At 67.8% G+C, this 55317-nt stretch carries 57 protein-coding genes (1 of these 57 only partly in view); 37 read left to right on the forward strand and 20 right to left on the reverse strand.

Going from position 1 to position 55317, the window contains the following annotated elements; genetic code table 11:
* Positions 1-938 precede the first annotated feature (938 nt).
* The 4 genes from ACIBK2_RS28625 to ACIBK2_RS28640 form a co-directional block, all read right to left on the reverse strand.
* Positions 939-1571 (reverse strand): class I SAM-dependent methyltransferase, encoded by a 633-nt coding sequence (locus ACIBK2_RS28625; protein ID WP_396971528.1) that lies wholly within the window; start codon positions 1569-1571, stop codon positions 939-941.
* 74 nt (positions 1572-1645) lie between these two features.
* Positions 1646-2896, reverse strand: coding sequence for a saccharopine dehydrogenase family protein (locus ACIBK2_RS28630; RefSeq protein WP_396971530.1), 1251 nt, complete (start codon positions 2894-2896; stop codon positions 1646-1648).
* An 18-nt stretch (positions 2897-2914) separates the two neighbouring features.
* Entirely contained in the window at positions 2915-4351 is a 1437-nt protein-coding gene (locus ACIBK2_RS28635) for an ABC1 kinase family protein (protein WP_396971532.1), read from the reverse strand.
* Positions 4352-4505: 154 nt separating this feature from the next.
* Positions 4506-5189, reverse strand: coding sequence for a TetR/AcrR family transcriptional regulator (locus ACIBK2_RS28640; RefSeq protein WP_396971534.1), 684 nt, complete (start codon positions 5187-5189; stop codon positions 4506-4508).
* Positions 5190-5425: 236 nt separating this feature from the next.
* Between ACIBK2_RS28640 and ACIBK2_RS28645 the strand changes: the two genes are divergently transcribed.
* From ACIBK2_RS28645 to ACIBK2_RS28665, 5 genes are all read left to right on the forward strand, one after another.
* A complete protein-coding gene (locus ACIBK2_RS28645; RefSeq protein ID WP_357385364.1) occupies positions 5426-6763 on the forward strand; it encodes a DUF445 family protein in 1338 nt (445 codons plus the stop codon).
* Positions 6764-6867: 104 nt separating this feature from the next.
* Positions 6868-7371 (forward strand): helix-turn-helix transcriptional regulator, encoded by a 504-nt coding sequence (locus tag ACIBK2_RS28650; RefSeq protein WP_357385366.1) that lies wholly within the window; start codon positions 6868-6870, stop codon positions 7369-7371.
* Entirely contained in the window at positions 7368-8033 is a 666-nt protein-coding gene (locus ACIBK2_RS28655; protein WP_396971536.1) for a heparin-binding hemagglutinin, read from the forward strand. The genes ACIBK2_RS28650 and ACIBK2_RS28655 overlap by 4 nt, the downstream gene beginning before the upstream one ends.
* 129 nt (positions 8034-8162) lie before the next feature.
* Positions 8163-8453 (forward strand): DUF2516 family protein, encoded by a 291-nt coding sequence (locus ACIBK2_RS28660; RefSeq protein ID WP_396971970.1) that lies wholly within the window; start codon positions 8163-8165, stop codon positions 8451-8453.
* A 138-nt stretch (positions 8454-8591) separates the two neighbouring features.
* On the forward strand, positions 8592-9629 hold the full coding sequence (locus ACIBK2_RS28665; protein WP_396971537.1) for an alpha/beta fold hydrolase: 1038 nt from the start codon (positions 8592-8594) through the stop codon (positions 9627-9629).
* A 73-nt stretch (positions 9630-9702) separates the two neighbouring features.
* Here the strand turns inward: ACIBK2_RS28665 and purU are convergent, their stop codons facing one another.
* Positions 9703-10593 carry a formyltetrahydrofolate deformylase gene (purU, locus tag ACIBK2_RS28670; RefSeq protein WP_396971539.1) on the reverse strand — a complete coding sequence of 297 codons (891 nt, stop codon included), beginning with the start codon at positions 10591-10593 and terminating at the stop codon, positions 9703-9705.
* 418 nt (positions 10594-11011) lie between these two features.
* Positions 11012-11572 (reverse strand): GNAT family N-acetyltransferase, encoded by a 561-nt coding sequence (locus tag ACIBK2_RS28675; protein ID WP_396971541.1) that lies wholly within the window; start codon positions 11570-11572, stop codon positions 11012-11014.
* A gap of 158 nt (positions 11573-11730) precedes the next feature.
* Between ACIBK2_RS28675 and deoC the strand changes: the two genes are divergently transcribed.
* On the forward strand, positions 11731-12399 hold the full coding sequence (gene deoC / locus ACIBK2_RS28680) for a deoxyribose-phosphate aldolase (RefSeq protein WP_396971543.1): 669 nt from the start codon (positions 11731-11733) through the stop codon (positions 12397-12399).
* 80 nt (positions 12400-12479) lie between these two features.
* Here deoC and ACIBK2_RS28685 read toward each other — a convergent pair whose 3' ends face one another.
* On the reverse strand, positions 12480-13211 hold the full coding sequence (locus ACIBK2_RS28685; RefSeq protein WP_396971545.1) for a DUF2993 domain-containing protein: 732 nt from the start codon (positions 13209-13211) through the stop codon (positions 12480-12482).
* A 99-nt stretch (positions 13212-13310) separates the two neighbouring features.
* Between ACIBK2_RS28685 and ACIBK2_RS28690 the strand changes: the two genes are divergently transcribed.
* Positions 13311-13919, forward strand: a complete 609-nt coding sequence (locus ACIBK2_RS28690) for a hypothetical protein (RefSeq protein ID WP_396971546.1) — start codon at positions 13311-13313, stop codon at positions 13917-13919.
* Positions 13920-13980: 61 nt separating this feature from the next.
* Here ACIBK2_RS28690 and ACIBK2_RS28695 read toward each other — a convergent pair whose 3' ends face one another.
* The 3 genes from ACIBK2_RS28695 to ACIBK2_RS28705 form a co-directional block, all read right to left on the reverse strand.
* Complete coding sequence (locus tag ACIBK2_RS28695; RefSeq protein WP_396971548.1) at positions 13981-14781, reverse strand: class I SAM-dependent methyltransferase; 801 nt, start codon at positions 14779-14781, stop codon at positions 13981-13983.
* Positions 14751-15272: a DUF2505 domain-containing protein gene (locus tag ACIBK2_RS28700; RefSeq protein ID WP_396971550.1), complete on the reverse strand. Its 522-nt coding sequence runs from the start codon at positions 15270-15272 to the stop codon at positions 14751-14753. Before ACIBK2_RS28700 ends, ACIBK2_RS28695 begins: the two co-directional genes overlap by 31 nt.
* A gap of 219 nt (positions 15273-15491) precedes the next feature.
* Positions 15492-15977: a DUF2505 domain-containing protein gene (locus ACIBK2_RS28705; protein WP_396971552.1), complete on the reverse strand. Its 486-nt coding sequence runs from the start codon at positions 15975-15977 to the stop codon at positions 15492-15494.
* Positions 15978-16001: 24 nt separating this feature from the next.
* Here ACIBK2_RS28705 and ACIBK2_RS28710 point away from each other — a divergent pair, with 24 nt between their 5' ends.
* The 3 genes from ACIBK2_RS28710 to ACIBK2_RS28720 all read left to right on the forward strand — a co-directional run bounded on the left by ACIBK2_RS28710 (position 16002) and on the right by ACIBK2_RS28720 (position 19237).
* Positions 16002-17096 carry a UDP-N-acetylmuramate dehydrogenase gene (locus tag ACIBK2_RS28710; RefSeq protein ID WP_396971554.1) on the forward strand — a complete coding sequence of 365 codons (1095 nt, stop codon included), beginning with the start codon at positions 16002-16004 and terminating at the stop codon, positions 17094-17096.
* A 68-nt stretch (positions 17097-17164) separates the two neighbouring features.
* A complete protein-coding gene (locus ACIBK2_RS28715) occupies positions 17165-18397 on the forward strand; it encodes an Ig-like domain-containing protein (RefSeq protein WP_396971555.1) in 1233 nt (410 codons plus the stop codon).
* A 36-nt stretch (positions 18398-18433) separates the two neighbouring features.
* The gene (locus ACIBK2_RS28720) at positions 18434-19237 is read left to right on the forward strand and encodes a patatin-like phospholipase family protein (RefSeq protein ID WP_396971557.1); all 804 of its coding nucleotides are present in this window, start codon (positions 18434-18436) and stop codon (positions 19235-19237) included.
* On the opposite strand, the gene mscL is transcribed toward ACIBK2_RS28720, so the two are convergent.
* Both mscL and ACIBK2_RS28730 read right to left on the reverse strand, forming a co-directional pair.
* Positions 19238-19693 (reverse strand): large conductance mechanosensitive channel protein MscL, encoded by a 456-nt coding sequence (mscL, locus tag ACIBK2_RS28725; protein ID WP_396971559.1) that lies wholly within the window; start codon positions 19691-19693, stop codon positions 19238-19240.
* Between the two features lie 125 nt (positions 19694-19818).
* Complete coding sequence (locus ACIBK2_RS28730) at positions 19819-20553, reverse strand: SDR family NAD(P)-dependent oxidoreductase (RefSeq protein WP_396971561.1); 735 nt, start codon at positions 20551-20553, stop codon at positions 19819-19821.
* 74 nt (positions 20554-20627) lie between these two features.
* On the opposite strand from ACIBK2_RS28730, the gene ACIBK2_RS28735 reads away from it, so the two are divergent.
* The 7 genes from ACIBK2_RS28735 (at position 20628) to ACIBK2_RS28765 (ending at position 29910) form a co-directional block, all read left to right on the forward strand.
* The gene (locus ACIBK2_RS28735) at positions 20628-21449 is read left to right on the forward strand and encodes an alpha/beta fold hydrolase (RefSeq protein WP_396971563.1); all 822 of its coding nucleotides are present in this window, start codon (positions 20628-20630) and stop codon (positions 21447-21449) included.
* A gap of 126 nt (positions 21450-21575) precedes the next feature.
* Positions 21576-22997, forward strand: a complete 1422-nt coding sequence (gene mshA, locus ACIBK2_RS28740) for a D-inositol-3-phosphate glycosyltransferase (RefSeq protein WP_396971565.1) — start codon at positions 21576-21578, stop codon at positions 22995-22997.
* Positions 22998-23020: 23 nt separating this feature from the next.
* Positions 23021-23497 (forward strand): YbjN domain-containing protein, encoded by a 477-nt coding sequence (locus tag ACIBK2_RS28745; RefSeq protein ID WP_396971972.1) that lies wholly within the window; start codon positions 23021-23023, stop codon positions 23495-23497.
* 10 nt (positions 23498-23507) lie between these two features.
* Positions 23508-24413, forward strand: a complete 906-nt coding sequence (locus ACIBK2_RS28750; RefSeq protein ID WP_396971567.1) for an ROK family protein — start codon at positions 23508-23510, stop codon at positions 24411-24413.
* A gap of 60 nt (positions 24414-24473) precedes the next feature.
* Positions 24474-25211 carry a phosphoglyceromutase gene (locus ACIBK2_RS28755; RefSeq protein WP_396971569.1) on the forward strand — a complete coding sequence of 246 codons (738 nt, stop codon included), beginning with the start codon at positions 24474-24476 and terminating at the stop codon, positions 25209-25211.
* A gap of 406 nt (positions 25212-25617) precedes the next feature.
* Entirely contained in the window at positions 25618-27675 is a 2058-nt protein-coding gene (locus ACIBK2_RS28760) for a CocE/NonD family hydrolase (RefSeq protein ID WP_396971571.1), read from the forward strand.
* Between the two features lie 204 nt (positions 27676-27879).
* Positions 27880-29910 (forward strand): CocE/NonD family hydrolase, encoded by a 2031-nt coding sequence (locus ACIBK2_RS28765; RefSeq protein WP_396971573.1) that lies wholly within the window; start codon positions 27880-27882, stop codon positions 29908-29910.
* A gap of 94 nt (positions 29911-30004) precedes the next feature.
* Here ACIBK2_RS28765 and ACIBK2_RS28770 read toward each other — a convergent pair whose 3' ends face one another.
* The gene (locus tag ACIBK2_RS28770) at positions 30005-30664 is read right to left on the reverse strand and encodes an NADPH-dependent F420 reductase (protein ID WP_396971575.1); all 660 of its coding nucleotides are present in this window, start codon (positions 30662-30664) and stop codon (positions 30005-30007) included.
* 62 nt (positions 30665-30726) lie between these two features.
* On the opposite strand from ACIBK2_RS28770, the gene ACIBK2_RS28775 reads away from it, so the two are divergent.
* The 3 genes from ACIBK2_RS28775 to ACIBK2_RS28785 all read left to right on the forward strand — a co-directional run bounded on the left by ACIBK2_RS28775 (position 30727) and on the right by ACIBK2_RS28785 (position 33236).
* A complete protein-coding gene (locus ACIBK2_RS28775; RefSeq protein ID WP_396971576.1) occupies positions 30727-31200 on the forward strand; it encodes a winged helix-turn-helix transcriptional regulator in 474 nt (157 codons plus the stop codon).
* Positions 31201-31314: 114 nt separating this feature from the next.
* Positions 31315-32550 carry a cell wall metabolism sensor histidine kinase WalK gene (locus ACIBK2_RS28780; RefSeq protein ID WP_135233643.1) on the forward strand — a complete coding sequence of 412 codons (1236 nt, stop codon included), beginning with the start codon at positions 31315-31317 and terminating at the stop codon, positions 32548-32550.
* Entirely contained in the window at positions 32547-33236 is a 690-nt protein-coding gene (locus tag ACIBK2_RS28785) for a response regulator transcription factor (RefSeq protein ID WP_069160635.1), read from the forward strand. The genes ACIBK2_RS28780 and ACIBK2_RS28785 overlap by 4 nt, the downstream gene beginning before the upstream one ends.
* A gap of 139 nt (positions 33237-33375) precedes the next feature.
* On the opposite strand, the gene ACIBK2_RS28790 is transcribed toward ACIBK2_RS28785, so the two are convergent.
* The gene (locus tag ACIBK2_RS28790; RefSeq protein WP_396971579.1) at positions 33376-33708 is read right to left on the reverse strand and encodes a hypothetical protein; all 333 of its coding nucleotides are present in this window, start codon (positions 33706-33708) and stop codon (positions 33376-33378) included.
* A 79-nt stretch (positions 33709-33787) separates the two neighbouring features.
* Positions 33788-34585, reverse strand: a complete 798-nt coding sequence (locus ACIBK2_RS28795) for a hypothetical protein (protein ID WP_396971974.1) — start codon at positions 34583-34585, stop codon at positions 33788-33790.
* Between the two features lie 143 nt (positions 34586-34728).
* Here ACIBK2_RS28795 and ACIBK2_RS28800 point away from each other — a divergent pair, with 143 nt between their 5' ends.
* The 9 genes from ACIBK2_RS28800 to ACIBK2_RS28840 all read left to right on the forward strand — a co-directional run bounded on the left by ACIBK2_RS28800 (position 34729) and on the right by ACIBK2_RS28840 (position 43527).
* A complete protein-coding gene (locus ACIBK2_RS28800) occupies positions 34729-35763 on the forward strand; it encodes a hypothetical protein (RefSeq protein WP_396971580.1) in 1035 nt (344 codons plus the stop codon).
* A 64-nt stretch (positions 35764-35827) separates the two neighbouring features.
* A complete protein-coding gene (locus ACIBK2_RS28805) occupies positions 35828-37390 on the forward strand; it encodes a hypothetical protein (RefSeq protein WP_396971582.1) in 1563 nt (520 codons plus the stop codon).
* Between the two features lie 14 nt (positions 37391-37404).
* Complete coding sequence (locus ACIBK2_RS28810) at positions 37405-38292, forward strand: sugar phosphate isomerase/epimerase family protein (RefSeq protein WP_396971584.1); 888 nt, start codon at positions 37405-37407, stop codon at positions 38290-38292.
* Positions 38293-38573: 281 nt separating this feature from the next.
* Positions 38574-39455, forward strand: coding sequence for a thioesterase family protein (locus tag ACIBK2_RS28815; RefSeq protein WP_396971586.1), 882 nt, complete (start codon positions 38574-38576; stop codon positions 39453-39455).
* Between the two features lie 22 nt (positions 39456-39477).
* The gene (gene proC / locus ACIBK2_RS28820; protein WP_396971588.1) at positions 39478-40338 is read left to right on the forward strand and encodes a pyrroline-5-carboxylate reductase; all 861 of its coding nucleotides are present in this window, start codon (positions 39478-39480) and stop codon (positions 40336-40338) included.
* Positions 40339-40574: 236 nt separating this feature from the next.
* Positions 40575-40859, forward strand: coding sequence for a helix-turn-helix domain-containing protein (locus ACIBK2_RS28825; RefSeq protein WP_375911616.1), 285 nt, complete (start codon positions 40575-40577; stop codon positions 40857-40859).
* Between the two features lie 262 nt (positions 40860-41121).
* Complete coding sequence (locus tag ACIBK2_RS28830) at positions 41122-41223, forward strand: 30S ribosomal protein bS22 (protein WP_003402602.1); 102 nt, start codon at positions 41122-41124, stop codon at positions 41221-41223.
* A gap of 208 nt (positions 41224-41431) precedes the next feature.
* The gene (locus tag ACIBK2_RS28835; protein WP_396971976.1) at positions 41432-42505 is read left to right on the forward strand and encodes an NAD-dependent epimerase/dehydratase family protein; all 1074 of its coding nucleotides are present in this window, start codon (positions 41432-41434) and stop codon (positions 42503-42505) included.
* Positions 42502-43527 (forward strand): lysophospholipid acyltransferase family protein, encoded by a 1026-nt coding sequence (locus ACIBK2_RS28840; RefSeq protein ID WP_396971590.1) that lies wholly within the window; start codon positions 42502-42504, stop codon positions 43525-43527. The genes ACIBK2_RS28835 and ACIBK2_RS28840 overlap by 4 nt, the downstream gene beginning before the upstream one ends.
* A 153-nt stretch (positions 43528-43680) precedes the next feature.
* Here the strand turns inward: ACIBK2_RS28840 and ACIBK2_RS28845 are convergent, their stop codons facing one another.
* A complete protein-coding gene (locus ACIBK2_RS28845; protein ID WP_357385888.1) occupies positions 43681-44634 on the reverse strand; it encodes an HAD-IB family hydrolase in 954 nt (317 codons plus the stop codon).
* A 186-nt stretch (positions 44635-44820) separates the two neighbouring features.
* Here ACIBK2_RS28845 and ACIBK2_RS28850 point away from each other — a divergent pair, with 186 nt between their 5' ends.
* From ACIBK2_RS28850 to ACIBK2_RS28875, 6 genes are all read left to right on the forward strand, one after another.
* Complete coding sequence (locus tag ACIBK2_RS28850) at positions 44821-45081, forward strand: glutaredoxin family protein (protein WP_396971592.1); 261 nt, start codon at positions 44821-44823, stop codon at positions 45079-45081.
* A gap of 252 nt (positions 45082-45333) precedes the next feature.
* A complete protein-coding gene (locus tag ACIBK2_RS28855) occupies positions 45334-46197 on the forward strand; it encodes a redox-sensing transcriptional repressor Rex (protein WP_396971594.1) in 864 nt (287 codons plus the stop codon).
* 73 nt (positions 46198-46270) lie between these two features.
* Positions 46271-47710 carry a glutamyl-tRNA reductase gene (locus ACIBK2_RS28860; protein ID WP_396971596.1) on the forward strand — a complete coding sequence of 480 codons (1440 nt, stop codon included), beginning with the start codon at positions 46271-46273 and terminating at the stop codon, positions 47708-47710.
* A 49-nt stretch (positions 47711-47759) separates the two neighbouring features.
* Positions 47760-48839 carry a hydroxymethylbilane synthase gene (gene hemC, locus ACIBK2_RS28865; RefSeq protein ID WP_396971598.1) on the forward strand — a complete coding sequence of 360 codons (1080 nt, stop codon included), beginning with the start codon at positions 47760-47762 and terminating at the stop codon, positions 48837-48839.
* Between the two features lie 73 nt (positions 48840-48912).
* Entirely contained in the window at positions 48913-50478 is a 1566-nt protein-coding gene (locus ACIBK2_RS28870) for a uroporphyrinogen-III synthase (RefSeq protein WP_396971599.1), read from the forward strand.
* 209 nt (positions 50479-50687) lie between these two features.
* On the forward strand, positions 50688-50921 hold the full coding sequence (locus tag ACIBK2_RS28875; protein WP_396971601.1) for a hypothetical protein: 234 nt from the start codon (positions 50688-50690) through the stop codon (positions 50919-50921).
* Positions 50922-50989: 68 nt separating this feature from the next.
* On the opposite strand, the gene ACIBK2_RS28880 is transcribed toward ACIBK2_RS28875, so the two are convergent.
* The 4 genes from ACIBK2_RS28880 to ACIBK2_RS28895 all read right to left on the reverse strand — a co-directional run bounded on the left by ACIBK2_RS28880 (position 50990) and on the right by ACIBK2_RS28895 (position 53896).
* The gene (locus tag ACIBK2_RS28880; protein ID WP_357385444.1) at positions 50990-51262 is read right to left on the reverse strand and encodes a hypothetical protein; all 273 of its coding nucleotides are present in this window, start codon (positions 51260-51262) and stop codon (positions 50990-50992) included.
* Positions 51263-51378: 116 nt separating this feature from the next.
* Positions 51379-51912, reverse strand: coding sequence for a nuclear transport factor 2 family protein (locus ACIBK2_RS28885; RefSeq protein ID WP_396971603.1), 534 nt, complete (start codon positions 51910-51912; stop codon positions 51379-51381).
* A gap of 85 nt (positions 51913-51997) precedes the next feature.
* Positions 51998-53080, reverse strand: coding sequence for a tetratricopeptide repeat protein (locus tag ACIBK2_RS28890; protein ID WP_396971605.1), 1083 nt, complete (start codon positions 53078-53080; stop codon positions 51998-52000).
* 6 nt (positions 53081-53086) lie between these two features.
* Positions 53087-53896 (reverse strand): hypothetical protein, encoded by an 810-nt coding sequence (locus ACIBK2_RS28895; protein ID WP_396971607.1) that lies wholly within the window; start codon positions 53894-53896, stop codon positions 53087-53089.
* A 245-nt stretch (positions 53897-54141) separates the two neighbouring features.
* Between ACIBK2_RS28895 and hemB the strand changes: the two genes are divergently transcribed.
* Together hemB and ACIBK2_RS28905 are read left to right on the forward strand one after the other, a co-directional pair.
* Complete coding sequence (gene hemB / locus ACIBK2_RS28900; RefSeq protein WP_396971609.1) at positions 54142-55119, forward strand: porphobilinogen synthase; 978 nt, start codon at positions 54142-54144, stop codon at positions 55117-55119.
* On the forward strand, positions 55116-55317 hold the beginning of the coding sequence (locus ACIBK2_RS28905; protein WP_396971610.1) for a hypothetical protein. 323 nt of this gene lie beyond the right edge of the window; 202 of the gene's 525 nt are visible here — the first part of the coding sequence; its start codon is at positions 55116-55118; its stop codon lies off the right edge, out of view. The genes hemB and ACIBK2_RS28905 overlap by 4 nt, the downstream gene beginning before the upstream one ends.

Below are 55317 nucleotides of genomic sequence, written 5' to 3' on the forward strand. Positions count from 1 at the left end.
TGCGCACTCTCTCGGGACCTGCACTGGGGCGAATGCCGAGAAAGAGTGCGGATCCGCAATCGAACCGGGAACACACCCCGCCACGAGCGCCCAGCACCCCACCCCACCAAGCCGAACCCAGAATCTTCGGACTCTCTCGGGACCTGCACTGGGGCGAATTCCGAGAAAGAGTGCGGATCCGCAATCGAACCGGGAACGCACCCCGCCACGAGCGCCCAGCACCCCACCCCACCAACCCGAACCCGGAATCTGCGCACTCTCTCGGGACCTGCACTGGCTTTAGGGCCCTATTCCGAGTGCCGATCCCGAGTCAGAGTGCAGATCCTGGCAACACCGGTCGGGGAGCACCTCGCGGGTCTGATCGACCATCGAAACCGTCGCCGATCACCCCCGCTCTTGTCTAAAGCGCTTGTGACGTAACCACAGCCAGATGACCACCTCACCAACGCGACATCGTGCACCTGACGTGCACCTAAAGCCGGGTACGGCAGGCGACGTGCCCAGCACTACTCACGGGAAAATGTGGATAGGTCTTCAGCTTCTATGGGCTGTCCACCTTTGGAGTCCTGAGAAGCACTTGCCCGGATAGGTGCACTATTCCGGGGGTCTGTGGGTGTACTGGTCCGAGATCGTGTACGGAGAGATCTCCGGTGGTGTGCTGTCCCAGAGGTTTTCGACTGGTTCATCGGATGACCGGAGTAGTGCTGAGCACGTCAGGTGGGGTACCCGACCTTCTCTTCCGTAACTTGTGATGGGCAGCGTGTGTGTTCCAGCGTGAGGACTGGCTGTGGTCCGGTTGAAAGAGGCTGGGGAAATCGAGGCGAGTCAAATGGTCGTTGGGTGTCATCGAGGCGAGTCAAATGGTTGCTGTTGAAGATCAACAAGCGACCATATGACTCGACTCGACTCGATGTTGGGGCCGGGGAGTTGGCCCGGACCTACTCCGGGCGGGTGGCGCTGACGTACTGGAGTAGGCGGTGCACGTTTTGTTCGATGTCGATCAGACCCGCTTCGGCGAAGAGGGTGGGGAAGGTGCTGGTGTCGAAGACGCGTAGGCCGCTCCAGCCGCCGACGACGCGGCTGACGTCGCCGAATGGGTTGTCGGCGCGGTGGCTGGTGGTGATGGCGATGCGGCCGCCCGGTGCGAGTACGCGGAGCATTTCGCGGGTGGCGGCTAGTGGGTCGGGGATGAGGTAGAGGGCGCCGAAGCAGCAGACGGCGTCGAAGGTGGCGTCCGCGAACGGGAGGACGCGGGCGTCGCCGCGCAGGTAGCCGACGCGTGGGCCCGTGTTGTCGGCGATGGCGCGGGCGAGCATCGGTTCGGAGTAGTCGAGGCCGATGGCGAAGCCGTCGCCGGTCAGTGCGGTGCTCAGGTGCCGGGTGAAATTGCCGGGGCCGCAAGCGATGTCGAGCACCTTCTGGGCGCCACCGAGGCGCAGCGTGCTGACGGCATCGTGGCGATCCGACTCCGTGGTGCGCCCGCTGGCGAGGTAGAACAGCGCGGGTCGCCACGCTCGCTCGTATACCGCGGCCAGCGCGGGATGGTTCATGGTGCGTCGCGCCAGGTTCATCGGGGCTCCTCGTCGTTCACCGCGAGCGGGCGGGTTCGGCGACTCACACCGAAACCCGCCCGCCGCATCGTCTTTCAGGCCCGCGCGACCTCGATGGTCATCCCCGCCGCCCGCAGCCGCTCGGTGAGCGCATCGCCCATCGCCGCTCCGGGGGTGAGGATGCCCGCCAGCTCGGGCTGCTTGTCGGTGTCGAAGGCCAGCGACAGCCCGCTCTCGCCGAGCAGCACCGCGGTCGCCTTGTAGCCGGGGTCGCCCTGACCTGAGAAGGTCGCCACGTACTTGGCGCCCGACGAGGTGCGGGTGAACGTCTTCATGGCGAACCACCCACTGTCGCGGGTCTTTTCGTTCGGTCCGGTGCCCGGCTTCGGCAGCACCCGGTCGAGCAGCTTGCGGCCGACGGCCACCCGGGACAGCACCGCGCCCGTCGCCATCCCCGCGACCAGACCGCCGGCGATACCCGCGGCCACCAGCGGCGCGGCGGGCGACTTGCCCGCGCTCATCACCTCGCGGTAGCGGAAGTTCTTGCCGTACACCCAGCCGAGCAGGCCGTTGGTCCGGCGCACGATCTTGGTGTTGTGCTGCGCCATGACGAACGTGCTCACCCAGCCGTCCAGGCTCGGGTCGATGGTGTTGGCGCGCGACAACGCCTGGTCCGATTGGCGGCCGACATCCGGATCCATCGACCGGTCCGGGCTCAGCGAATACGGGTGCGACAGAACAGATCCCCGGCTCGGATCGGCGGCGATCGCCTCCATCATCGCCCGGCCCGAGTCGATGGTGCCGCCGCTGACGCCACCCTTGAGCGACGCGACCAGCGTGGTCTCCTCCAGCTCGCCGGTGTTGTCCTCGAGCGAACGCTTGTACAGCTGGTACACGCTCAGATCCGACGGAATCGAGTCGTACCCAGCGGAATTCACGATCTTGGCACCGGTCTGCACGGCCTGCTCGTGATACTGATCGATCGCGTCGCGGATGAACAGCGGCTCACCGGTGAGGTCGGCGTAGTGCGTGCCCGCCTTCGCACAGGCGGCGACCAGCGGCAAACCATAACGCAGGTACGGGCCGACCGTGGTGACCACGACCTTGGTTCGCGCGGCCAACGCGGCGAGCGCGGCATCGTCGGTGGAATCGGCCACCACCAGTCCCCACTTCGCGGCAGCCGGACCGAGCTCGGCGCGCACCGTGGTGAGCTTGTCCAGCGAGCGCCCGGCCAGCGCGATCCGCGCCGACTCCGGCGCGGCGGTGAGCAGGTACTGCGCGGTCAGCTTGCCTACGAAACCCGTTGCGCCGAAAAGAATGAGGTCGAATTCGCGATTGTCTGCCATGGTCTTCCGTTTCTGCGGTTACGCATCGGGGCTTGATTTGGGGACTTTCTTGGCCCGGGTGCGCGGCTTCTTCGGCGCGACCGGCGGGTGCTCGGCCAGCCACGCGTGGTGTGTCTTTCCGAGTTCGGTGACGGGCGGCTCGCCGTAGATCCATTCGCGGGAGATCTGATGCCAGTTCGCGGTGCAGCCGAGCTGACCGAGCATGCCGAAGGTCAGGAAGTCGGCGCGGCGGGAGAACAGATGCTCCGGCGGCAGATTCTGCTGTTTCATGCCGGCGAACTCGCTGGCCCTCGGGTCCACCGCGAGCAGGAACGCGCCGCTGGCCAGCTCCGGGGTGATCGTCAAATCCTCGTCGATCAAACACCATTCGGACGCGGCGAGCACGTATTCCAGGCACTCCTCGGCGCCGATCTCCTCCGGCGAGTCGATCACGCCACGCTGGATCATCAACTCCCGCAGGTCTTCGGCCCGGTCCTCGGCGGCCGCGCGCAGGCAGGTCAGCTCGAACTGGACGTGGTCGGGATCCATCCGGTTGAACAGCCCGAAGTCGAGGAAGGCGACCTTGTCGTCGTCGGCGAGCAGCACATTTCCCGGATGCGGGTCGCCGCAGAATTCGTTGAAGGTGAACAGCGAACCGACGTAGAAGCGGTAGATGATTTCGCCGATCCGGTCGCGCTCGGCGTCGGGCAGCTGCCGGATATCCTCGAATCCCTTGCCTGCCACGTATTCGCTGACGAGCACCCTGGTGGTGCTGAGCTCCGGCATCGAGCGCGGCACCACGATGAACGGATGCCCGGCGTAGAGCTCGGCGATCTGTAGCTGGGTGTTCGCCTCGGCCTGGTAGTCGAGTTCGCTTTCCATATTGAGCCGCAGCTCGTCGAGCACGGCGGGGGTCACCCACGGCATCGCCGATTGCAGCACCCGGCGAAACATGGCCAGGTTCTTCAGGTCCGCGCGCACCGCGGCGTCGATGCCCGGGTACTGCACCTTGACCGCGACCTGCCTGCCGTCGTGCAGCGTGGCCCGATAGACCTGCCCGATGGAGGCGGCCGCGATCGGCTCGGCCTCGAACTCGGCGAAGATCGCGCTGAGCGGCTGGCCGAAATCGTCCTCGATCACCTGGCGCATCGACTCGAACGACACCGACGGTGCGGCGTTGCGCAACACGGCGAGTCGCTTCTGGAACCGTTCCCGATGGGCCTCCGGCACCAGGTCCATGTCCAGCACGGACATCATCTGCCCGAGCTTCATGGCCACGCCCTTCATGGTGCCGAGCACCATCACCACCTGCTCGGTGGTGCGAATCATGGACTCCTCGGCCATTTTCGCGCGGACGGCCTCGGAGCGGCCCCGCATCGACAGCCGAGCGCGTTGCGTGCGGATAACCGAGCCGGCTGCGACGGCACCGAGCTTGGTGCCACGAGCAAGCCGAGAGGTCGGTACTTGCTTCGCCATCGAGGTACCTCCATTGGTGCCAGTGCGCGGGGCGGTGACGCAGCCCACTGGGCGCACCGCTCGGGTTCAGAGTAGCCAACCTCGCGGCAAAGTCGAGCCCCTCGTCACACTTTTGCTAGCACCCCAGCTAGCACCCCTGGAGTCGGGCGATTGATCAGTTCGCCGAGTTCGCACCGGGTGACGGCAGCACGTGCGGCTGCGCGTTGAATACCTCGGCGGAGCCGTTGGCACGCGCCATCCCGTCGATCGCGCTCCACGTCATCATGGTCAGGTAGTCGATCACTTCTTCGCGCGACATCGTCTTGTTGGTGGTCCACCAGTGCGTGGCCAGTTGAATGCCGCCGACCAGCACATAGGACCAGAGCATCGCGCCCTCGGTCTGGATGCCCTTTGCCGTCGCGCGGTCGATGATGACCGCGGCCACCACCTCGGCGAAGAGCTTCTCGAATTCGGCGAGCGAGGACTGATCGGCCGAGCCGTTGCCCATGATGAAGCGGTAGACCTCGGGGTCCTCGTCGACCGTGCCGACATACTCGGCGAGCGCGGAACGGACCAGTTGATACTCGTCCGCGTCCAGGCTGATCGCGCCGTAGACCCGTGGCATCAGGGTGGTCTCGATGAACCGCTGCATGGTCGCGTGGACCAGGTCGTTCTTATCGGAGAAGTACCGGTAGAGGACGGTTTTGGAGACGCCGATCTCGGCGGCGATCTCATCCATCCCGGCGTTGGAGCCGCGGACTCGGACAGCGGCAAGAGTGCCGTCGACGAGTTCCTCGCGGCGGTCGATCTTGTGCTGGCGCCAACGGCGTTTGCGGCCATCCTGTCGGCCGGTGCGCACCGCCGCCGGTCGGTCGGCGAGCTCGCCGACATCGACAAGGTCATCGGTGGACAGCGTGGGCTCCCTTGTTCGTCGGTTTCTCCTCGGACCCCCAGCTTAGGTCCCTGTCACTGGTGATATGCGCGTTTGGGCAGGGATGCGACGGGTTGCACATCTTCGGCTGGAGCGCTTGCGAGCGCGAATGCGCGAGGCCGCCCTGCGGCGGGCAAGGCACCTGGCACAGCAGAATGGGAGACATGGAGAAAGCCCCCGGCACCATCGCGGTCTTGGAAACGCCCCCGGCGCCCGGTGCGGCCGCGCCGTTCGGCTTCGCCGCCGTCCTCGACGAGGAGAGCAAGCGACGCGACCTCTGGCGGATGAAGGCGCTGGCCACCGGGCTGCTCGCGGTGGCGACGGCGATCTATCTGTTCTGTCGCTGGCTGGAATCGCGAGGCAGCGGCGGTGGCTGGGTGGACTATGTGCGCGCGGCGTCGGAGGCGGGCATGGTCGGCGCGCTGGCCGACTGGTTCGCCGTCACCGCGCTGTTCCGGCATCCGCTCGGCCTGCCCATTCCGCACACCGCGATCATCCGCAAGAAGAAAGATCAGCTCGGCGAGAGCCTCGGCACCTTCGTCGGCACCAACTTCCTTGCCCCCGAGGTGGTTTCGGCGAAGGTGACGTCTGCACAGATCTCCTGGCGCGTCGGCAAGTGGATGGCCGATCCCGGTCATGCCGCGCGGGTGGCCGAGGAGAGTTCGACGCTGCTGCGCGCGGTGGTCGACGTGCTGCGCGACGAGGACGTCGAGCAGATCATCGACCAGACGATCGTCAGGCGGATCGCCGAACCGCTCTGGGGTCCGCCGATCGGCCGGGTGCTCTCGGAATTGCTCGCCGACAACCGGCAACTCGTGCTGCTGGACCTGCTCGCCGAGCGGGCGCATCAGTGGGCGTTGGGTTCGCAGGAGACGATCGACCGAATCGTCTTGCGTGATGCACCGCAATGGGCCCCGAAATTCGTCAACATTTTGCTTTCCGAACGGATCTATCGCGAGCTGGTCGAGTTCACCTGGAAGGTGCGGTCCAACCCCGAGCACGAGGTGCGGCTGGCGGCGAATCGCTTTCTCGAGGAATTCGCCGACGATCTGCAGCACGACGACGCGATGATCAAGAAGGCCGAGCGGATCAAGGCGCAGATCATGGGCCGCGACGAAATCACCGGGATGGCCGAGGCGACCTGGCGGGCGGCCAAGCGATTGATCTTGGAATCGGCCGACGATCCGAACAGCACATTGCGGCGTAAGGTCGGCGAGAACGTGCAGCAACTCGGTGAGCGGTTGCGCGACGACGCCGATATGCGCGCGAAGGTGGACGGCTGGATCGACCGGGGGGCAAGGTATCTCGTCGGCAACTACGCCGGGGAGATCAGCACGCTGGTCACCGATACGGTTGCCAGGTGGGATGCGGACGAGGCAAGCAAGAAGATCGAATTGCAGGTTGGGCGTGATCTGCAATTCATCCGCATCAATGGAACGGTCGTCGGTTCGCTTGCGGGCCTGGTGATTTACACAGTTTCGCAGCTGATGTTCGGTGGCTGAGACATAGCGCGCCGGATGTTTGCCGAGAGGGTGCTAGCAGACTGCTTGCAATAGTTAGCACCCTGCCCTAGAATTGAACTCGTACAACCGCCAGAAGGTGAGTGATGGCAGACCAGCCCGAGGTTTCCGCCGAGTACACCGATAGTTCGGCCGAGCAATCGGCCGGCGTCGGAGAAAAAGCGGCCCGCGTGGTAAACGCGGCGCACGACATCGGCGGCTTCATCAGGGCACAGCGAGAGGCCGCGCAAGTCTCGCTGCGTCAGCTCGCCACCCTTGCGGGAGTGAGTAATCCGTACCTCAGCCAGATCGAGCGCGGATTGCGCAATCCATCCGCCGAGGTACTCGCGCAGATCGCCAAGGCACTGCGGGTGTCGTCGGAGGTGTTGTACGTCCGGGCCGGTTATCTCGAACAGCGGCCACACAGCCCGGTCCGGGATGCCCTGCTTGCCGATACGTCTGTCAGCGAACGGCAGAAGCAGGTGCTGCTCGAAATCTATGAATCGTTTCGCCGGGAAAACGGAGGGAACGAGCCAGGGGGGGATGGGGACAGCGTCGTTCCGCGCACAACAACCGAAACTCCGCCACGCCAGGAGAACGAAATACCATGACCGAGAAGACCACTCAGACCGTGACCAAGCCGATCCTCGCGACCGTCGGTGCGGGCGACGCCATCTACGCCGCCGTGACCGATGTGGTGACCCAGGTGCGTGAGCGCGCCGCCGCGACCGACGTCTCCGCCCGGGTCGAAGAGGCCCGCGAGCGCTTCGCCAACGTGCCCGCCGACGTGCAGGCCCAGTTCGAGACGCTGCGCGAGCGGCTCGCCGGACTGCCCTCGGAACTGCCGGAGGACCTCGCCGAACTGCGCGAGAAGTTCACCCCCGAGGAACTGCGCACGCTGGCCGACAAGTACTACCACCAGGTGCTCGACATCTACGCCGATCTCGCCGTGCGCGGCGAGGAGACCGTGGAGCGGCTGCGCGCCAACCACCTGGTCGAGGGGCAGCTCGAGCGCGTCGAGTCGCTGTACAAGGACGCCGCCATCCGCGCCGAGGACGTGCTGGGTCGCGTCAACGGCCTGCTCGGCCGTCCGGCCAAGGTCGAGGACGAGGCCGCCGCGCCGGTCGTCGACGCCGAGGTCGTCACGGTGACCACCGAGACCACCCCGGCCCCCGAGGCCAACGGCGCGCCCGTCGAGGAGGTCGAGCCCGTCGCCAAGAAGGCTCCGGCCAAGAAGGCGCCCGCCAAGAAGGCCGCGCCGAAGAAGGCCTGATTCCGCCGATTCGCCGCCGGTCCTGAGCGCTGATTCACCAGGGCCGCACGGCTATTGGAGCCAGCCGAGGTAACGCCCCCGCACACTCTGGTGTGCGGGGGCGTTGCTCGTATGATGGGACAGGTGAATATGGTGCACGGATTGACCGGGATGATCCTGCTCGTGCTGTGGCTGGCTGCGCTCGGCGCGACGATCTTCGCGCTGATCCATGCCGTGCGGCAGCGTCCGGACGCGTTCACCGCGGTGGACAAGCTGACCAAGCCGATCTGGCTGGCGATCCTCGGGGTCGCGGTGGTGCTGCTGCTGCTCTCGCCCGCGGGTCTCGGGCTGCTCTCGTTCGCCGCCATCATCGCGACCGGTATCTATTTGGCCGATGTACGGCCCAAGGTGGACGAGATTCAGCGCGGTCCGCGCTGGTAGAAGCATTGCGGCGGGGTGGGGTCGCGGTCCGGCGGTAGAGCTCGGACGACGAATACTCGATAACTTTTCGAGTGCTAGCACTAGCTAGCGGCGCGTATCGGAGTTACTGTATCGAGCAGTAACACAAAGGAGTGTCCGATGCGTGCCATGCTGCCGACTGCGTTGGTGAACTTCCCGGGTCAGGTTCGGGGGTTGCTCGACGCACACCGCGCGAACCTGCGGTCCCGTACCTACGCGACCGCGGCATTCAACCCACCCGCCCTCGCGCCCGAGGTGATCCCGGTGGTCACCCGCGACGGTGCCCGGCTCCGCGTGCACGCCTATGGACCTGCCGACCGGCCGGTGATCGTGCTGGTGCACGGCTGGAGCTGTTGCATCGAATACTGGAACGCCCAGATCAACGCCTTCGCCGGCGAGTATCGCGTGGTCGCTTACGACCAGCGCGGCCACGGCGAGAGCGAGCGGGGCGACAGCCCGCTGAGCATGGATCTGCTCGCCGACGATCTGGCCGCCGTGCTCGACGCGGCGCTGCGTCCCCGCCAGCGGGCCGTGCTCGTCGGCCACAGCCTCGGCGGCATGACCCTGCAGGCCTGGGCCGGGCGCTACCCCGACCGGGTCGCCAAACAGGCCCTCGCGGTGCTGCTGACCAACACCGCATCCGATCGACTGGTCTTCGAGACCACTGTGGTGCCGCTGCTGAACCGGCCGATGCGCCTGTTGGAGTTGAAGGTCCCGCTGCCGTTCCTGTTCGGCCGCCTCGGGCTCGGCGCGCCGCTGGTCTTCCCGCCCGTCGCGCCGATGCGCTGGCTGTTCGCGCGCTCGATCATGACCACCAAGGCCAAGGGCGACCTGCTCGACTTCAGCATGGCCATCGTGCGGTCGTGCCCGGCGGTGGTGCGGGCCAGGTTCGGGCGGCTGCTCGCCGACATGAATGTGGGCGAGGCGGCGCGCAACCTGGTGGTGCCCACCACGGTGATCGCCGGGTCGTTCGATGACATGACGCCCGTGGTGCATTCCGAGCGGATCGTGGAGATGCTCAGGGAGACAGGCAGTCTCGCGCGCTTCGTCAAGCTGCCGACCGGGCATCTCGGTAACACCGAGGCGTACGAGCAGTTCAACGAGGAGCTGGGCCACGTCCTCGAATCGGTGCGTCTGCGCGCCGAGATCGCGGGCTGAAGCGTCATCGAGTCGAGTCATATGGTCGCTATTGAAGATCAACTAGCGACCATATGACTCGACTCGATTGGGGTCAGGTGAACACGACCGTGCGGCGGCCGTGCACGAGGACCCGGCCTTCGAGGTGCCAGCGCAGGCCGCGGGCGAGCACCACGCGTTCGATGTCGCGGCCCTGCCGGACCATGTCGCGTACGTCGTCGGCGTGGTCGATGCGGCTCACGTCCTGCTCGATGATCGGGCCCGCGTCCAGTTCCGCCGTGACGTAGTGGCAGGTGGCGCCGATCAGCTTCACGCCGCGCGCGAAGGCCTGGTGATACGGGCGGGCGCCGACGAACGACGGCAGGAAGCTGTGGTGGATGTTGATCGCCCGGCCCGTCCAGTGCGCGCACAGTTCCGGCGGGAGCACCTGCATGAATCGGGCGAGCACCACCGCGTCCGGATTGTGCGAGTCGACCAGCGACCGGACCTCCGCGAAGGCGGGCCCGCGCTCGGCCGGGTCCTTCGGGAATCGCACATGGTGGAACTTCACGCCGTGCGCCTCGGTCATCTCGGCCAGATCGGGATGATTGCCGATCACCGCCTCGATGGTCGCGGGCAACTCGCCGCTGGCGGCACGTCCGAGTAGGTCGTGCAGGCAGTGCCCGTCCTTGCTGACCAGCAGCACCGCCTTGCGGCGTGCACCGGAATCGAGCAACTGCCATTCCGTCTCCGGCCCCAACTCGGCGGCCACCCCGGCGAAGCGGTCGCGCAGTTCCGCGAGCCCGAAAGGCACCGTCGACGCCTTGATTGCCTGGCGGGTGAAGAACCAGCCGCTGTCGGCGTCGGAGTGGTAACCCGCCTCCACGATCGAGCCGCCGAAGTCGGCGATGAACGAGGTGATCCGAGCGATGATGCCCGGACGGTCGGGACAGCCGAGCGTCAGTATGAAGCGGCGGTCGTCCAGGGCGGGTAGAGCGGAACTCATGGGCTCATCCTTGCAGGTCACCTGACGACTGATTTCGCAAGCACATGGGTAACTCGCCGGGTACCGGCTAACTCAAGCGGTGCCGGCGGCCGCCAACGCTAACTATCGTGCTACGCGAGTCTGGCCTGAAGTCCCGGAGAGGCGGAGCTGTGGATGGTCTGAAGTTTGTGCGGCACATAGACGGACTGACATACGAATTCGTGCCGGACGGATCAGCGCACGGCTACCCGTCTTTCAAACGCGTTGATCTCGACCTGTGGTGTCGGCGGCTGCCGGACTTCGGCTGGTGCGTTGTCACCGACTCCGGGACAGTGTCGAGTCGGCCGTTCGATGACGCGGGCCACGGCGACCGGCCGCCCGAGGGGACATGGGTCAGTCGCAAGGAAGATCGCTCGTATGTGTATGACCTAGTGCGCGTTTACAGCTCGTAAAACGGCTCGGGGTAACGGAATTCGCCGGTGATCCTGGCGTCGTAGGCGCTGAGCGCTCGGACTTGGAAATGCGATACCCAGGACGGGTCGTCGGGTGTGATGCCGAGGCGAGCGGCGGGGACGAAGCCGAATTGCGGGTAGTAGTCGAGATGTCCGAGCAGGCAGACCAGCGGCTCGTCGAGGGCGTCGGCGGCGCCGAGTACGGCGTGCATGAGGGCCGAGCCGACACCGGTGCGCTGATGCTCGGCGAGTACGCCGATCGGGCCGAGCGCCAGTACCGGGAACGGGCCGATGCTGGCCCTGGTCAGGCACACGTGGCCGATCACCGTCTGGTACTCCACCGCCACCATCGACAGGGTCGGGATCCAGCCAGGATCGCTGCGCAGCCGGGTGACCAGATCGGCCTCGGGCGGATCGGCGCCGTCGTCGTCGGGCGGTTCGCCGGTGAGCTCGGTGAGGTCGCCATCCGCGTGGTGTGGACCGAACGCGCTGCGATGTACGGCAGCGATCCCGGCGATGTCGTCGGCGCGTTCGCGACGGATCAGCACGGTGTCGTCTCCTCCCGAACCAAGTAGGGGCCCATCCGCACACGTTAACCAGTCGACCGCTGAGTCACTACCGGCGATCTGTCACCCGGTACGAGTGTGCGGGAAGTGTCACCAGGCGCGCAACGGAATTCGCCACAGGTATGCCAGACTCTCAGCTCATGGCAAGTTCCGCGTCACCGACCAGGGCCGAAGTGGCCGCCATGATCGATCACACACTGCTGGCGCCGGGGGCGACCCCCGACGACGTCGCCAAGCTGATCTACGAAGCCCGCGAACTGGGGGTGTTGGCGATCTGCGTGTCACCGTCGATGCTGCCCGTGCGCGCGCCCGGCCTCGTGGTCGCGACCGTCGCCGGATTCCCGTCCGGCAAACACCATTCGCTCGTCAAGGGCGCCGAGGCGCGGCTCGCGGTCGACCAGGGCGCGGCCGAGGTGGACATGGTCATCGATGTCGGCGCGGCCTTGGCCGGCGACTACAACGCGGTGCTCGCCGACATCGTGACGGTGCGCGAGGCGATCGGCGATCGGGCGGTGCTCAAGGTGATCATCGAGGCGGCCGCGCTGCCGGACGAGGCGATCGTCGAGGTCTGCCGGGTCGCCGAACGCGCGGGCGCGAATTTCGTGAAGACCTCCACCGGTTTTCATCCCGCGGGTGGGGCCAGCGTGCACGCGGTCGAGCTGATGGCCGCGACCGTCGGCGGCAGGCTCGGCGTCAAGGCGAGCGGTGGCATCCGCACCGCCGAGGCCGCGGCGGAGCTGATCGCGGCGGGGGCGACCCGGCTCGGGTTGTCCAAGTCACGCGAAGTACTCGACGGATTCCCTGCCTGACCGTTGGGCCGCAACGACTCTCGGGTCGTCGACGAACCACCCTGGCCGCCTGGCGAATTCGCCACGCGGCCGAGGGCGGGTCAGGAGCAGGTGGCGCTGGCGTTGCTCTCCGGGGCGGGCAGCTCGGTGCGGGTGCCCGCGAGCTTGACGGCGATGCCGTCGTCGGTGACCTTCACCTCGGTCGGCCGCATGTTGTACGGGTAGCTCTGCAGGCTCTTGGTGAACACCTCGACGATGCCCTGCACCAGGTCGGTGGGCAGGCCCATGCCGAGCAGCTGCGCCGACATCGTCTCCACCTCGATCGCGCCGCCCTTGATGACCGGCTGCACCTGCAACTGGGCCAGCCCGCCGAGCACGTCCAGGGTCAGCATGTTCGAGCTCGCGGACGATTTCACGCCGCTCACCAGACCGCCGAGCGTCTGCCGGATGCCGTCGTTGTTCCAGGTGACATCGGCCGAGGAACTGCCGATCACCCCGCCGCCGCGGCCGCGGTCGGTGAGCTCGACGTCATGGAACTCGGCGTGCACCACCATGCCGACCGCCGGGCCGAACTTGGTGTCGTCGCTGTCCACCTTCACCGTCGGCACCTTGCCGTCGATCGCGGTGATCAGGATTGGTCTGGCACCGAAGCTCACATCGATCTTCGAGCCCATTTCCTTCTCGAATTGCGTACTGATGCAGCGCGACACGGTGTGCCGGTAATACGCCTCGCCGCCGACCAGGGCCGTGGCGAGCAATATCGCTACCACGATCAGGGCGATCAGCAGGGCCCGCCGGTTGATCGTCATGGTGGACGGTGGCTTCGTACTCATGCGGCTGATTCTTCCCCAAGTTTCTGTGCCGTCTCTGAGGGGGCATTGAGGGGATCGAATGTGACATGTGACACAAGAATCGAGCGTAGCCTGATGCACATGGCTGGCGATGCGGCGGGCCGCGCACTCGGTTCCGCGGACCACGGATGGCGGGTGCTGCGCCGATTGGCCGGTCGCCACGCGGGTTTCTTCACCACCCGTCAGGTCTTGCGCACCCGATGTGAGGTCCGGGTCCGCATCGCGCTCGGCGACGGCTCGGTGACCAGGGCCGGGGTCGGCCTGTTGCGACTAGCCGAGTGGCCCGCCGGTCCGCTCGACGAATACGCCATGTGGGCGGCCTGGTTCGACGGCGCCGCGGCGGTCTCGCATCACAGCGCGGCGGAGCTGCACGGCATCGGGCGACTACGTCCTCGTTTCCTGCACCTATCGGTGGGTTCGGGCCGTCCGCCGGTGACACCGCGACTAGTGGTGCTGCGGCGCTCGTTGATCGGTACCGAGATCGAGTCCGCCGGGCCGTTCCTGGTGACCACACCGCTGCGCACGGTGCTCGACCTGGCCGAGGCGGACGTCGGACAGTCCGCGCTGGACGAGGTGGTCGCCGACGCGATCGCCATCAACCGCTGCACCAGCGACGAAATCCGTTCGGCCGGTGGCAGTCTGACGCCACGCGGGGCGTCCCGGGTGTATCGAGCATTGACCGGGGCGTAGCCGGGGCGAATAGAGAAGCACCGCAGGAAAAGTCGTCGCCAGCTCAATCCGCTTGGGGTAGTTAGAGATTCGGCGCGACGGTGACCCACGGAACCGACAGCACGCAGTCGCGCATCCGCCGCCGGTAGGCGCGCAGCGGGAAGCCTTCCAGGCGTAGGGATTCGGCGGCGGCGCGCCAGCGGATGCGGGGGCCGTAGGGGGCCAGTGGCGCGGCGCGGGCCCAGGCCCGGTCGGCGGCGGTGAGCAGCCCGTGGATCGGCTCGCCCGGAATGTTGCGGTGGATCAGGGCTTTCGGCAGTCGCTCGGCGATGTCGGAGGGTTGGTCGACGGTGAACGGGTCCCAGGCGAGGGTGAGCGATCGCGGGCCGGCGCGGTCCAGCAGGACCCAGGCGCAGCGGCGGCCGAGCTCATCGCAGGTGCCGTCGATCAGCAGACCGTCCGGCGCGAGCCCGGACAGGATGGTCGACCACGCCGCGGGCACCGCCGACTCCGGGTACTGGCGCAGGACGTTGAACGCACGCACCAAAACCGGTCGGAGACCGGCCAATTCGAACCCGCCACGGGCGAAGGTGACCCCGTCACGGCCGGGCACCACCCGTTCCGGATCGATCTCCAACCCGACGACCCGTACGTCCGGTCGCACCGTGCGCAGCCGCGCGGCCAATTCCAGCGTCGTCCACGGACTCGCCCCGTACCCGAGATCGACGACCAGCGGATCGCCCGCCGCCCGCAACCGCCCGGCCACCAGCTCGTCGTGCATCAGCCAGCGGTCACTGCGCCGCAGTCGATTGACCCCGGTGGTGCCGCGGGTGATGCTGCCGACCGGCTTGGTCAGCTGGTTGGGTGGTGTTCGTCGAGCCACTGCACCGTGAATTCCGCTTCGGCCCGGAACAGATCGACCAGGTTCACCAGCATCAGCTGCTCCAGCCGCGGGCCGACCATCGGGATGAACACCTTCGCCTCCGAGGAGAAGCGCATGGTGCAACCGGTGTCGGTGGGGAACAGGCGGATGGTGCCGCCCAGGCTGCCCGGCCCGGCCGGGATCGCGGCCGAGTACTTGCCGGTGACTTCCTCGGCACCGAACGGCCCGTAGGTTTCCTTGCGGGTGATGATCATGTCCTTGCGCATCACGGCCTGCGCGATCTCCGGCAGCATCTCGCGCGGCAGGACGTGGTGCAGCTCGACCTCGATGCCGCCGTCCCCAGCCTCTAAATGCGCTACTTCGTTCCCCGGCGAGTACTTCCGCATCTCGGCCATCCGCGCGTCCCAGTAGTCGCGGTTCGTCAGCGCCGCGTACAACTCTTTGGTGGTGTGCAGCGGGTAGCGCGCGGAGTAATCAAGTCGACGGGCCATGAGTCGAGAGATTACTGGGCTGTATTTTTGGCCGCGCGGGCGCGGCGTGTTCGCGGCCCCCGGGTGTCTCGCGTCCGAGCGGCCGAGACTAGCGCCCGCGGCGCATGCGCTTCGGCCACTCGGACGCGAGACGGGCCGCGAACGGCGCTCGATGGCCTCGCGCGTTGTGGTCGCCGATGTCGGTATCGATCAGGTCGAATCGATACCGACACCCGCGTGTCAGTGCGTGTCGAGCCAGGTGTTGGTGAACTCTTCCTCGTTCTTCAGCACCTCGGTCAGGTGCTCGGCGATCGCGGACTCGATCTTGCCGCCGAACAGCGGGATCTTCACCTCGATGGTGCCGTTGGCGGCGGCGGTCGAGCCCGCGCCGTCCTCCCGCAGCGTGATGGTGCCGCGCACCTCGGCGGGCGCGCCCTCCACGGTCGCCTGGAAGGTGGCCGCATCGCCGTCCCAGTTCTCGACGCGGGGGATGATCAGGTCGCCGGGGCGCACCGCGGTGATCGCGGCGGGCAGCAGCTCGGCGGCGATGGCCTGCACCAGCTGCACCCGGATCTGGTTGCCGTTGACGCTCACCGAGTCGAGCCGGGCGTTCGGCCCGCCGACCTCGGCAACGCGGTCTTTCCAGTACTGGTCGTTCGCGAACGCCGCGCGCACGGCGGCAGCGGGATGCGAGTAGCGGGCCGTGTACGCCAGCGGTGTAGCCATGGTCGGACACGCTACCGTCTGCCTGTGCGAACTTCACGTGTGGTGCCGTCGGATGTGCTGGCCGCCACCGGCGCCCGGATCCGCGAATCGGTGCCGCTGGCCGAGCTGACCACGCTGCGGGTCGGCGGGCCCGCCACGGTCGCCGAATGTGACACCACCGAAGCGCTGGTCGCGACGGTGCGCGCGCTGGACGCGGCGGGCATTCCGGTGCTGCTCATCGCGGGCGGTTCCAACCTGTTGATCAGCGACGACGGTTTCGACGGCGTGGTGGTGCGGGTGGCGACCGAGGGTGTGGAACTGAGCGCGGACGGCGTGCTGGCCGAGGCGGGTGCGAACTGGGACGCGGTCGTCGCGGCCACCGTCGCGGCAGGGCTCGGCGGCCTCGAATGCCTGTCCGGAATTCCGGGTTCGGCTGGGGCGACGCCGGTGCAGAACGTCGGCGCGTACGGCGCCGAGGTGGCGAACCTGTTGCGCCGGGTGCGGCTGCTCGATCGGCGCAGCGGCGCGATCCGCTGGGTCGAGCCCGGCGAGCTCGGTTTCGGTTATCGCACCAGCGTGCTCAAGCACCGCGATGACGCCCTGGTGCTCGCCGTCGACTTCGCCCTCGACCCGAGCGGCACGAGCGCACCGCTGCGCTACGGCGAGCTCGCCACCACGCTCGGCGCAGGCAACGGCGAATCCCGCCCGGCTGCCGAGGTGCGCGATGCCGTACTACGGCTGCGTGCGGGCAAGGGCATGGTCCTCGACCCGGCCGATCACGACACCTGGAGCGCCGGTTCCTTCTTCACCAACCCGGTGGTGCCCGAGGACCGGGTCCCCGAGGTGCTGGCCGCGATCTCGGCGCATGTGGGTGATGTCACGGTGCCGACCTATCCGGCGCCGGACGGCGTCAAATTCTCCGCGGGCTGGCTCATCGAACGGGCCGGGTTCGCCAAGGGTTTTCCCGGTCCCGCTGCGCCGGCCCGTTTGTCCACGAAACACACGCTTGCGCTGACGAATCGCGGCGGCGCGACCGCCGCGGATCTGGTGGATCTGGCCAGGACGGTGCGCGATGGAGTGGCCGAGCGATTCGGCATCCGGCTCGAGCCGGAACCCGTCACGGTTGATGTCATCCTCTAACCGGGTGAAACGGACACCACACCGTTCGCTAGCCGACCGAACGATTTTGCCCGCGTAAATTCGATGAGGTGAGCAACCGTCCAGGGATCCGTAGACCGGTTGCCGCCGTGTCGGCCGTGCTGTTCGTCGTGGTCGCCTTGGTGGCCGGATGCAGTAGCGGCAGCGGCGGCAACAGCAATCCTCCCCGCGAGCCGGGCCCCGTCGCCAAGGTCACCTTGGCACCGGAGAACGATGCGAAGAAGGTCAACCCGACCGCCGCCGCCTCGGTCACCGTCGCCGACGGCACCATCGATCAGGTCGCGCTGACCAACGCCAGCGGCAAGCAGGTCGCGGGCGAATTCGCCCCGGACAAGCGCAGTTACAAGATCACCGAGCCGCTCGGCTACGACGCCACCTACACCTGGTCGGGCACCGCGATCGGCACCGATCACAAACCCGTCCCGATCGACGGCAAGTTCAGCACGCTCACGCCGAAGAACACCGTCCCGGCGACCATCAATATCGCCGACAACCAGGAGGTCGGCATCGCCGCGCCGATCATCCTGCAGTTCAAGGCTTCCGTGCAGAACAAGGCCGAGGTGGAGAAGGCGCTCACCCTCACCACCGACCCGCCCACCGAGGGCGCGTGGGCCTGGTTCCCCGACGACAACGGCTCCCGATTGCATTGGCGCCCCAAGAATTACTGGGTGCCCGGCACCACCGTGCACGTCTCGGCCAAGCTCTACGGGCTCGATCTCGGCGGCGGCAACTACGGATACACCGATCTGACAACGGATTTCCGCATCGGCCGCAGCCAGATCGTGAAGGCCAACGCGCCGAGCCACCGCATGCAGGTGGTCCAGAACGGCAAGACGATCTTCGATTTCGCGGTGAGCTACGGCGAGGGCAACGAGCCACGCAACGTCACCCGCTCCGGGCTGCACGTGGTCACCGAGAAGTACGAAGACTTCATGATGTCGAATCCGCCGTTCTACACCAACGTTCGCGAGCGCTGGGCCGTACGCATCTCCAACAACGGCGAATTCATCCACGCCAACCCGGAATCGGTGTCCGCCCAAGGGTCTTCGAACGTCACCAACGGCTGCATCAACCTGTCGCCGGGCGACGCTCAGGCGTACTTCCCGACCGCGCTGTACGGCGATCCGGTGGAAGTCACCGGCACCTCCATCCAAATGTCGGCCGCCGACGGCGATCTCTACGACTGGACCATCGACTGGGCCACCTGGAAGACCATGTCGGCCGAGGACGGCTCCACCTCGGTGGTCTCCGCGACCCCGGTCGCGCCCGGCCCGCCCCGTTAGTCTCGATCTCAGCTGGATCGAGGTTCGGAGGGTGATGTGAGTGGTCGTGCGGTAGTGCTCGGTCCGGGCGGGGTGGTCGGCACCGCATGGTTACTCGGTGTTGTACAAGGCTTGCGCCGCAACAGGATCGAGCTGGCCGACGCCGACCTCCTGGTCGGCACCTCGGCGGGCGCCATCGCCGCGGCGGGGCTGGCCGACGGTCGAGACCTGAACGCCTACGCCGAACTGCCCGCCGACGCCGCCCCCGCGCTGATCGTGGATCCCGCGGTGACGGCGGAGGTCTTCGAGGTGCTTCGCGGCGCGGGCAAGGACAAATCGGCCGCGCTGCATCGCGTCGGCAAACTCGCGTTGAGCGCGACGACCAGCCCGGAGCAGGTCCGCATCGAGCGAATGAAAGACCTGGTGGGCGTGGGTGGTTGGCCGCATCCGAACCTGCTCATCCCGACCGTCGACATAGATTCCGGCGAGCCGAAGGTCTGGCGCGGCACCGACGGTGTGCCGGTGCACCAGGCGGTCACCGCGAGTACGGCGATGCCGGGGTTGGCCGCACCGGTCACCATCGGCGCGCACCGCTACATCGACGGCGCGCTCCGCAATGGCTCGAATGCCGATCTGGCCGAAGGCATGTCGACGCTGATCCTGATCGAACCGCTGGCCCACGTCTTCCCGACGACGGTGCCGTCGAGCGTGCGCCGCGTCGCCCGGATCGTCCCGGACCCCGTCGCGATCGAAACCTTCGGCCCGGATCTCGACGACCGATCCAGCTGGCCCGCGGTGTTCGCCGCGGGCCTGCGCCAGGGCAAGGCCGCGGCCGACGAGGTGCGCGCCGTCTGGCAGTGACTAGCGCCGCAGCGACGAATCGAGTTCGGGGTCGTTCTCGACTGCGCGATCGGCCGCCCGCTCGGCGCGCACGGCATCGTGCCGCTCGGCCAGCAGGTCGCGGATCTCGATGAGCAGTTCGGTCTCGGTGGGCTCGGCCGCCTTCGTGGTGCCGAAGCGATTCTTGATCGTCTTCATCGGCAGCATCAGCACGAAATACAGCACGGCGGCGACCACGAAGAAGTTGATGAACGCGGTGATGATCGGGCCGATCTGGATGAAGGTCGCGGGTTTGTCCGCGATCAGCTGGACGCCGAGGCCGAGCTCGTTCTGATTGCCGAACACCGCGAGCAAAGGATTCACGACACCTTTGGTCACCGAGGTGACGACTGCGGTGAACGCAGTGCCCATCACGACAGCAACTGCGAGATCGATGACGTTCCCGCGCATGAGGAACTCTTTGAAGCCTTTGAACATGAGTCGACAACTCCGATCTGAGGTAGACGTCAAAGCCTCAGATGCTAACGGCAGCAGGTGTCCGGCGAAGATTCAGCAATCTTTCCGCTAACCCGCTGCCGCCAGTGGGTAATTCGCTTCAGCTATTAGTTGCGCCGCGCGAAGCGACCCGCGTCGGCCTGGTCACGGGGCTTGACGATGATCTGATCGAGATTCACATGCGACGGCCGCGACGCGACGAAGCCGATGATCTCCGCGATGTCCTGCGCCACCAACGGATCGATGCCCTCGTAGACCTTGGCGGCACGCTCCTCGTCACCGTCGAAACGGACCAGCGAGAACTCGGTTTCCACTGCGCCCGGCGCGATTTCGGTGAGGCGCACCGGCTGGCCGAGCAACTCGCCACGCAACGTGCGGTGCAGCACCGCCTGCGCGTGCTTGGCCGAGGTGTAGCCCGCGCCGTTGTCGTAGGCGACGAAGGCGGCGACCGAGGTGATGGTGACGATGAGGCCGTCGCCGGAGGCGATCAGCTTGGGCAGCAACGCTTTTGTGAGGCGCAGCGTGCCGAGCACGTTGGTCTCCCACATCCAGCGCCAGTCGTCCAGGTCGGCCTCGGCGACCGAGGCCAGGCCCTTCGCGCCGCCCGCGTTGTTGACCAGGATGTCGGCGCGCTCGATCGCGTCGGCGAAAGCCTGCACCGACTCGTCCGAGGTCACGTCGAGTTCCAGTGCGGTGCCGCCGATTTCGTCGGCGACGCGCTGCAGGCGATCGAGCCTGCGGGCGCCGACGTAGACGTGATAGCCCTGTTTGGCCAGTTCCCGGGCGGTGGCCTCCCCGATGCCGGAGCTGGCTCCCGTGACAACAGCGGTGCGAGTGCTCATAAAATCTGATCCTAGGGTGCAGGCCGTTTGCGGGCAGGGGCGCTGTTGCGGGGATCACCGTTAGCCTGATCGGTATGGCTATTCGGGACGCGGTGAGCGCGGACGGAACGAACATCGTCTACCGAGTGAGCGGCCCCGCCGACGCGCGTCCGCTGGTGTTGTTGCACGGGTGGTCGGCGAATCTGCGCTGCTGGGGTAAGGCGGCCGACGACCTCGCCGCGCGCTTCCGGGTGCTCGCCGTCGACCTGCGCGGCCACGGCTACTCCGATGCGCCCGCCGCGGGCTACGACGACCCGAAGAACTGGGCCGCCGACGTCGCGGCCGTGCTGGCGGCGGAGGGCGTCGAGACCGGGGCGATCCTGCTCGGCTGGTCCTACGGCGGCATCGTGCTCAGCGACTACCTGACCGCCTACGGCACCGGCGCGATCGCGGGCGTCGTCTTCACCAGTTCGCAAGCGAATATCGGCCGCGACGTCCCCGGCGCGGCGACGGGTGCCGCCATGGCGGCCGCGATGCCCGGCGTCTTCGAGGAGAGCGCGGGTCGCGCGGTGCGCGCGTTCGGCGCCTTCGGCAACGCCAACACCGGCCCCGGCGCGGACAAGGGCGCCGACGCCCAGCGACTGTTCGGCGCCAGCCTCGCCACCGCGCCCTCGGTGCGCAAGGCGCTGTTCTACCGGACCGTCGACAACACGGAAACCCTTCGCACACTGGACATTCCGGTGCTAGTGCTGCACGGCACCGACGACCCGGTGGTCCCGATCGACAACGGCCGCTACGTCTTCGAGGCCGCGCCGGACGCGCGTGCGTCGTTCTGGGAGGGCGCCAAGCACGGTCTGTTCATCGAGGATCGGGCCCGCTTCGTCGCCGAGATCAGCATGTTCGCCGACAGCTTGTAAATACCTCGACGACCGGCGTCGTCCCAGGTCGGCGTGCCGCGACAGTGTGATCGGTTTCACCGAACGCCTGTGATAGCTCTCACTTGGGGGCGTGACGGTATGGAGGCCGGGAATCCAACGTGCACTATGGATAGTGTGAGTCAACGCCCGGACCTACGGCCGAACCGTGTCGCCGTGCTATCGGTGCACACCTCACCACTGGCTCAACCGGGCACCGGCGACGCGGGCGGCATGAACGTCTATGTGCTGCAAACCGCGCTCCAGCTGGCCCGTCGTGGCACCGAGGTGGAGATCTTCACCAGGGCCACCGCCTCCAATCTGCCGCCCGTGCAAGAGGCGGGTCCCGGCGTGCTGGTGCGCAACGTGGTGGCAGGCCCGTTCGAGGGACTCGACAAGCACGACCTGCCCACCCAGCTCTGCCCGTTCACCGCGGAAGTGCTGCGCCAGGAGGCGCGCCACCTGCCGGGCTACTACGACCTCGTGCACTCGCACTACTGGCTGTCCGGCCAGGTCGGCTGGCTGGCCAGGGACCGCTGGCGGGTGCCGCTGGTGCACACCGCACACACGCTGGCCGCGGTGAAGAACGCCGCACTCGCCGAGGGCGACTGTCCGGAGCCGATGACCCGCGAGATCGGCGAGAAACAGGTCATCGGCGAAGCAGATCGACTTGTCGCCAACACTGCCGACGAGGCCCGCCAGCTCGTCGAGCTGTACAGCGCGGAGCCCGAGCGCATCGACGTGGTGCCGCCCGGTGCGGACCTGACCCGGTATCAGCCGGGCGACAAGGCGGCGGCTCGCGCGGCACTCGGCCTGGCAGCGGACGAACAGGTCGTCGCGTTCGTCGGGCGGATCCAGCCGTTGAAGGCACCGGACGTGCTGGTGCGCGCCGCGGCCGAGGTGCTGCGCACCGATCCCACCCACAAGCTGCGCGTGCTGATCGTCGGTGGCCCGTCCGGCACCGGCCTGGAACGCCCGGACGCGCTGATCGAGCTGGCCGCCGCGCTCGGCATCGCCGACCGCGTCACCTTCTTGCCGCCGCAGCCGCCGGACCGCTTGGTGCTGGTTTATCGCGCCGCCGATCTGGTCGCGGTGCCGAGCTACAACGAATCCTTCGGACTGGTCGCGATCGAGGCCCAGGCCAGCGGCACCCCGGTGCTCGCCGCCGACGTCGGCGGCCTCGGCACCGCCGTCCGGCACGGCGAAACCGGCCTGCTGGTCCCCGGTCACCGCACACCGGACTGGGCGGGCGCCCTCGGCTATCTGCTCGACGATCCCGACCGCCTGCGCCGGATGAGCGGGCGCGCGGTCGAGCATGCCGCCAACTTCTCCTGGGAGCACACCGCCGACGGATTGCTCGCCAGCTACTCCGCCGCACTCGAAGATTTCCGGGCCGAGCGGGCCGGGATCGGCGCGGGCCGAGTGGCCGCGAGCAGCGGTGCGTTGCGTGACGACGTGCGTGATTGGGTACCCGGTGAACGCATTAGCCTGGAATCCAGTCAGGCCAGGTCGCGGGCGCTGTGGCGGCGTCGGATGGGAGCACGTCGGTGAACGAAGTGCAGGCTACTGCTCAGCTGATCGCTGAGACCCTGCGCGACCGGGAGATCGAGCACGAGCGTTCCGGCGAGGAAACCTTCGTCGTTATTCTCCCCGGTGAGCGCAAGCTGAAGACCACTGTGATGCTCACCGTCGGCAAGCACGGCGTGCGCATCGAGTCGTTCGTCTGCCGCAAGCCGGACGAAAACTTCGAGGGCGTCTACAAATTCCTGCTGCGGCGCAACCGCAGGCTGTACGGCGTCGCCTACACGCTGGACCGGGTCGGCGACATCTATCTGGTCGGCCAGACCGCCACGCACGCCGTCACCGCCGACGAGCTCGACCGGCTCTTCGGTCAGATCCTCGAGGCCGTCGACGCCGATTTCAATGTGCTGCTCGAACTCGGCTTCGCCGAATCCATTCGCAAAGAGTGGAAGTGGCGGGTTTCGCGCGGTGAATCGCTGAAGAACCTGCGCGCCTTCGAACATCTGTTAGACGCTGCCGACAAGCCGTAAATTCACTGCGATGACGGTTCTTGCGCTGGACATCGGCGCGTCGAAGTTCGCGGCTGGTCTCGTCCACGACGGCACAACGGTGCACGACGTGCGTCAGATCGTCGTGCCGCCCGAGGCGGTCTGGGAGGCCTGCCGTGCCCTGTTGCTCGAGGTCGCCGGGGACGCACCGATCACCGCGATCGGCATCGGCTCGGCCGGACCGGTCGATGTCCGCACCGGCATCACCGCTCCGCTGAACATCCCCGAATGGAAGTCCGGCTTCGAGATCGTCGCCGCCGTGCAGAAGCTGTTCCCCACGGCGACAATCAGTTTCGCCATCGACGGCGCCTGCTTGGCGTTGGCCGAGCATCATGTCGGCGCGCTGCGCGGGATCCCGAACGGGTTGGCGATGACTGTCTCGTCCGGGATCGGCGGCGGGATCATCGCGGACGGCCGGGTGGTCGTCGGACGCACCGGCAATGCCGGGCACATCGGTCATATCGTGGTGCCCGGCTGGGACACGCCCTGCCTGTGTGGTGGCGTCGGCTGTGTCGAGGCGGTCGCCAGCGGCATGTCCTCGGTGCGCTGGGCGACGCAGCAGGGCTGGAAAGGCACGACCGGCAAGCAACTGTCCGAGGCCGCGCACGCGGGCGATGAGATCGCCCTCGCCGCGCTGCACCGGGCGGGTACCGCGCTCGGCCAGGCGATCGCCTCGGCCGCGGCGCTGCTCGACGTCGACATCTGCGTCATCGGTGGTGGCTTCGCGCAATCCGGTGCGCCGCTGTGGGATCCGATGCGCGCGGCGCTGGCAAAGCACGCCGCCCTCGACTTCACCCGCGACCTGCGCGTGGTCCTCTCACAGATCACCGACGGCGCCACCCTCGTCGGCGCGGGCGTGCTCGCCGCGGGCCACGCCGCCACCGCCGACCTCGACTGAGGCCCTGACCTCGCGGGGAACGCTGCGACCCCATTTTCCGCACATGAAAGGATGGCCCGCATGACCTACACCCTCGTGCTGCTGCGCCACGGCGAGAGCGAATGGAATGCCCTCAACCTGTTCACCGGCTGGGTGGACGTGCACCTGACCGACAAGGGCATCGCCGAGGGCAAGCGCGCGGGGGAGCTGCTGGCCGAGCACGGCATCCTGCCCGACGTCGTCTACACCTCGCTGCTGCGCCGCGCGATCAGCACCGCCAATCTCGCGCTGGACGCGGCCGACCGGCACTGGATCCCGGTGATCCGGGACTGGCGGCTCAACGAGCGGCACTACGGCGCGCTGCAGGGCAAGAACAAGGCCCAGGTGCGGGACAAGTACGGCGACGACCAGTTCATGCTGTGGCGCCGCAGCTACGACACCCCGCCGCCGGCGATCGACCCGGGCGACGAGTACAGCCAGGAGGGCGATCCGCGCTACGCCGGTATCGAGGTTCCGAAGTCGGAATGCCTGCTCGACGTGGTCAAGCGGATGGTCCCGTACTGGGAGGACACCATCTCCAAGGATCTGCTCACCGGCAAGACGGTTTTGGTTGCCGCACACGGCAATTCGCTGCGTGCGCTGGTCAAGCACCTCGATCAGATCTCGGACGAGGACATCGCCGGTCTGAACATTCCGACCGGCATTCCCCTGCGGTACGAGCTCGACGAGAACCTGCGCCCAGTTCGTCCTCGCGAGTACCTGGATCCGGAAGCGGCCGCCGCGGGCGCCGCCGCTGTCGCCAATCAGGGTGGCAAGTAACACTTCTCGACCACTGACCAACGCGCTGCGTCCTGAATTGGGCGCAGCGCGTTGCTGTTTCAGTGCGGGCGGATGGTCCGGCCTGGCCTGAGCGGTCTCGCTGCGCATTTGCTGATGCGTCCGGGCTCGGGTTAGATCCGCGCTGGTCAGAGGTGTTCTCCGACACAGTAGCGGGCTGAGTGCCAGTGGTCGATGGCGAGTTCGGGTAACTGCACAGTGAGCGTTGGTTCTCGCCATGGTCGCCCGGCGAAACGCTCGCCACCTGGGGTTTGGGCGTGGCCTGATCGCTCAGGTTGCTGTATGTGAACCTCTATTCGAATTCAGTACGTGTTACCCCTTGTCATTACCGACAAGTAGGTATGTACACTTTGGTCGTTCGACCAGCCCGAGAGGTAGATCACGACTGATGAAGCACGTGTTGCGCGCAACAGTCGCGGCAGTTGCCGCCGCGATGCTCGTCCCCTTCCTCACCAGCGGCGCTTCCGCCGCTCCCGCACCGACCGGTCCCGACGGCGGCGCCGCGGGCGCCGCCTGGCAAGCGACCCAGGACGGTCCGCAGCAGTATCCGAACATCAACATCCAATGGGACGTCCCCATCACGATGAGTGACGGAACTGTCTTGAAGGGCAACGTCTATCGCCCCGCGGACGCGTCCGGCAGGCCGATCGATACGCCGACGCCGACGGTCGTCAACCTCACGCCGTACACCAAGCTGGTGTCGAACCTGGCCGATCACGCGCAGGCCATCCCCGGCCTGTCCGACGCCCTGTTCGGCCTGCTCCGCCAGATCGATATGAGCGGCACCCCGCTGTCCGGCGTCACCGACCTGACCAAGGGCTTCGCCGGCGGCGAGCTGCGCAACTTCACCGTGGACCGCCAGCTCATCAAGAGCGGCTACTCGCAGGTGGTCGTCGACGTGCGCGGCACCGGCTTCTCCCAGGGCGTCTGGGACATGCTGCGCCAGCGCGAGCAGCAGGACACCGTTGAGGTGATCGACTGGGCCGCAGCGCAGCCGTGGTCCAACGGCCGCATCGGCATGAACGGCATCTCCTACTCCGGCATCAACCAGGTGCAGGCCGCCGAGAAGCACCCGGCCGCGCTGCAGGCGATCTTCCCCGTGGTGCCGGGCAGCGACCTGATGAACGACGTGCTCGCACCCGGCGGCGGCTTCGGCTTCAACTTCATCCCGCTCTGGCTGACCGCGATCAACGGGCTCAAGCTGGTGCCCGACCTGGCGTCGGTGCTCAACGGGCAGTTCGATACCCAGTGGCTGGCCGATCGGGTGCGAGATCCGTTGACGTTCATGGACGTGCTGCTCAACGTCTACACCACCGCGCGCATCGACGATCTGGACCCGCGCGCCAAGGAACTGCTCACCGGCAGCTCGACGCCGCGCCAAGGCTGGCTGAGCGATCCGTCCAAGATTCAGGTGCCGACCTTCGTCACCGGCGGCTGGCACGACCTGTTCACCTACTCGGAATCGAAGATCTACAACGAGATTCCGTTGCCCGCCGGTCAGAAGCAGCTGCTGATGGGCAACACCTACCACGTCAATTCCGGCAACGAGTACGCCAAGCCCGGCCTGCCGCCGCGGCTCGATGTGCTGCAGCGCGCGTGGTTCGACAAGTGGCTCAAGGACATCGACAACGGCATCGATCAGTACGGCCCGATCACGTTGCGCCAGCAGGGCGGTGGCTGGATCACCACCGATTCGTTCGCCGAGCCGACCGAGAACTCCGGCGCGCAGGAGCCGACGCATCGGCGAATGTACCTGTCCGCCAACCGCAGTGGCACCGCGAACAGCGTGTACGACGGATCGCTCACCGCGGCCGCCAACGGTGATACCGCGCGACTCACCGTCGCGCCCGGCCTGACCAGCCTGTGCTCCAACGACGCGGCACAGGGCAGTGCGGGCATCCTGTCGATCATCGACGGCTGCGCGAAGGACTCGCGGATCGAGGAGTCGAACGGGCTGACCTTCACCAGCAACCCGGTCACCGAGCCGACCACCGTCTCCGGCCGGATCGCGGTGCGGCTCAACACCGTTCAGGACGCGGCGGACGGCTACTGGGTGACCACGGTCAACGACGTCGCGCCGGACGGGCAGTCCACCGTGCTGTCCTCCGGGCAGGTGATGGCGTCGCTGCGCGAGGTCGACGAGGCCAACAGCAGCAAGTCCGCCAACGGCGACTACACCGATCCGCGGGCGTTCACCTCGCTCGACCACCGGCAGCCGACCGTGCCGGGCGAGGCGACGACCCTGGACATCGCGCTGCCTGCCACCGAGGCGATCCTGCAGCCGGGCCACCGCCTGCGCGTCGACGTCTACGCGGGCAACTTCCCGAAGGGTCTGCCGATCTTGCCGATGCTGCTCGATACCGGGCTGAAACCGCAGCACGTGCAACTGGATCCGGACCGGCCGAGCTTCGTGAATGTGCCGGTGCGCGGAAATCCCGGTTGGTGATTTCGGTCTGAATACCCGAAAGGGCGTCTTCGCTTCGAGAGTTTCGAGCGAAGGCGCCCTTTCGCATTTCTGGCGTTGTCTCAGTTCCGCGCGTGGATATTTGTGAACCTGCATGATTTTTCGCTGTTCTGCCATCAATCTGAGACAGTTTCTGGTTCCCTTCCTACGGTTAGAGAGCATCTGTTCCCGAAGAGAGTGGATCCAATGAGGTATGCGCTCCGAACCGCGGCGTTGCTCGTCGCGGCGGTGGCCTTGTCCCCCTTCCTTTCACCCTCGGCCACCGCGACGCCGGTCGGCCCGGACGGCGGCGCCACCGGTGCCGCATGGGCCGCCACCGAGGACGGCCCGCAGCAATACCCGAACGTCTTCATCGAATGGGACGTGCCGATCACCATGAGCGACGGCACCGTGCTCAAGGGCAACGTCTATCACCCGGCCGATGCTGCGGGACAGCCGATTTCGACACCGACACCGACCATCGTCAATATGACGCCCTACACCAAATTGGGCTCGATGATCGCCGACAGCATGATCTCGATCCCGTGGCTGTCCGACGCGGTCATGCAGGTGGCGCGCGACGTCGACCTGTCGGGCACCCCGTTCTCCGGCATCACCGATCTGACCAAGGCACTCGGCGGCGGTCTGCTGCGCAACTTCACCGTGGATCGTCAGCTGATCAAGAGCGGGTACACCCAGGTCGTCGTCGATGTCCGGGGAACCGGCTTCTCCCAAGGTGATTGGGATCTGCTGCGTTATCGGGAACAGCAGGACACGGTCGAGGTGATCGACTGGACCGCGCACCAGCCATGGTCCACCGGGAACATCGGAATGAACGGCGTCTCCTACTCCGGACTGAATCAACTGCAAGTCGCCGCAAAGAACCCGCCCGCGCTGAAGGCGATCTTCCCGGTGGTGCCGAGCCGAAACCCGTTCCGCGACTTGGTCGCACCGGGCGGTGCCATCGGCGTCACCTTCATGCCCGCCTGGTTGCTCGCGGTCAACGGCGCCAAGCTGGTGCCGGATCTCGCGTCGGCGGCTCGCGGTCAGTTCGACCTGCAGTGGCTGAAGGATCGGCTGGCCGATCCGTTCACCTTCGTCGACGCACTGCTGAACGTCCTGGTCACTCCGCAGATCGACCAGCTCGATCCGAAGGTGCAGTCGCTGCTGCAAGCGGACAGCCCGTTCCGGCAGTCGTGGGAGAACGATCCGAGCCGAATCACCGTGCCCACCTTCGTGACCGGCGGCTGGCACGACGTGTTCGTCAACTCGCAGGCCGACGTGTATCGGCAGATTCCGTTGCCGCCCGGGCAGAAACAGCTCTTCGTCGGCGACGGCTACCACATCAGCAACGGCAACGAGTCCGGCCGTGCCGGCCTGCCGCCGCGAATGGACGTGCTGCAGCGCGCGTGGTTCGACAAGTGGCTCAAGGGAATCGACAACGGCATCGATCAGTACGGTCCGGTGACGGTGCGCCAGCAAGGCGGCGGCTGGATCACCTCGCCGTCCTTCCCACAGCCCGGCGTCGACTACCGGCGGATGTACCTGTCCGCGGCGCCCAGTGGGACCGCGACCAGCGTGCACGACGGTTCACTGTTCGGCGCGCCGAGCCCGGCCGTCGACCAGCTCACCGTCGCGCCCGGCCTGACCGGGGTGTGCTCGCGGGACATGGCGCAGGAATCGGCGGGCGTGACATCGATCATCGATGGCTGCAGCAAAGACGCGCGGATCCAGGAACTCGGCGGGCTCACCTTCACCAGCGCGCCGGTCGCCGAGCCGACCAGCATTTCCGGCCCGATCGCGGTGCGGCTCAACACGGTGCACGACGTGACCGACGGCTACTGGACCGTCACGGTGAATGACGTTGCTCCCGACGGGCAGTCGTCGGTGCTGTCCTCCGGGCAGCTGGTCTCCTCGCTGCGCGCCATCGACGAGGGCCGAAGCACCCGCCTGCCGAACGGCGACTACACCGAGCCGGTGCCGGACCTGTCGCTGGACACCAGACAACCCACCGTGCCGGGACAGCCGACGGCACTGGACATTTCGGTGCCGGGTATCGAAGCGGTGCTGCAACCGGGCCACCGGCTGCGCGTAGACGTCTACGCAGGCAACTTCCCGAGGGGCGTGCCGCCGATGCCGCTACTCGTCGACAGCGGACTGCGCCCGCAACACCTGCTGCTCGACCAGAACCAGCCAAGTTTCGTGAATATCCCGCTACGCGGGAACCCGGGCTGGTAAACCGTAACCCGGTCTGAGCGTGCACTTATCGCGCATCAAAGCTAGTACTCGCGGGGTATGAGCGAATAGTGCATGCTCAGGCCGGTTTTCATCGTCAGTCTGCGACGGCGAACGCCGCAGTCAGCGGCGGGAAGACGGCGCGTGCGTCCAGTCCGGCGAACCACAGCCCGACGGTGAACACCGACACCGCCTCCAGATATTTCGCCCGGTGCAGCCCGCCAGCGGAAAGCGGTTGCAGCTTCAGGTCTTCCACCAGTGTGGCGACCTGTCGGAGCGCATCCGGGTCGTCACCACACAGCGGCACCGCCAGCCTGCGTCCCTCGAACACGCGAGTGTGCGACTCCCACACCTCGGCAGCGCAGACGTTGAACGCCTTCACCACGTGAGCTCCTGGCGCCCCTGCCGCAATACGTTCGGCGACAGCGTCTTCCGAGAGCACGAACGCCGTCGCGCCTGCGGGCGCCGCGTCATCCGGTGCAAAGGCATTGGTGCAGTCGATCACCGCCCGCCCGTCGAGTAACCCGCCGGTCGTCCGCAACGCCTCCTCGAGGGCGCCCACCGGCAGCGCGAGCAACACCACGTCGCCGAAACCGGCGGCGTCCCGGATACTTCCGGATCTGGCCCCGATCGCCGCCGCCAATTCACCTGCCGCAGTGGCCGATCTGGCCCCGACGAGGACCTCGTGCCCCGCCGCGACCCACCCGCCGCCCAGTGCCCGCGCCATCGCGCCCGCCCCGATGATTCCGATTCGCATATCGACTCCTTGCTCGAAAGGTCTTCGGCACAAACGCTAGGAAGATCAATAGGCACCTGCGGGTGCGCAACGACGCTGGCATGCTGGACGACATGACCGCCGTGTCCGAGCCGAGCACCGCCGAACAGGTCGAGTTCGCGCCCTACGGCGCTTTCGAATCCGACTGTCCCGCCCGGATCGGCGTCGATGTCTTCGGAAACTCCTGGCTACCGGTCGTCGTCTATCTGTTGCGCGACGGCCCGATGCGCCCGGGCGACCTGCGAGCCGCGATCGGTGGCATCAGCCAGAAGATGCTGACGCAGACTCTGCGCCGGATGGAACGGATGACCCTGATCGACCGGCACCGCTACGCCGAAGCCCCGCCGCGCGTCGAATACGAGTTGACCGAGGCGGGCCGCGATCTGCTCATCCCTATCTATGCGCTCGGCGACTGGGTCGACAAACACGGCCGCGCCGTGGGCGCGGGCCTGGCGGGCCACGACGGCGAAGACGGCGGAAATCTGGCCTCGACCAGCACACACAACGACGCGGCTTAGACATACCCAACAGCACGTAAACGGCTGGCTAACAGTGTCAGAAGTGGCCATGACCTGCACGAAACATCGTGTACCCGGAGTTGGATACGTCCTACGCGACCGTACGATTCAGGTGTGAGTGTTCCGCAAGCCGTCCTACTGGCAGTCCTTGCGGCTGTCGTAGGTCTGGCAGTCGGCGGGCTACTTATCCCCTATATGAATGCCAGGCAGCAGGCCCGCAGGCAAGCGGATTCCGGCCTGACGATGTCGCAGGTGCTGGACCTGATCGTGCTCGCCTCCGAGAGCGGCATCGCGGTGGTCGACGAATACCGCGACGTGGTGCTGGTCAACCCGCGCGCCGAGGAACTCGGCCTGGTCCGCAACCGGCTGCTCGACGAGCGCGCCTGGGCCGCGGTGGAGAAGGTGCTGGCCACCGGCGAGTCCGCCGAGTTCGACCTCACCGCGAAGAACCCGGTGCCCGGCCGCGGCCGGATCGCGGTGCGCGGCGTGGCCCGCCAGCTATCGCGCGAAGACACCAACTTCACCGTGCTGTTCGCCGACGACGATTCCGAGCAGGCCCGGATGGAGGCCACCCGGCGCGACTTCGTCGCCAACGTCAGCCACGAGCTCAAAACCCCGGTCGGCGCGATGAGCCTGCTGGCCGAGGCGATGCTCGAATCCGCCGAGGATCCCGAGGCAGTCCGGCATTTCGGACAGCGCGTACTGGGCGAATCCCGGCGACTCGGCAAAATGGTGACCGAACTCATTGCGCTGTCCCGGCTGCAGGGTGCGGAGAAGCTGCCCGAGCTCGAGGTGGTCGACGTAGACACCGTCGTCATGCAGGCGGTGGACCGCTCGCGCACCGCCGCCGAGGCCGCCGGAATCACCGTCAGTACCGACCGGCCAAGCGGGCTCGAAGTGCTCGGCGACGAAACGTTGCTGGTCACAGCCCTATCAAATCTGGTGGAGAACGCGATAGCGTACTCACCGGCCGGCTCCCATGTGTCGGTCAGCCGGTCATTACGTGGCGACCATGTCGCGATGGCCGTGACCGATCGAGGCATCGGCATCGCGAAAGAAGACCAAGAGCGGGTGTTCGAACGCTTCTTCCGATCGGACAAGGCCCGCTCGCGCGCCACCGGCGGTACCGGCCTCGGCCTGGCTATCGTCAAGCACGTGGCAGCCAACCACAACGGTGAGATCACCCTGTGGAGCAAGTTGGGCACCGGTTCGACGTTCACCCTGCGAATACCTGCCCACCACGAGGCCGACGGAGAAGAGGATTCCGCAGGCCCGACGGTGAGCATGAGAGAAACAAGCCCGCGCCCCTCGGGGCCGGGCCGACCCAATGGTGTGGAGGCACGCAGATGACGAGTGTGTTGATCGTCGAGGATGAGGAGTCGCTGGCCGATCCGCTCGCGTTCCTGCTGCGCAAGGAGGGTTTCGAAGTCACCGTTGTCGGTGACGGGCCATCCGCGCTCGCCGAGTTCGATCGGTCCGGTGCGGACATCGTGCTGCTCGATCTCATGCTGCCAGGCATGAGCGGCACGGACGTGTGCAAGCAGTTGCGCACCCGCAGCGGCGTGCCGGTGATCATGGTGACGGCAAGGGACAGCGAGATCGACAAGGTGGTCGGGCTCGAGCTCGGCGCCGACGACTACGTGACGAAGCCATACTCGGCGCGCGAGCTGATCGCGCGCATCCGGGCCGTGCTGCGCCGCGGCGCGGGCGACGAGTTGGACGGCACCAATGAGAGTGGCGTGCTGGAAGCGGGCCCCGTCCGGATGGACGTGGACCGCCACACCGTGCTGGTGAACGGCAAGCCGGTGACGTTGCCGCTCAAGGAATTCGACCTGCTCGAATACCTGCTGCGCAACTCCGGCCGGGTCCTCACCCGCGGGCAGCTGATCGATCGCGTCTGGGGCGCCGACTACGTCGGTGACACGAAAACCCTTGACGTGCACGTGAAGCGGCTGCGCTCGAAGATCGAGGCGGACCCGGCCAAGCCGGAACATCTCGTCACGGTCCGCGGGCTGGGCTACAAGTTAGAGGCGTGAGCTAAAGCTCTGGCGGGCCAACGACTGCCGACCCCGGTCGGGGGTCGAGTGCTGCCTGTGTGCACGAATTCCATTGTCAGGCACAAGAAACGGCCGAGGGCGCTGCGATGCCCTCGGCCGTAACTCAGTTGTCTGCGTCTTAAGGCAGGTAGGTCCACGTCGGGCCGACTCCCGGAACGTCGATCTTGCGCAACGAGATCCAGCCCAGGTCGTCTTCCTGCATGCAGTCGTACACATCCGCCGCATTGGTGCCGCGGCACGCGATGGTGCGCGAGGTGCCGTACGGGCTCATGATCAGGTTCTTGCCTGCCGCCGCGGCGCCGGGGGCCTCGGGGGTGTTGGCGGGCAGGAAGTCTGCGGTGAAGTCGGCGTACTTGGCGGGATCACCGTTCGGTTCGGCGTTGGCGACTGCGGGGAGACAGAGCGCGGCGCCGAGCGCGACGGCGGCCATGGTCAAAACTTTCTTGGACATGACCGCACATCAAACCGCAAATAGGTGAAGATCGCATGCCTTCGAGGTGAACGAGGTGCAAGCTCGCATTCCGAGGGCCTCACGCGGTGGCGTGATCGGCGCTGTCGCGCATCCGCTCCGCGTGCACCGTCGCCGGGTGAATCGCGATGAGCCCGAGCCCTTGTCGCCGCTTGCAGTGCCTGGCCAGTTCCTCGTACGCGGGCGCGCCGAGCAGTTCCTTCAGCTCCGGGCCGTAGGACTGCCAGACCGGCCGGGTGCCGACGTGGGCGTCCGGCGAGCCGGAGCAGTACCAGTCCAGGTCCTCGCCGCCGGGACCCCAACCGCGACGGTCGTATTCGGTGACCGTGGTGCGCAGGATCTGCACGCCGTCGGGCCGGTCCACCCACTCCTGGGTGCGCCGAATCGGCAACTGCCAGCACACGTCCGGCTTCACCTCGAGGGGCTCGATGCCGCGCCGCAGCGCCATACTGTGCAGCGAACAGCCCACGCCGCCCGCGAAGCCGGGCCGGTTCAGGAAGATGCAGGCACCGTCGAAGCGCCGGGTGCGCAGCGCGGGCTCGTCCTCCAGCTCGTCGAGCTCCAGGTAACCCTTCTTGACGACCTTGCCCGCCGCGTCCTTCGCCTCACCCATGAGCTGCCAATCCTCGGGTGTGAGCATTTTCACAGCGTTCTGTAGCCGCTTGCGATCGTCCTTGTCGGAGAGGAACGCGCCGTGCGAGCAACAGCCGTCGTCGGGTCGTTCGGCGATGATGCCCTGGCAGGCCGGCGTGCCGAAGACGCACGTCCAGCTCGACAGTAGCCAGGTCAGATCGGCGACGATTAGATGCTCGTCGTTTGCTGGATCGACGAACTCGATCCATTCGCGGGGGAAATCCATATCGACCTCGGGACTCGGATCGATCTTCCCCGCTGGTCGGGGCCGGGTCGGGCCGCTGGTTGATGCGCCTACCGTCACACCTCGGAACGCTAACAGTTCAGTCGCTTAACCTATAGGACCGGATCACCCAGTACCGTGTTCATGTGCGGCTTGGGGTACTCGATGTCGGAAGCAATACCGTTCACCTGCTGGTGGTGGACGCGCATCGGGGTGGTCACCCCATGCCGATGAGCTCGACCAAGGCCACTTTACGGCTGTCGGAAAACATCGATGACGAGGGCAGGATCACCGAGGCGGGTGCCCAGCGGCTGATCGCCACCGTCGCCGAGTTCGCCAGCATCGCCGAGACTTCCAAGTGCGTCGAGCTGATGCCGTTCGCCACCTCCGCGCTGCGCGAGGCGACCAATTCCGAGGACGTGCTCGCGCGTGTTCGCGCGCAGACCGGCGTCGCGCTGCAGGTGCTGTCCGGGGTCGACGAGGCCAGGCTGACCTTCCTCGCGGTGCGCCGCTGGTTCGGCTGGAGCGCGGGCCGCATCCTCAATCTCGACATCGGCGGCGGTTCGCTGGAAATGACCAGCGGCGGCGACGAGGAACCCGATCTCGCGCTGTCGCTGCAGCTCGGTGCCGGACGGTTGACCAGGGAGTGGCTGAAGGAGGATCCGCCGGGCAAGCGCCGCGTCAACGTGCTGCGCGACTGGCTCGACGCGGAGCTCGCGCTGCCCGCGAAACAGCTGCTCGACACCGGGAAACCGGATCTGGCGGTCGGGACATCGAAGACCTTCCGCTCGCTGGCCAGGCTGACCGGAGCGGCACCCTCGGCGGCGGGCCCTCGGGTGCGTCGTACACTCACCAGCTCAGGTCTGCGCCAACTGATTGCGTTCATCTCGCGGATGACGGCGGCCGACCGTGCAGAATTAGAAGGCGTAAGTTCCGATCGGTCACAGCAATTGGTGGCTGGCGCATTGGTCGCGGAGGCGAGTATGCGGGCACTATCGCTGGAATCCCTGGAGATTTGTCCGTGGGCGCTGCGAGAAGGACTGATCCTGCGCAAACTGGATACCGACATGAATGGCGGACCCCGAGCGACACGCTTACCGGGCCCGGCGGCCAGCAGTGGCCGCCAGGCGCCCGGCGACGCGGCCGCGCTACCGGGGCCGATAGGAACGGTGTCGTCATGAGTGAGCGAATCGTGTCACCGCGGGTCTCGCGCGTGACGGAACACAGCGCCGGTGAGGTGCGGTTATGAGCGACGACTCCAAACAGCTGTCGGTCGCCGAGCTGCTGGCCCGCAACGGCCAGCAGGGCGCGTCGGCCGCGGGTGGTGGCCGACGCCGCCGCGGCGGTCGCGGGATCTCGGTGGCCGAGCTGACCGGTGACATGCCCGCGATCGGCAGCGGTCAGTCCTCGCACGCCGCACCAGACGAGGTGCCCGACGAGCCGGTCTACGAACCACCGGCCTACGAACCGCCCGCACCGGAACCTGTCTCCTACGCGCCACCCGCGCCGGACCCCGCGGTGTATTCGCCGATGTCCGGGCCGATCTCGATGTACGACCCGCTCGCCGCGTACGCCCAGCCCGAGCCGCAGGCCGACCCGCTGCCGGGCCGATCGAACCGGGTGATGCCCGGCCGGGAGATGCCGGACTCGCGGTACAGCCCGCCCGCCGACCCGCTGTCCGCGCGCACTCCGGTCGCCGACCTGTACGCCCCGTCGCCGAACCCGTACGCGCCGTCGCCGAATCCCTACGCCCCGTCGCCCAATCCGTACGCGAATGACCCGGTGCCCGACGAGGCCCCGCGGTCCGGACGACGCCGCAGGCACGACGAGCACGACGACGCCACCACCGAGGTACGCCCACTGCGCGAGCCGGGCGGGCGCGGGGGAGCGGGTGCCGTGCCACCGGATCGCAACGGCCGCAACAGCGCCACCGGCGGTCGCGCCGCCCGGCGGCGCGCGGCCGAGGCCGAAGCGGACGAGATCGCGCCGTCGACCGCGGCCTGGTCGCCGTCCGCCGCGGACTACGACGAACCGGCGCCGCTACCGGAATCGAGAGCCACGGCGCCATGGGCGCCGACGCCCGAACCGCCGCCGAGATCCGCGCAGCGCAATGGCGCCGCCGAGGGTGGCCTGCCCGCCTGGTCGGCGCGAAGACGCAAACCCGATGCGCCGCAACGCAACGATCCGCCGCCCGAAGCCGAGGGCATCTCCACCGCCGCGTGGTCGCTGGCCAGTCAGGACCAGCAGCTCGTTTCCGGCCAGACGGTGGCGGGCGATCTGCTCCGGGACGGTGTCGAGCGGGCGGAACGCGCCGATGCCGAACGCGCGGCCGGCGGCCAGGGCAAACGCGGTCGCGGGAAACGTGATTCGGGCCGCGGCGCGGTCGACGAGCTGGAGATGTACGACGGCAAGACCGATTTCTTCGAGCCCGTCGACCTCGACGACGAGCACGATGAGCTCGACGACTTCGACGAGGACGAGCAGTCCGACCACAAGGTATCGCCGCGCCGCTCCGCCCGGACGGCGAAGAAGGCTGAGTACGACGCCAACCGCCGCCAGTGGATGATCCTCGGCGGTCAGAGCACGGGCGCGGCCGTCGCGGGCATGTTGCTGTTCAAGGGTTTCGAGCGCATGTGGGAGATGCTCCCCTGGGTGGCGCTGGCCCTGGCGATGATCGTGATTCTCGGCCTGGTCGCGCTGGTGCGGATTCTGCGCCGGACCGACGACGTACTCAGCACAGTGATCGCGGTCGTCGTTGGCGTCTTCGTCACGCTCGGACCGCTAGCCTTTCTTCTCAGTACGAACTGAGGCAGGGAGCGGCAGTGCGGAAAAACGGACAGCAGATCCTCGTCGGGCTCTCCACGGCGTCGGTGTATCCGCAGAACACCGAGGCGGCGTTCCGGTACGCGGCCGAACTCGGTTACGACGGCATCGAATTGATGGTCTGGGCCGAGCCGGCCAGTCAGAGCATCGCCACCGTGCAGGGCTACGCCCGCAAGTACGACGTGCCGGTGATCGCGATCCACGCGCCGTGCCTGCTGATCTCGCAGCGGGTGTGGGGCGCGGATCCGGCCGCCAAGCTGGAGCGCAGCGTGCGCACCGCCGAGGCGCTCGGCGCGCGAACGGTCGTGGTGCATCCGCCGTTTCGCTGGCAGCGCCGCTATGCCGAGAACTTCGCCGACCAGGTCGCCGAGCTGGAGGAGCACAGCCCGGTCGTCGTCGCAGTGGAAAACATGTTCCCGATGCGCGCCGACACCCTGTTCGGTCGCGGCGAGCGCGCGGTGAAGCGGCTCGAGCGCCGCGGCGGACCCGGCATCGGGCTCACCGCGTTCAGCCCGTCCTACGACCCGACCGACACCGGTTTCGAGCATTACACCCTCGATCTTTCGCACACCGCGACCGCGGGCGCGGACCCATTGGCGCTGGCCGCCCGGATGGGGCAGGGCCTGGCCCATCTGCACCTGGCCGACGGCCGTGGTGCCGCGCACGACGAGCATCTCGTCCCCGGTGAAGGCACCCAGCCGTGCGTCGAGGTGTGTGAGACCTTGGTCCGCAACGGTTTTGCCGGTCAGGCCGTCGCCGAGATCAACACCCAGAACGCCCGCACCACCCAGGACCGCGCGGCCATGCTGCACCGCACCCTCGCGTTCGCCCGGCTGCACCTGAACGGCCAAACCGCGCCCGCGCCGACCCCGGCCAACCACGCCTGACGCGAAAGTTCGTGTTTCGCAAGCGTATTGGCGAAGCATGCGCCGCGTCGGATGCGAAAAGTGATCCATCGCAAACGTTTACCAATCCATGTCACCCCTCGCTGAGCTGGTGTCGCCCCGACGGCTACTTCGCAGAGCCCTCGCTAACAGGTGTGATGCATCTCGCGCCTGCCCGGCCAACGGGAATGTGCCCGGCGAACCGCTTCGTTCTACGCTGTACGAACGCCGCGTACCAGCAACCCTGATCGCCGACGCGCGGCCGGTGGACGACAGGAGTGACGATGACGACGGAGCTGGATCCGAGACAGCTGAGCGAGACCGAGGCACCGTTCAGCCGGGTGCTCGCGTTGACCGAGCTGCCCGCGACCACCCCCGACACCGGTCGCTACCTCGGCCATATCGGCAAGTCCTGGACGATCGGCGCGAAGGTGCACGGCGGCACCATGGTCGCGGCCACCGCCGCGGCCGGCCTGAAGTGGCTGCGCGCGGCCGATCCGGCCCTGGTCGACATGGCGCCGATCGCTGCGAGCTCCGACTTCCTCGGCGCGCCCGACCCCGGCGACGTCGAATACGAGGTGCACATCCGCAAGATCGGCCGCCAGATCTGCCTGGCCGACGCGAACCTCATCCAGAACGGCCGCACGCTGGTGCGCACCGCGCTGACCTTCGGCCACCTCGACGACGCCGCACCGCGTTTCGCGCGCGAGCACGACGACATGCCCGTCGAACCACCCGCCGACGCGGTCGGTTACGAGCCGGGCTCGCCGATGGGCCGGGTCGTGCACGTCGGCCAGTCCGCCGAGCTCTACCTCGATCGGGAGTGGGCTCGTTTCCTCGACGGCGAAACCGCCGAGCCACGCCTGCGCCTGTGGATGCGGCCGCGCCCCGCCGACCAGCAGGACCCGGAGGTCGCCATGTTCTTCGCGATGATGGCCGCGGACATGAGCCCGCCGGTCCCGTACAACCTGGGCCATTTCGGCTGGTCGCCCACCGTCCAGATGACCACCTTCCTGCGTCGCAAGCCCGCCCCCGGCTGGCTGCGCATCATCGCGACCACGCACGAGGTCGGCGCCCGGCTGTTCGACGAGGACCAGCTCATCCTCGATTCCTCCGGCGCGGTGGTCGCGCAGAGCCGCCAGCTGGCGCTGATTCCGCAGGGATGACCGCCGTCTAGGCTTTTCCCCCATGACGAGAATTGCGGTTATCGGTGGCGGACGCATTGGGGAGGCGTTGATCGCGGGCTTGCTCGAGTCCGGGCGGCTGGCGAAGGACCTGGTTGTCGTCGAAACATCTCCGGAGCGTGGCGCGCAGCTCGCCGAGCGGTTCGGCGTGCGGGTCACCGATTCGGTGGCCGATGCCGCGGTCGGCGCGGATCTGCTGGTGGTCGCGGTCAAGCCCACTGACGTCGACGCGGTGATGACCGCGCTGGGCAAGGCCGCGCTCAGCGACAACGCGAGCGTCGGCAACGATCGCGACCAGATCCTGGTTTCGCTGGCCGCCGGCGTGCCGACCGCGCGGCTGGAGGCGAAGTTGCCCGCCGGTTTCCCGGTGGTGCGGGTGATGCCGAACACCCCGATGCTGGTCGGCCAGGGCATGAGCGTGCTCGCGCCGGGCAGGCACGCGCGTCCGCCGCAGCTCGAGCTGGTGACCGAGGTGCTCGGTGCGGTCGGCAAGGTGGTGACCGTCGCGGAGGCGCAGATGGACGCGGTCACCGCGGTCTCCGGCTCCGGGCCCGCCTACTTCTTCCTGATCGTCGAGGCCATGGTGGACGCGGGCGTCGGCCTCGGGCTGACCCGCGAGGTGGCCACCGAGCTGGTGGTGCAGACCATGGTCGGCTCGGCGGCCCTGCTCGTCGAGTCCGACCAGAGCGCGGCGGAACTGCGGGCCGCGGTCACCTCACCGGCGGGCACCACGGCCGCCGCGGTGCGCGAGCTCGAGCGCGGCGGGGTCCGTTCGGCCTTCCTGGAGGCCTTGCACGCCGCGAAGCAACGCTCCGCCGAGCAGGGCGGCGTCAGCGACGGACTCGGAGTCGGTAGCGCGATGTGACCACCCCGGTCACCGGTATCCGGCGTCCGGGGGCCCCGATGCGCCTCCCGGACATCAGCCGTTCGGAAGCACGCAACCGGTCGGTTCCGAATGGGAAAAGCTGATTTCTCACTCCCGTCGCAGTAACACCACTGGTCCCGCTAAGCTTCAAGCAGCACGTGCGTGTCTGTTCCGCCGGTGGGGAAGCCGGCGGCGCGGGCGTGCCGGAGGTCAATGGTGCAATGATGTCTAACAAGATGTCTGCAAGTAGCTCAGGAAGTTCGAGTGGCCCGGGTCCCTCAGGCGCCCGGGCTGGTTCCCGGACGCAAGGTGGTTCCGGGTCGCAGGGTCAACCCATGCTCGGCGGCACTCAGTTCCTCACGGTCGCCGAGGTGGCGAGCCTGATGCGAGTGTCCAAGATGACGGTGTACCGGCTGGTGCATTCCGGTGAGCTGCCCGCGGTGCGGGTGGGTCGTTCGTTCCGGGTGCACGCCAAGGCGGTGCACGACTATCTGGAGACGTCCTACTTCGACGCCGGATGAACGCCTGATCCTGCCGCGCTCAGCCGAGCGCGGGACGCCGACGGACCTGGTCCGGCGGCGTTGGATCAGGCGGTTTCGAGGCTGACCGGACGTGCCGGTACGATGGACCCTCGGTTCGTGTTCGCCCGCCGGTGGCATCACTTGTGGTGTCCGGTGGTACCCGGCGGCGCGGACACTGGACGTGAGGCTTGCCGAACGACCGGTCAGTTGGCGTACGTGTGTAGCGTGCGCGCCGAGTAGAGAGAACGCGAGGAACAACCCTATGGGTTCTGTGATCAAGAAGCGCCGCAAGCGCATGTCGAAGAAGAAGCACCGCAAGCTGCTTCGCCGCACACGTGTGCAGCGGCGCAAACTCGGCAAGTAAGCGCTGCGCGTCAGCTCGAAGGCCCGTCACCGTCAGGTGGCGGGCCTTTTTGTTTGAAATACCGAATTTTGAAACCACGGCGTGTTTCAGGTGACTGAAGTCATCGTTAGAACCTGGTAAATACCAACAGAACCCGTGAACACAGCGGCTACCCTAGGAATCGGGGAATAAGTGAAACGGGGGCTTGCCAAGGTGGGATGCGGTGCCGGTGGCTTCTGACGCTCGAGACGGACACACGCCGAAAGTCGTGTTGGTAACCGGTGCCAGTCGCTTCTTCGGCGGCAACGTGGTCGCGCGTCTCGCGCAGGATCCCGACATCGACCGCATCATCGCCGTCGACACGATGACCCCGAGCCGAGAGTTGCAGCGGCGCATGGGCCGTGCCGAATTCGTGCGCGCCGACATCCGAAATCCGTTGATCCGTAAGGTGCTCGATGGTGGCGCGGTGGATACCGTGGTGCACGCCGCGGTGCTGGCCAGGTCACCGGCCGGGGCCGGGCGTGCGGTGATGAAGGACCTCAATGTGCTCGGCGCGATGCAGTTGCTCGCGGTGTGTCAGAAGGCGCCGACGGTGCGCCGGGTCGTCGTGCGTTCCTCCTCGGCGGTGTACGGCTGTAGCGCGAAGGACCCCGCGAAATTCACCGAGGAAATGAGCGCGCGCACGCCGCCGCGCGGTGAGTTCGCGCGCGACGTGATCGACATCGAAGGTTTTGTGCGCGGACTCGCGCGGCGGCGGCCGGATATCGCCACCTCTATTCTGCGTTTCGCGCCGATTGTCGGACCGCGGCTGGCGAGCCGGGGCATGCAGTATCTCCGTTCGCCGATCACGCCGACGGTGTTCGGCCGCGACGCGCGGCTGCAGCTATTGCACGAGGAGGACGCGGTCGCCGCGCTCGCGCACGCCGCGTTGACCGCCCGCGCGGGCACCTACAACATCGCCGGTGACGGCGCGCTCGCGCTGTCGCAGGCGGTACGGCGCGCGGGCCGGATCGAACTGCCGGTGCCGTTCGCGCTGTTCCGGACCGCCGGCCGGGTGCTGATGGGCCCGGTGATGCGCGAATTCTCCGGCGAACAGCTCGACTATTTCCATTTCGGTTGTGGCCTCGATACCACCCGGATGCGTGCCGAACTCGGCTTCGTGCCGCGCTGGACGACCATGCAGGCCTTCGACGACTTCATCGGGGGCGCAGCGTTGCGGCCCGTAATCGATCCCGCGTGGATCGATGCCGCAGAAAACAAACTGCTCGGCCTGCTCGGGGCCGGTACGGGAGCGCAGCAATGAACGACGTAGCGAAAGTCATTCAACTCCACGATATGCAGGACGAGGCGCGCTCGCGCCCGACCGGCCGGCGCTGGCCGGAGCATGCGCAGGGCGAAGCGCCCAGCCCGGTGACCTCGCTGACCGAACGCCTGGCGGCCACCGAACCGCCCGCGCCGCAGTCGCTCTCGGAACTGGTGCGCGGCGCGCTCGGCAAGCAGATCGGCAAGACCGCCGACTTCGCCCGCCGCCGGATCACCGGCGACTACCAGGTGGACGAGTTCGGTTTCGACGAGCACCTGCTCGAATCGGTGATCCTGCCCGCGCTGCGCCCGATGTCGGAACTGTGGTTCCGGGTGCAGGTCAGCGGGATGGAGAACATTCCGGAGGTGGGTGGCGCGCTGATCGTGGCCAACCACGCGGGCACCATTCCGCTGGACGGGCTGATGCTGCAGCTGGCCGTCCACGACCGGCATCCGAAGCAGCGGGCGCTGCGGCTGCTGGCCGCCGACCTGATCTTCGAAACCCCGCTGCTCGGCGCGCTCGCCCGCAAGGCGGGCCACACCCTCGCCTGCCGCGAGGACGCTGAACGGTTGCTGCGCGCAGGCGAACTCACCGGTGTCTTCCCGGAAGGCTTCAAGGGCGTCGGTAAGCAGTACGCCGACCGCTACAAGCTGCAGCGGTTCGGCCGCGGCGGTTTCGTGGCCGCAGCGGTGCGGGCCGGCGTGCCGATCATCCCGTGCTCCATCGTCGGTTCCGAGGAGATCTACCCGAAGCTGGCCGACCTGCAGCCGCTCGCGCGACTGCTCGGCCTGCCGTACTTCCCGGTGACGCCGCTGTTTCCGCTGCTCGGCCCGCTGGGCGCGCTGCCGTTGCCGTCGAAGTGGTACATCGAATTCGGTGCGCCGATCCCGACCACCGGCTACGAGCCGGAGGCGGCCGACGATCCGATGACCATGTTCGAGGTGACCGACCAGGTCCGCGAAACCATCCAGTCGACGCTCTACAAGCTGCTCACCAAGCGCCGCAACCCTTTTACGGGCTGAGTCGCACTGCTTACGGGCTGAGCCGCACCGCCCGCAGCTGCCCGTCGACCCGGCGAACGCCGGGCACCAGTCGGTAAACCCCTCGGCCGCACTGGTTTCCGGCGTTCGCCGGATCGACGGATGCCCGTGTCGATCCCTGGACCGAGTCGCGGCTCAGTGATCGCGCTTGCGGGTCACCGCCGCGGCGACCGCGCCGCCCGCGGCCCCCAGCGCCAGCGCCGTCGGCACGCCGATCTTCGCGGCCTTGCGACCGGTGCGGAAATCCCGGATCTCCCAGCCCCGGTTCTTCGCCACCTCGCGCAGGTCCGAATCCGGGTTGATCGCGACCGCGGTGCCGACCAGCGACAGCATCGGCACGTCGTTGTGACTGTCCGAATACGCGGTACAGCGCTTGAGGTTCAACCCTTCTCGGATCGCCAGCGTGCGCACCGCGTGCGCCTTGCCGAGCCCGTGCAGGATGTCGCCGACCAGCCGCCCGGTGAACTTGCCGTCCACGCTCTCGGCCACCGTGCCGAGCGCGCCGGTGAGCCCGAGCCGCTTGGCGATCACCTGGGCCAGCTCGACCGGCGTCGCGGTGACCAGCCAGACCTGCTGGCCCGCGTCCAGGTGCATCTGCGCGAGAGCCCTTGTGCCCGGCCAGATCTTGTCGGCGATGATCTCGTCGTAGATCTCCTCGCCGAGCGCGGCCAGCTCGGCGGTGGGGCGCCCGGCGATGAACTCCAGCGCCTTCTCCTTGCCGCTGGCCATGTCGGAGCTGTTCTCCCGCCCGGTAACCCGGAACTTGACCTGCTTCCAGGCCACGTCGACCAGGTCGGAGGTCTTGAAGTACTTGCGCGCGGCCAGACCTCGGGCGAAGTGCACGATCGATGCGCCCTGCACCATCGTGTTGTCCACGTCGAAGAACGCCGCTGCGGTCAGATCACGCGGCACCTCGGGGCCGGTGAGATCGCGCTGCGCGAGCGCCAATTCCGCGTCGTGCAAAGACAATGCGGCATCCGCGCTCGCCTCGCCGGCCAGGTTGGCCCGCAGCTCTTCCTCGCTGGGGCCGAAGGGGCTGCGCGGGATACGGGCCAGTTGATCCTGCAGGCCCTCACCGATCGCGCCCAGATTCCACCGCGCCGGAAACTCGCCGAATCGTCCCGCGATGAATCCGGCCCTTGCCACCTTCGATCGTTCCGGCACCGATACCTCCGCCCGTCGCGCGAACCATGTCCACAGTAACTGGGCGGACCGACAGTCATCGCAGTACCTGGCAGACCGATTCGGGCGTGGCGAGGGGATTTAATATCCGCCATGACCAATCCCACATCTTCGGTGACCCTGTTGACCAGATCCGGCTGCGGCATGTGCGCAATCGCGCTGGACCAGCTGCGGGTGATCTGCGCCGATTTCGGCATCGAGCCCGCGACGCTGGATGTCGACGAGGCCGCCGCCACCGATCCTGGCCTGCGCGCGGAGTTCGGCGACCGGTTGCCGGTGGTGCTGCTCAACGGTCGTGAGCACAGCTATTTCGACGTGGACGAGGCCAGATTGCGGGCCGACCTGAGCCGCTGACAGGTAGCGATGACTGTTCTCCTCGCCCGCAGCGCTGGTCGCGACGGAAAATGAGGCCAATTTCACCGACTTTGTGAAGGGCTGCACAAGCAGTTACGGTGGTGGCACGCGGACCCGCTTGCCGAGGCTGCGGGCCCACCGCGTAAAGACACCCAGCATTCCGACACTTCGACCATGGCACCGGACCGTCCCGGGCCAGAGGTCTAGCGACGAACCGGTACCCGATTCGGGCCGGAACGAGGAGCCGACGACGTGACAGAGCAGCATGAGGCGCCGGGCGGCGTCTCCGGCAGGGCTCTGCAGAAGGACATCCCGCAGGCCACCGTCGCGCGTTTGGCGACCTATCTCCGGGTCCTCGCCACGTTGGCCGACGAGAGTGTTGCCATCGTATCGAGTGAGGAACTCGCTGTCGCGGCGGGTGTCAATTCGGCCAAATTGCGCAAGGACCTTTCCTTCCTCGGACCCAATGGCGTACGGGGTGTCGGCTATGACGTAGCCAGGCTGAGGACGAGGATCGAGGATGTGCTCGGCCTGTCGCAGGGACACCGCGTGGTGCTCGTCGGCGCCGGGAACCTCGGCCGTGCCCTGGTCGGCTACGGCGGGTTCCAGCGGCGTGGCTTCACCGTGGTCGGCATCTTCGACAACCACCCCGAGGTGATCGGCCTGCCGGTCGCCGGTCTGGTGGTGTGCGATGTCGCAGGCCTGGCCGAGGCGGTCGCCACACTCGAGCCGACCATCGCGGTCATCACCGTGCCCGACGACGCGGCCCAGGACGCCTGCGACCGGTTGGTCGCGGCCGGGCTGCAATCCATTCTGAGCTTCGCGCCCTGTGAACTGATCGCGCCTGCCACCGTCGAGCTGCGCCGGGTCGACCTCGCGGTCGAACTGCAGATGCTGTCGTTCGAGCGAGTGCGCAACGCGGACAACGCCTCTGCGGCGGCCATGGCCGCGCCGATGGGGCCGCCGCGGCCCGCGTCGAGCCGGATCAGCCACCGCGCCCCCACCGCACATACCTCGGCCGTACATCAGGCCCTCAAGCATTCGGCAGCCGCGCACACGGCGTCCTCGCACACGGCAACGGAGCCAAGCAGCAAGGGATCGGTGGTCAGTCCATGAGAGAGCGCAGCGAGCGAATCATGTCACAGCGTGCAACGCGCGTGCCGGAGCCGAGCGTCAGCGAGGCGCAGGCATGAGTGTTCTTCTGGTCGGGATTTCGCACAGGAGTGCGCCCGTTTCGGTGCTGGAGAAGGTGGCCATCGCCGACGCCGACCGTCCCAAGCTGATCGACCGCATGCTCACCTCGAGCCATGTCTCCGAGGCGATGATCGTCTCCACCTGCAACCGGGTCGAGGTCTACGCCGTAGTCGACGCGTTCCACGGTGGTCTCGCCGAGGTGGGCGACCTGCTCACCAAGCATTCCGGGCTGCCGCTGCCCGACCTGACCAAGCACGCCTACGTGCGCTACAGCGAGGCCGCCGCCGAGCACCTGTTCGCGGTGGCCAGCGGGCTGGACTCGATGGTGATCGGCGAGCAGCAGGTGCTCAGCCAGATCCGCGGCGCCTACGCCTCCGCCGACGCGCAGCAGGCGGTCGGGCGCACCCTGCACGAGCTGGCCCAGCACGCGCTGCGGGTCGGCAAGCGGGTGCACTCGGAGACCGGCATCGACCGGGCCGGTGCGTCCGTCGTGTCGGTCGCGCTGGATCGGGCGCAGCATGTCGTCGGCTCGCTGACCGGACGCACCGCGGTTGTGGTCGGCGCAGGCGCGATGGGCAGCCTTGCGGTGGCGCATCTTTCGCGGGCGGGCATCGGCCGGATCATCGTGGTGAACCGCACCATCGGGCGGGCCGCGCGGCTGGCCGAGACCGCGGGCGGCTACGGGGTCGCGGCCGAGGCGATGGAACTTTCCCGGCTCACCGAGGCGATGGCCTTGGCCGACGTGGTCATCACGTGCACCGGCGCGGTCGGCAACGTGGTGACGCTGGCCGACACCCACCGGGCGCTGACCGAGCGCGAGCGCGGCACCGAATTCGCCACCACGGAACGGCCGTTGGTGTTCTGCGACCTCGGCCTGCCCCGCGACGTCGAGCACGCGGTCGCCGGACTGCCCGGCGTGACGGTCATCGACATCGAGACGCTGCAACGCGATCCGGCGGCAGGCGCGGCCGCCGACGACACCGCCGCGGCCCGCGCGATCGTGGCCGACGAGCTCGCCAAATACCTGACCGGACAGCGGATGGCCGAGGTCACCCCGACCGTGGCCGCGCTGCGCCAGCGCGCCGCCGAGGTGGTGGAAGCCGAACTGCTGCGGCTGGATTCGCGGCTGCCGAGCCTGGCCGATCCGGAGCGTGACGAGGTGGCCCGCACGGTGCGCCGGGTGGTCGACAAGCTGCTGCACGCGCCGACGGTGCGGGTCAAGCAGCTGGCCTCCACGCCGGGCGGCGACAGCTACGCCGAGGCGCTGCGCGAGCTGTTCGAGCTGAAACCAGGTGCGGCGCAGGCGGTTGCCGCGCCGATGGAGATCTCCGCGATCGGCGACCACGCGGGCATGTTGCTCACCGACGCCGACATCGCGCTCGCCGACGACTTCACCACCGGCCACCGCGGCGACGAACAGGGGCAGCCGGCATGACGGCGCACCGGATCGGTAAGGCCGCGCCACGCGCCCGAGAGGTGCAGGCATGACACTCGTGCAGGAAGAGGACAACGTGACGGCAGCAAGCACGCGCGCGCCGTGGCGGATCGGCACGCGCGGCAGCCTGCTGGCACTCACCCAGTCGGGCACCATCCGCGACGCGCTGGTCGCCGCGGGACACGAGGCCGAGCTGGTCGTCGTCAAGACGCTCGGTGATCTCTCGTCCGAGCCGGTGCAGCAGATCGGCGTCGGCGTGTTCACCTCCGCCCTGCGCGACGAGCTGGCCGCAGGCAACATCGACATCGCGGTGCACTCCTACAAGGACCTGCCGACCGCGCAGGACCCGCGCTTCACCATCGCCGCCATCCCGCCCCGGCAGGATCCGCGCGACGCACTTGTCGCCCGCGACGGGCTGGTACTCGGCGAACTCCCGGCGGGCGCCAAGGTCGGTACCTCCGCGCCGCGTCGGGCCTCGCAGCTGCGGGCGCTCGGCCTCGGCCTGGACATCGTGCCGTTGCGCGGCAACCTGGACACCCGCCTGCGCAAGGTCAGCGACGGTCACCTCGACGCGGTCGTGGTCGCCAGAGCGGGCCTGGCCAGAATCGGCAGACTCGACGCGGTGACCGAGGCCTTGGAGCCGGTGCAGATGCTGCCCGCGCCGGGGCAGGGTGCGCTGGCCGTCGAATGCCGTTGTGACGACACCGAACTCATCGAGGCGCTCACCGCGCTGGACGACGCCGCGACCCGTGTGTCGATCATCGCCGAGCGGGCCTTGCTCGCCGAACTCGAGGCAGGCTGCACCGCGCCGATCGGCGCGCTCGCGGAGGTAGTCGAGTCCATCGATGAAGACGGACGGATCTTCGACGAGCTCTCGTTGCGTGGTTGCGCGGCGGCTGTCGACGGCTCGGATGTGGTCCGTGCCTCTGTGGTCGGAGCACCGGCGAACGCGGATGAGCTCGGCCGGGCCCTGGCCCGTGAGCTCCTCGACATGGGGGCGCGCGAGTTACTCAGCGTCGCCGAACCAGGGGCCAATGCCCCCGAACCGGATGACGGTTCGAATTCACAGGCGGTGAATGCGCCCGCTTCAGACTTCACCCAACCCAGCCCAATGGAGAACAACCAATGAGCGAGCGTAGCGAGCGATTCATGACACAGTGCGCACCGCGCATGACGGAACCGAGCGCCAGCGAGGTGGAGGCATGAGCGGTCGAGCTACCAAGAAGCAGCCAGGTCGGATCCTCTTCGTCGGGTCAGGTCCCGGCGACCCGGCTTTGCTCACTGTGCGCGCTCGTGAGGTGATCGGTCGCGCGACGCTCGCGTTCACCGATCCCGATGTCGACAAGGGTGTGCTCGCCCTGATCGGGAGCGCGGTCGAGCCCGCCGAGGACGGCGAGCGTCCGGTGGACGTGCGGCCCGCCCTCGGCGAACCCGCCGAGGTGGCCAAGACGCTGATCGCCGAGGCCCGCAACGGCCACGACGTCGTCCGCGTCGTCGCAGGTGACCCGCTGACCACCGACTCGGTGATCGCCGAGGTCAACGCGGTCACCCGCTCGCACATGGTGTTCGAGGTGCTGCCCGGCCTGCCCAACGGCTCGGCCGTGCCCAGCTACGCGGGCATCGCACTCGGCTCCGGGCACACCGAGGCCGACGTGCGCGGCGAGGTCGACTGGGCCGCGCTGGCCGCCGCCCCCGGACCTCTTGTGCTGCACGCGACCTCGGGCCACCTGGCCGAAACCGCAAGCGCCCTGGTGGAACACGGCATGGCGCCGCAGACCCCGGTCGCGGTGACCGTGCGCGGCACCACCCGGCAGCAGCGCACCATCGAGGCCACCCTGGCGACGCTGAACAGCGCCGCCTCCGAGCTGGTCGGCCCGTTGGTGGTGACCATCGGTAAGGTGGTCGCGTCGCGCTCGAAGATGTCCTGGTGGGAGTCGCGCGCGCTGTACGGCTGGACCGTGCTGGTGCCGCGCACCAAGGACCAGGCGGGCGAGATGAGCGAGCGGCTGGTCACGCACGGCGCCATTCCGATGGAGGTGCCGACGATCGCGGTCGAGCCGCCGCGCAGCCCCGCGCAGATGGAGCGCGCGGTCAAGGGCCTGGTTGACGGCCGCTACCAGTGGGTGGTGTTCACCTCAACCAACGCGGTGCGCGCGGTGTGGGAGAAGTTCGCCGAATTCGGTTTGGACGCACGGGCTTTCTCCGGCGTGAAGATCGCCTGCGTCGGCGAGGCCACCGCGGACCGGGTCCGCTCGTTCGGCATCAACCCCGAGCTGGTGCCCAGCGGTGAACAGTCCTCCGAGGGCCTGCTCGCCGACTTCCCGCCCTACGACGACGTTTTCGACCCGGTGAACCGAGTCCTGTTGCCGCGCGCCGACATTGCCACCGAAACGCTGGCCGAGGGCCTGCGCGACCGCGGCTGGGAGATCGACGACGTCACCGCCTACCGCACGGTGCGCGCCTCGCCGCCGCCCGCGGAGACCCGCGAGATGATCAAGACCGGCGGTTTCGACGCCGTCCTGTTCACCTCGTCCTCCACGGTGCGCAACCTGGTCGGGATCGCGGGCAAGCCGCACGCGCGCACCATCGTCGCGTGCATCGGCCCGAAGACGGCCGAGACCGCCATCGAATTCGGTCTGCGCGTCGATGTGCAGCCCGAGGTCGCTCAGGTCGGTCCGTTGGTCGAGGCGCTCGCCGAGCACGCCGCCCGGCTGCGCGCCGAGGGCCTGCTGCCGCCGCCGCGGAAGAAGAGTCGCCGCAGCCGCTGATCTACGCTGTACACACTGCCCGTGCCGAGTTCGGTACGGGCAGTGTGCATTTCGTTCGTAGTTTTCCGGTGGTATCGATATCTGTTGTCCAGCAGTGGATTTGATGCCATTGCTGGGCCGTGCCCGTGGAAATATGGGCATCTCATCTCTTGGGATCGGGCTAGTTTGTTCTGGCGTGTTAGCGCGATCACAAGAGAGAGTTGGTTTTGATGAAACGATCGATAGTGCACGTCGGCGCGGCAACGTTTGCCACCATGGTCATCGTATTGTCCGGCGGCGCTTCGGCTTTGGCGGCGCCCCCGGCGACCGCCGCACCCGCCTACATCGATGGGTCGACGGGCAGTTCGACCGGTTCGGTGCAGGGTTTGCCCGCGATCGCGCGCGGGTTCGCCTGCCTGCTCAAGACGATGTCCGGCGGGGCCGGCAGCATCTGCACCGTTTAGTACACGTTACGGCCAGGGTCGACGGCGTCCGGTTGTGGACGCCGTCGACCCTGGCCTATTTCGTTGCCTCAGTACCGCTTACGCAGCAGCGTGCGCACCATGGTGCAGGTGAGGTCGGACGGCGGGCGAATGCCGATGACCTCGGCGGTGTGCCGGATGCACTTGTTGTTCGCCGAACTCGGGTTGTAGACCCCCGAGTCGAGCAGTGCGATGGTCAGGCGCATCGCCTTGAGTTTCCGATTGTGGCGGACATACCACGACCGCGGGCGCCCCGCGGGTAGTCGCTGCTTCTCCAGCGGGGTATAGGGCCGGTCGATGAGAACGGTCTTCGTCGCGGGCACAGGCTTCCCTCCCGTTGCGATCGGGGACTCGGCGAATCCCCTCGAACACTGTTTCGATTATATCGCAGGCCACCGACAAAAACCGCTGGCCGCAAGGGGTTTGCTGACGCTCGGGCTCAGCCGAAGTTGGTGTCGGCGGGCAGCCCGGACTGGCGCAGCACGTCGGCCAGATCGTAGTAGTCGTCGTCGGTCGCGATCTCGTTCCCGCGCAAGGTGAGGATGGCGACGGCGGGCACCGAGAACGGCTTGGGCGCACCGGCCAACTGCCCGCTGAAGGTCCAATTGATCGCCACCTTGTCGGAGCCGCCGAACGCATCGTCGACCTTCAGGACGGCGCCCTGGATGAACTGCTTGGTGGTGCCCGCCCACTTCGCGACCCCGTCGCGGCCGGTGGAGGTGCGATGGAAGGCGTGGTCGGTGTACCGGGCGCCGTCCGCGGTGAACAGTGCGGCGAGGCGCTGCGGATCGTTGTCCTTCCACGCCGCTTCCCATGTGGCGGCGACGGCGGGCGTGCCCTGCTCCTTGGGCTTGTCGTCATCGTCGGAACCGCAGGCGGCCAGGCCGAGCGCGCCGACGCCGAGCACGGCGGCGGCGAAGACGGTGATGGAGCGACGGATGGACTTGCGAGTGTTGGCTGCTTCTCGTTGCATACCGAAAGCGTGCTGGTAGCGCGGGTTTGCTCGCGTCGGTAGTTATCGCCTATCTGCCGATCACCTAGCCGGGCGCGGCATACCGTCAGATGTCGTGCAGCAGTTTCAGCGACTGTGGATGGCCGAGTGCGGCCGCGCGTTCCAGCAAGTGCCTGGCTTCCTGCTGGGCCGGTGTGCGGCCGGTGGCGATCGCCGCGGCGGCGCGCAGGACGCCGGGCTCGGACAGGTCGCCGGTGAGCGGATAGACGTCTTGTTCGCGCAGGAACAAGGCCAGATGGAACATCGAGTCGGGATCGCCCGCCTCGGCCCCGCGCCGCAGCCAGTGTTCGCCCGCCGCGGTGTCGCCGTGATCGAGGTGCAGCGAGCCGAGGATCGCCATGGCGTCGGTGCGGCCGCGCCGGACCGCCTCGGTGAGCAGCTCGACGGCCCGCCGGAGATCGCCGCGCCTGGCCACGTAGAGGCCCAAAGTTCGCATGGCCGTGGGGTTTCCGGCGCGGGCCGCGCGCTCGTACCACTCCTCGGCCTCGTCGTTGCTGCCGCGCCGATTGGCCACAACGCCCATGTTGCACAACGCCTCCGGCGAGCCCGCCTCGGCCGCGGGCCGCAGCCACCGCTCGGCCTCGTCGAGCTTGCCGCGCTCCAGATGCAGCAGGCCGAGTTGCAGGTCCGCACCCGCACAGCCCGCGGCGATCGCCGACTCCAGCCAGCGCACCGCCTCGGCGATCCGGCCGTGCGTGCCGAGCAGCAGGCCGAGGTCGGCCATCGCGGTCGCGCTGCCGCGCTCGGCGGCCCGGCGGAACCAGTGCTCGGTTTCGGTCAGCTCGTTCGCGTCGCGCAGCAGCTGCGCGAGCTGCTCCATGGCGCCGAGGTCGCCGCGCTCGGCGAGGGCGCGCAGCGTGTCGAGCCTGCGCTCGTGCGCGGTCGGCGCCGGATCGGGGCGCGGGTCGCGGAACAACTGCAGGCCGAACGGGTCCACCGGGTGGTCGTCGTCGGGCAGCTCGCCGCGTTCCCGGCTGGCGATGGACGCGTTCCACTCGGCGAATCGATCGTCGTCCGGCCCGATTTCGACCATCCCGTTGGCGATGGTCCCGTCCGGCTGTTTGCCCTGCCACGGAATCAGCAGCCGCCCATCGGCCAACCGGCGGGCGCCCGAAGCGGGCTGTGTCATGCGGGATCAGCGCGGTTCATCGCGCACCTTTCCGGCTGGGTCGGGCGTGCCGTGCTGGTATCCGTGCGTGTCGGCGTACGCGGCGAGTTGGGATTCGTAACTGCTCAGGCTGTCGAGCAACCAGGTGTCACCAGTGTCCTTCACCACCACGATCGGCCCTTTGGTGCCCGGTGCCAAGACCGGGGAGGTGCCGTCGGAGTACCAGGACGTGGTCGACCAGGGGAAGACGAACGCCCAGCCCACATCGGAAACGTGCCCCTGCGGTCCGAGCTGGAACGGGTCGACCGGAATGGCGAAGCGCGCGCTGTGCTGCGTGAGCAGGTGCCGGGCGCTGTTGCGCGCGACCCGGATATCCATCGGCCCCGTCGCGGTGTTCGGGAACGGGAGCGTCGCGTCGGGCATCGCGCTCAGTTGCCGACCGGCGGCCACGGAAACCTGACACGGCCTGCTCTGCAAGCGCAGGAAGATGGTGTGCGCGGTATCGGAGAAACGCAGCTGCACGGTGGCGTCCTCGGTGTGGCCGACCAGGTGCCTGCCGAGGCTCTGCGTCATCTCCCGCTCGTCCGGGTCCATGCCGAGGTCGTCGAAGGCGCGCCGCGCCACCGTCATCAGCTCGGGCTCGGCCAGCTGCCGTGCGATGAACTCGACGCGAAAGATCTGCCCGCTGCCGTCGGCGGCCCGCCACGCACGCAGGGTCGTCTCCGGTGGCGTGAGTCCACCGGTGAGCACCGGCCACCAGTCCGAAAGTAGTACCGCGACCCACGACTCGAAGTCGGCGGCTCTGGCCAGCGAAATTTCGGTGTGCGGTTCGGTCATGCTGTCCCCCAGGGGGTCTCGCCCTCCTGTCGGAGTATGCGCCATCGGCCTGCGCGGCAGGTGTGATTTCACACACCGTTACTGTCGATCCAGGGCCGATCGGCCCATTTTGTGCATGCTGTCCAACCACACCGAGCTACTGTCGTGGCGAAACGCCCAGCTCTGCCGCGTCGGCGCCGAAGCGCCCTCCGCGCGAGCCGACGGGTGCTCGCGACACCGCTCGGCGCCGGGCGTATCGTGCGGTTATGACCGGATTGGACCGCCCACGGCGGTTGCGCCGTACCCCCGCGCTGCGTCGTCTCGTGGCCGAAACCACCCTGGAGCCACGGCAATTGGTGCTGCCGATGTTCGTGGCCGACGGCCTGGACGAGCCGCGCGAGATCAGCTCGATGCCCGGCGTGCAGCAGCATTCGATGGACTCGCTACGCAAGGCGGCCGTCGAGGCGGTGACCGCGGGTGTCGGCGGCCTGATGCTGTTCGGCGTGCCGCGCCACGAGGACAAGGACGCCACCGGCAGCCAGGCCAGCGACCCGGACGGCATCCTCAACCGCGGCCTGCGCGCGCTGGCCGACGAGGTCGGCGACTCGACGGTGATCATGGCCGACACCTGTCTCGACGAATTCACCGACCACGGGCACTGCGGCGTGCTCGCCGCCGACGGTTCCGTCGACAACGACGCCACCCTGCACCGCTACGTCGACATGGCGCTGGCCCAGGCCGCCTCGGGCGCCGACCTGCTCGGCACCAGCGGCATGATGGACGGCCAGGTCGGCGCGGTCCGGCGCGGCCTGGACGCGGTCGGCCGCACCGACACCGGCATCCTCGCCTACGCCGCCAAGTACGCCTCGGCGTTCTACGGCCCGTTTCGCGAGGCCGTCGCCTCGTCGCTGGAGGGCGACCGGCGCAGCTACCAGCAGGATCCGGCGAACCGCCGCGAGGCGATCCGCGAACTCGAGCTGGACCTGGCCGAGGGCGCGGACATCGTCATGGTCAAGCCGGCCATGTCCTACCTGGACATCCTGCGCGACGTCGCCGACCACTCGACCGTCCCGGTCGCGGCCTATCAGATCTCCGGCGAGTACGCGATGATCACCGCCGCCGCCGAGCGCGGCTGGATCGACCGCCGCGGCGCCATCCTCGAGTCGCTGATGGGCATCCGGCGGGCGGGCGCGGACATCGTGCTCACCTACTGGGCGACCGAGGCCGCTCACTGGTTGTCGTGACGAATCTGCCGGGACCGGTCGGTGCGGCGCCCTCGCCCGCGCCGATGCCGGTGGATGTCGGCACCGCTCGGCAATTGTGGTGGGGGGTCATCGGATTCGGCGTGGTCCAGCTGATCGCGTCGGTGGTGGCCGCGCTCTCGCAGCGGCACACCTTCGCCAAGCAGGTCTTCGACCAGGCCAGGGAGAAGGACCCGCAGG

Origin of the sequence: Nocardia sp. NPDC050175 (genome assembly GCF_044459885.1) — a bacterium.
Lineage (GTDB): Bacteria > Actinomycetota > Actinomycetes > Mycobacteriales > Mycobacteriaceae > Nocardia.

What these genes read in the sequence shown, in the direction of transcription:
- ACIBK2_RS28625 (WP_396971528.1), bottom strand. Translation starts at nt 1,571, where the DNA reads ATGAACCTGGCGCGACGCACCATGAACCATCCCGCGCTGGCCGCGGTA.
- ACIBK2_RS28630 (WP_396971530.1), bottom strand. Translation starts at nt 2,896, where the DNA reads ATGGCAGACAATCGCGAATTCGACCTCATTCTTTTCGGCGCAACGGGT.
- ACIBK2_RS28635 (WP_396971532.1), bottom strand. Translation starts at nt 4,351, where the DNA reads ATGGCGAAGCAAGTACCGACCTCTCGGCTTGCTCGTGGCACCAAGCTC.
- ACIBK2_RS28645 (WP_357385364.1), top strand. Translation starts at nt 5,426, where the DNA reads ATGGAGAAAGCCCCCGGCACCATCGCGGTCTTGGAAACGCCCCCGGCG.
- ACIBK2_RS28650 (WP_357385366.1), top strand. Translation starts at nt 6,868, where the DNA reads ATGGCAGACCAGCCCGAGGTTTCCGCCGAGTACACCGATAGTTCGGCC.
- ACIBK2_RS28655 (WP_396971536.1), top strand. Translation starts at nt 7,368, where the DNA reads ATGACCGAGAAGACCACTCAGACCGTGACCAAGCCGATCCTCGCGACC.
- ACIBK2_RS28660 (WP_396971970.1), top strand. Translation starts at nt 8,163, where the DNA reads ATGGTGCACGGATTGACCGGGATGATCCTGCTCGTGCTGTGGCTGGCT.
- ACIBK2_RS28665 (WP_396971537.1), top strand. Translation starts at nt 8,592, where the DNA reads ATGCGTGCCATGCTGCCGACTGCGTTGGTGAACTTCCCGGGTCAGGTT.
- purU (WP_396971539.1), bottom strand. Translation starts at nt 10,593, where the DNA reads ATGAGTTCCGCTCTACCCGCCCTGGACGACCGCCGCTTCATACTGACG.
- deoC (WP_396971543.1), top strand. Translation starts at nt 11,731, where the DNA reads ATGGCAAGTTCCGCGTCACCGACCAGGGCCGAAGTGGCCGCCATGATC.
- ACIBK2_RS28685 (WP_396971545.1), bottom strand. Translation starts at nt 13,211, where the DNA reads ATGAGTACGAAGCCACCGTCCACCATGACGATCAACCGGCGGGCCCTG.
- ACIBK2_RS28690 (WP_396971546.1), top strand. Translation starts at nt 13,311, where the DNA reads ATGGCTGGCGATGCGGCGGGCCGCGCACTCGGTTCCGCGGACCACGGA.
- ACIBK2_RS28700 (WP_396971550.1), bottom strand. Translation starts at nt 15,272, where the DNA reads ATGGCCCGTCGACTTGATTACTCCGCGCGCTACCCGCTGCACACCACC.
- ACIBK2_RS28705 (WP_396971552.1), bottom strand. Translation starts at nt 15,977, where the DNA reads ATGGCTACACCGCTGGCGTACACGGCCCGCTACTCGCATCCCGCTGCC.
- mscL (WP_396971559.1), bottom strand. Translation starts at nt 19,693, where the DNA reads ATGTTCAAAGGCTTCAAAGAGTTCCTCATGCGCGGGAACGTCATCGAT.
- ACIBK2_RS28730 (WP_396971561.1), bottom strand. Translation starts at nt 20,553, where the DNA reads ATGAGCACTCGCACCGCTGTTGTCACGGGAGCCAGCTCCGGCATCGGG.
- ACIBK2_RS28735 (WP_396971563.1), top strand. Translation starts at nt 20,628, where the DNA reads ATGGCTATTCGGGACGCGGTGAGCGCGGACGGAACGAACATCGTCTAC.
- mshA (WP_396971565.1), top strand. Translation starts at nt 21,576, where the DNA reads ATGGATAGTGTGAGTCAACGCCCGGACCTACGGCCGAACCGTGTCGCC.
- ACIBK2_RS28750 (WP_396971567.1), top strand. Translation starts at nt 23,508, where the DNA reads ATGACGGTTCTTGCGCTGGACATCGGCGCGTCGAAGTTCGCGGCTGGT.
- ACIBK2_RS28755 (WP_396971569.1), top strand. Translation starts at nt 24,474, where the DNA reads ATGACCTACACCCTCGTGCTGCTGCGCCACGGCGAGAGCGAATGGAAT.
- ACIBK2_RS28760 (WP_396971571.1), top strand. Translation starts at nt 25,618, where the DNA reads ATGAAGCACGTGTTGCGCGCAACAGTCGCGGCAGTTGCCGCCGCGATG.
- ACIBK2_RS28765 (WP_396971573.1), top strand. Translation starts at nt 27,880, where the DNA reads ATGAGGTATGCGCTCCGAACCGCGGCGTTGCTCGTCGCGGCGGTGGCC.
- ACIBK2_RS28770 (WP_396971575.1), bottom strand. Translation starts at nt 30,664, where the DNA reads ATGCGAATCGGAATCATCGGGGCGGGCGCGATGGCGCGGGCACTGGGC.
- ACIBK2_RS28785 (WP_069160635.1), top strand. Translation starts at nt 32,547, where the DNA reads ATGACGAGTGTGTTGATCGTCGAGGATGAGGAGTCGCTGGCCGATCCG.
- ACIBK2_RS28790 (WP_396971579.1), bottom strand. Translation starts at nt 33,708, where the DNA reads ATGTCCAAGAAAGTTTTGACCATGGCCGCCGTCGCGCTCGGCGCCGCG.
- ACIBK2_RS28795 (WP_396971974.1), bottom strand. Translation starts at nt 34,585, where the DNA reads ATGGATTTCCCCCGCGAATGGATCGAGTTCGTCGATCCAGCAAACGAC.
- ACIBK2_RS28805 (WP_396971582.1), top strand. Translation starts at nt 35,828, where the DNA reads ATGAGCGACGACTCCAAACAGCTGTCGGTCGCCGAGCTGCTGGCCCGC.
- ACIBK2_RS28815 (WP_396971586.1), top strand. Translation starts at nt 38,574, where the DNA reads ATGACGACGGAGCTGGATCCGAGACAGCTGAGCGAGACCGAGGCACCG.
- proC (WP_396971588.1), top strand. Translation starts at nt 39,478, where the DNA reads ATGACGAGAATTGCGGTTATCGGTGGCGGACGCATTGGGGAGGCGTTG.
- ACIBK2_RS28825 (WP_375911616.1), top strand. Translation starts at nt 40,575, where the DNA reads ATGTCTGCAAGTAGCTCAGGAAGTTCGAGTGGCCCGGGTCCCTCAGGC.
- ACIBK2_RS28830 (WP_003402602.1), top strand. Translation starts at nt 41,122, where the DNA reads ATGGGTTCTGTGATCAAGAAGCGCCGCAAGCGCATGTCGAAGAAGAAG.
- ACIBK2_RS28840 (WP_396971590.1), top strand. Translation starts at nt 42,502, where the DNA reads ATGAACGACGTAGCGAAAGTCATTCAACTCCACGATATGCAGGACGAG.
- ACIBK2_RS28850 (WP_396971592.1), top strand. Translation starts at nt 44,821, where the DNA reads ATGACCAATCCCACATCTTCGGTGACCCTGTTGACCAGATCCGGCTGC.
- ACIBK2_RS28860 (WP_396971596.1), top strand. Translation starts at nt 46,271, where the DNA reads ATGAGTGTTCTTCTGGTCGGGATTTCGCACAGGAGTGCGCCCGTTTCG.
- hemC (WP_396971598.1), top strand. Translation starts at nt 47,760, where the DNA reads ATGACACTCGTGCAGGAAGAGGACAACGTGACGGCAGCAAGCACGCGC.
- ACIBK2_RS28870 (WP_396971599.1), top strand. Translation starts at nt 48,913, where the DNA reads ATGAGCGGTCGAGCTACCAAGAAGCAGCCAGGTCGGATCCTCTTCGTC.
- ACIBK2_RS28875 (WP_396971601.1), top strand. Translation starts at nt 50,688, where the DNA reads ATGAAACGATCGATAGTGCACGTCGGCGCGGCAACGTTTGCCACCATG.
- ACIBK2_RS28885 (WP_396971603.1), bottom strand. Translation starts at nt 51,912, where the DNA reads ATGCAACGAGAAGCAGCCAACACTCGCAAGTCCATCCGTCGCTCCATC.
- ACIBK2_RS28890 (WP_396971605.1), bottom strand. Translation starts at nt 53,080, where the DNA reads ATGACACAGCCCGCTTCGGGCGCCCGCCGGTTGGCCGATGGGCGGCTG.
- ACIBK2_RS28895 (WP_396971607.1), bottom strand. Translation starts at nt 53,896, where the DNA reads ATGACCGAACCGCACACCGAAATTTCGCTGGCCAGAGCCGCCGACTTC.
- hemB (WP_396971609.1), top strand. Translation starts at nt 54,142, where the DNA reads ATGACCGGATTGGACCGCCCACGGCGGTTGCGCCGTACCCCCGCGCTG.